Origin of the sequence: Salinibacter altiplanensis, from assembly GCF_002894645.1 — a bacterium.
Lineage (GTDB): Bacteria > Bacteroidota > Rhodothermia > Rhodothermales > Salinibacteraceae > Salinibacter > Salinibacter altiplanensis.
The window spans coordinates 258,394-315,776 of record NZ_NCQY01000030.1; the positions used below are offsets into that span (position 1 = coordinate 258,394).

A 57,383-nucleotide genomic window follows, 5' to 3' on the forward strand; every position below is an offset into this window, starting at 1 on the left:
GAAAGTGTCTCCCTTGTGCATGGGCACGATGTCCTTCGGCGGCGCCGCGGACCGAGAAACGTCCGCCGCAATGTTTCGGCGGTGCCGTGAGGCCGGCATTAACGCATTCGACTGCGCCGATGTGTACGAGGACGGCCGCTCCGAAGAGATTTTGGGCAGGCTGGTGGCCGACTGCCGCGACGAGGTCGTCCTCACGACCAAGGCCTATTTTCCTACGGGCGACGGCCCCAACGCCCGTGGGGCGAGCCGCTACCACCTCGTCCGCGCCGTCGAGGACAGCCTACGGCGCCTCGACACCGATCGCATCGACGTCTTCTTCGTCCACCGCTTCGACGACCAGACCCGTCTCAGCGAAACCCTCCGCGCCCTCGAGACCCTCGTGCAGCAGGGCAAGGTGCTCTACCTCGGGGCGTCGAACTTTGCCGCCTGGCAGGTGATGAAGGCACTCGGGCAGCAGCAGGCCGAAGGCTGGACGCCCTTCCACGTCCTTCAGCCGATGTACAACCTCACCAAGCGGCAAGCCGAGGTCGAACTCTTGCCGATGGCCCGAAGCGAACACCTCGGTGTGCTGTCGTACAGCCCGCTCGGGGGCGGCCTGCTGACCGGCAAGTACGGGGTGGACCAACGCCCTGAGAACGGGCGGCTCGTCGAGAACCCGATGTACCAGACCCGCTACGGCGCCGACGTGCACTACCAGGTGGCGGAGCGGTTCACAAACTTCGCCGCCGACCACGGCTACAATCCTGTATCGTTGGCCGTGGCGTGGGTGGCTCACCACCCCGCCATCACGGCCCCCATCATCGGCGCCCGGACCCTGGACCAACTGGAGGGCTCGCTCGGGGCGCTCGATATCGATATGACCGACGACCTGCGGGCCCAGATTAGTGCTCTCGCCCCCACCCCGCCACCGGCCACCGACCGCGTCGAGGAGCGATCGACGCACACCTACGGCGACCGTTAACCCAGGCATTCCCCACCATGAGCTATTACGTCCCCCAAAAAGAAGAATGGACGGCGGTATCGTCCAAACCCGATCCCCCGTACGTCGAGGTGGACGCGGAGACCGCAACCCTGCACGTCGTGGGCGGCACGGAGGCGTCCGTCCAGCTTGACGGGGCGCCCGTCGACCCCAGTGCCGACACCCTCCACACCGTGTCTACCGTCCCCCCGTCGCTTCGAGAGGGCGCACCGCTCTGTGCGCTTTATGTGCGGGGCCAAGACCTAGACGTCGAGGATCGGCGCACGGCGGAAGCGCCTTCCTCCCACGCGGATGTTCTAGACCAACTGCGGTCGGCCCTCGACGAGATCCTGATTCCCGTTTACATCGACGATGCCATCGAAGAAGTCAGCGAGGGCAACGACGACGTGTTCGTGCTTCACACCGTCCAGCACGACGATGGGCGCGACGCCCCGCCCACCTACTTCCGCGTCGCGATCTTTCGGGACGGAGATCTCGTGTTGGAAACAGAACACGGCAGCCTCTGAGAGTCTGGTATGTTGATATTCCCTCGTGAGAGGCACCTTCCCGGAGAGATCGGGAAACTTCCGAGGACGCTCGGACGGGAGGTGGGTTGAGTGATGGGGCGATTTGCAGCCCGCCAAGGCCGCTCGCAGCGCCCCAAGCAAGGCGAGGAAGGTACCCTCCGGGGTGCCTGAAAGATAAATTAAAACAGACTCTGAGGCCCCGCACGGGGCCTGACCACAAAAAAGCGCCGAGCGGCCCAAGCCACCCAGCGCTTTTTGGTCAACTTGCTTGATCGAGACGTCCTCGTGTTAGCGGAGAATGCGATCAATCACGTGGACGATTCCATTCTCGGCGTCCAGATTGGTCTGCCGGACGGTCGCGTCGCCAATTCGGACCTGCTGGTCCTCATTGGTTCGAATGTGGAGACGTTTTCCGCTCATTGGCGTCAGAGACGAGCTCTCCGCCACGTCCCTGGCCCTTCGTCGGCCCTCGATCACGTGGTTTTTGAGGAGGTTCTGCAAGCGCGTTTTGTTCGTCGGCTTCATCAGGTCCTCAAGGACGCTTTCGGAGAGGTCCTCGAACGCCGCGTTGGTTGGGGCAAACACGGTGAACGGCCCGCCGCCTTTCAGCGTGTCGACGAGTCCGGCAGCCTGAAGGGCACTGACGAGGGTAGAGAAGTTCTTGTCATTCGTTGCAATATCAACGACGGACGGTGCTTTTTTCTGGACGGTAGACATAACGGTATCGTTGGTTTTTTGATAGGGGAAAGTCCGTCCGAAGTTTTTTCGATCGGAGTATTTTTTGTCAACAGTTCTACCATACATACCAATTCTCGGTTCCCTTTTGTAATTTTATTTTTTTCTTTTTGAGGGATAACACATTGACGTCTCGATCCAAACTTCAGAGATGGCGCCATTCTCTCAGGAAATTCGGCGGCCGGAGATGACCGTGCATCGGCGGCCGACCGTGGCCGAGGTCCTCCGGCGGCTTCCAGCAGCGACCACTGATTGCAGGAATAAGGCCACTTCTTCCAGCCTCCGCGAAAAGATGTAACGGATCGACCGCGGAGGAAACGCAGGAAAATAAAATTGAGTACGAGTAGCCCTTAAGAAATCACTGCGACGTGCTATTCTTGACTGGTCCACCGGCTCTATGAACACATCCTACCGCTCGCCCTGGTTCGTCGGACTCGCCCTTTTCGCAATCGTCGCCACCAGCGGGCTGTTCTTGTACCCTTCGTCCTCGCCCAAAGCCGATGCCCCTACGACGACGCAGACTTCGTCGGTCAACCCAGCCGTGGCCGACACGGCCACGTTTGCCGGGGGCTGCTTCTGGTGCATGGAGCCGCCCTACGACAAGATGGACGGAGTCGCGTCAACCACCTCTGGGTTTGCCGGGGGCGAGCAAGTCGATCCCTCCTACCGCGAGGTGGCCAGCGGGACCACGAAGCACACCGAGGTGGTGCAGATCGTGTACGATTCCACAACGGTCTCGTACGACCGCCTCCTTCGAGTCTACTGGCACAACGTCGATCCCTTCGACGGCACCGGCCAATTTTGCGACCGCGGGGCCCAGTACCGCCCCGCCATCTTCGCGCACAGCGCCCGCCAGCAGCGCCTCGCGGAGCAGTCCAAGGAAGCAGTCGCCAGCCGGTTTGACCCATCCATCGCCGTGGAAATTGAGCCGTTGGACGCGTTTTACGCCGCGGAGCGGTACCACCAGGACTACTACAAAAAGAATCCGGCCGACTACAAGCGCTACCGCCAGGGCTGTGGGCGGGATGCGCGCCTGCGGGAGGTCTGGGGCGCGGCCGCGATGTCGGACGCTGTTCTCGACGGCACGACGTAGTCTCTCGCTCCCCCACGGTGCCAGCACTGGTCAACCCGGAAGTGCGTCGTCCCGGTGCTCAACACCGATTCTCGATGGTTCCTTCTTGACCTGAAAATTCCCGAGCGTCCGGATTTTAACACGGCCAAGATCACGGGACCAAGAGGTTTCGTTGCGTCCGCGGGCTGTCGTTTGTAGTATCAGCAGTGCGAATCTTTGCCCGTGCGTCCTGACGCAACGCCTCTTTTCTTATGCCCACCGATCCGTCTCCCGCCGATACCGCACCGAGCTGGTCCGACCGCTGGCTGAACCGCATCGAGCGCACCGGCAACGCCCTCCCCGACCCGGTGACGCTCTTCTTTATCTTCATCGCGGTCGTGATGGTGGCGTCCTGGATCACCCACACGGCCGACGTGAGCGTGGTGCACCCGGGCACCGACGAGACGATCACGGCCGACAACCTCTTCTCCGACGAGAACATCCGCCGCCTCTTTACGGACATGGCGGAGACCTTTGCGGACTTTCCCCCGCTCGGCCTCGTCCTGGTCGTGATGCTCGGCATCGGGGTGGCGGACAAAACCGGACTCATCAGCGCCGCCCTCAAGTCGTTCGTTGCGAGCGTGCCGGATGCGCTCCTGACCGCCGCGCTGGTCTTTGCCGGCATCATGTCGAGCCTGGCGGTCGACGCCGGCTACGTGGTTGTCATTCCGCTGGGGGCGGTCCTCTTCTACGGCGTGGGGCGGCACCCGCTGGCGGGCCTCGGGGCCGCGTTTGCGGGCGTCTCGGCGGGCTTCAGCGCCAACCTCCTCCTGACCTCCCTGGACCCGCTCCTGGCGAGCTTTACCGAACCCGCCGCCCAACTGATCGCGGACGATTACAGCGTGCCGGTGACGGGCAACTGGTACCTCATGATTGGCCTTACCCCCGTCTTCGTGGTCCTCGGGGCCTACATCACCGACACCATCGTCGAGCCGTACCTCGGGGAGTACGAGCCGCCGGAGGACTTCGACGAGGAAGGCACCGAGTCGAGCGAGCTAACCGACGAGGAGCGGCGTGGGCTGCGGTGGGCCGGGATTGTAACGGGCCTCTCGATTCTGGGCGTCGTCCTGCTCGCCGTTCCGGACGGGGCGCCGCTGGCCGAATTTGAGACGCTGATCGAGAGCATCGTCGCCCTCATGGTGTTTCTGTTCTTCCTGCCCGGCCTCACCTACGGGATCGTGGTCGGCAAAATCGAGGACGACTCGGACGTGGCCGACATGATGGCCGCCTCCATGGCCGACATGGGCGCCTACATCGTGCTCGCCTTCGCGGCGGCCCACTTCATCGCCATGTTCGAATGGTCCAACCTCGGCTCCATCATCGCCATCAGCGGCGCGGACGCCCTGCAGAGCATCGGCTTTACGGGACTGCCGCTCCTATTCGCGTTCATCTTCGTCTCGGCCCTCATCAACCTGTTCGTGGGCAGTGCCTCGGCGAAGTGGGCCATCATGGCGCCGGTCTTCGTGCCCATGCTCATGCTCGCCGGCGACCCCGGCTACTCGCCCGAAACCGTGCAGGCGGCCTACCGCATCGGCGACTCGTTCACGAACATCCTCACGCCCCTCCTGCCCTACTTTCCCCTCGTCATCATCTTCGCCCAGCGGTACGACGAGGACGCCGGGATCGGGAGCATCATCGCCCTCATGCTCCCCTACTCGGTCGGCTTTGGGATCGTGAGCACGATCGTCTTCCTCCTGTGGGTGCTGCTGGGCCTGCCGCTCGGGCCCGGGGCGGAACTGTACTACATGGGGTAGCGAGAGAACTCGTCGTCAGTCTCGTCGGTCGTCGAGAATCGTGAGGAGTTCCGCAGGGGCATACACCGCCAGTGCGGCGGCGCTGAAGTCCGCCGTGTTGCGGGTCACGATTCCGTCGGCCCCGGTCGTGCGGGCGGCACTGTGGAGAACCGCGTCCTCGTAGTCGGCGAACCCGGACTCGGCCGCCTGCACCAGAACCTGGCGGTTGACTGCCGCAACGTCGAAGAGGCGGAGAAGCGCCTCCACCTTTTCGCGGGCCACGGCGTTGCCGCGGTTGCTGTCGAGAAGATAGTAGATCGTCGTGACGGTGGTCGCCCCGAGTATGCCCTCCAGGTCTCCGCGAGCATTCGCCTCGAAGAGATGCGCAGCAAATTCGACGAATGGGTCTCGATTTAGAAAAACATCAAGGACCACATTCGTATCGAAAAGGATCCTCATGTCGACTCCTCCATGTATTTCTCCTCGAGATGCTGTTTGTAGTCGCCCTCGTTGGTCTCTTCTAGGACCCCGATAAACTGACGGGTAGTGTTGGAAAACGAGGCCCGCTTGCAGTCCCCATCTTTTTCCGTCACGACGGCAAAGTACGCCTCCACAAGCCGAGAAACCGACGTATTCCGCTCCGATGCATACTCTTTGGCCCGCTCAATCACGTCCTCGTCGAGCCGCAGCGTGAGTTTTTTGGACATGTCGGGAGAGAACAGTTGTTAGATAGACGTACATTGTCATAATTTTTGTACGTCCCCTGTAGGTTCAGGTTCGGCCGAATCACGCCTCCACCCCTCAGCGTTTCGTTGCTGTGTGATTTTGGATTCTAATCTCCCCGTCCATGAGCGAGATTCTCGACGACAAGCCCGAGGTCCTCGTCCAGAAGCTCGACGCCCTCCCCACCGACCCGGGCGTCTACAAATTTCTGGACGACGAGGACTCCGTCCTTTACGTGGGCAAAGCCAAGAACCTGCGCACCCGGGTCCGCACCTATTTCCAGAGCAGCCGCCAGCGCGACGGCCGGATCGAGGTGATGGTGCAGAAGGCCGCCGACGTGGACATCATCGTGACAGACACGGAGGCGGAGGCGCTCATTCTAGAGAACAACCAGATCAAGGAGCTGCAGCCCCGCTACAACGTCAACCTGCGGGATGACAAGACCTACCCCTACATCTGCATCAAAAACGAGCGCTTCCCCCGCGTCTTCAAGACGCGCACCGTGAAGCAGGACGGGTCCGAGTACTTCGGCCCCTACGCGGACGTGTCCAAGATGAACGCGATGATGGACGCGGTCCGGTCGGTCTTTCAGCTGCGGACCTGCTCGCTCGACCTCAGCGAAGAGAAGATCGAGGCCGGCAAGTACGACGTGTGCCTGCAGCACCACATCGACAACTGCAAGGCCCCCTGCGTGGGCAAGCAGTCCGAGGCGGACTACAGGGAGACGATCGAGCAGGTCAAGAAGCTGCTCAACGGCCAGACGCAGTCACTGATCGACCTGCTGACGGACGAGATGCAGGCGCAGTCCGACCGACACAACTTCGAGGAGGCCGCCCGCCTGCGGGACCAGATCAAGGCCCTCAAGGACTACTCTCAGCAGCAGAAGGTCGTCAGCCAGGACTTTGCCGACCGCGACGTGTTCGCCCTTCACGTCGAACGGGACGAGGACATCGGCTGCGGCGTACTGTTTCAGGTGCGGGAGGGCAAGATGATCGGGAAGCGGCACAAGTTTCTCCGCTCGGTGGAGGAGCGGACGAACGCGGAGCTCATTCTTTCTCTCGTCGAGAACTACTACACCGAGGCAAACTTCTACCCGGAAGAGGTCCTCCTCTCCCACGACCCGAACGACCACCCGGCCCAAGACACCCACGCCCTCGAAGAACTGCTGCGCCGGAAGCAGGGCCACCAGGTGCCAATCAAGGTTCCCCAGCGCGGCGAGAAGGCCAGCCTCGTCCGCATGGCCGCGTCCAACGCGAAGCTGCAGGTCGGCGAGTGGAAGACGCAGCAGATGAAGCGGGAGCGGAACCGGATTCCGGAAAGCATTAAGGCCCTGGGCGAGGCGCTCAACATGGACGAGCCGCCGCGCCGCGTCGACGGCATCGACGTGTCGCACCACGGCGGCAAGGAAACGGTGGCGTCCTGCGTCGTCTTCACCGACGCGACGCCCCGCAAGAGCGACTACCGCACCTACAAGATCCGCTCGACCGAGGAGGGCACCCCCGACGACTACAAGGCGATGCGCGAGGTGGTGCGGCGCCGCTACCGGCGTATGGTGGAGGAGGACGGCCCCTGGCCCGACCTCGTGGTCATTGACGGCGGGAAGGGCCAACTCTCCAGTGCTGTCGAGATGCTAAAGGAGGTCGGGGCCTTCGATCGGTTCCCTGTCATCGGCCTCGCAAAGCGCCTCGAAGAGGTCTACCGGCCCGGCGACTCCGACCCGGTCTTCCTGGCGAAGGACAGCCCGGCCCTGCAGTTGCTGCAGAAGGTGCGGGACGAGGCCCACCGATTCGCCGTCACCTACCAGCGCAAGCGCCGCAAGAAGAAAACCCTGCAGTCCGAACTGCTCGACATCCACGGCATCGGCCCGAAGACGGCCAAGACGCTGCTCGGGGAATTCGGGTCCGTGGCGAAGGTAAAAGACGCCGACGAGGACGCACTGGCCGAGGTCGTGGGGTCCGCAAAAGCCAAAACGGTGGCCGACTACTATGCCCCCGAGACGCCGGCCGCTGCAGACACAAAGTAGAGTTGCCGACGAAAACCATCTGCAATAACGGCAACAAGTCCGTCCAACTGTTCTCCCTCAGCTCTCCTGAACTGATATGCCGCCCTCTGATCCCGGATCGCTGCTCAATCGGCTCGTCGACGAACACTGGGACACCGCAGCCCGCCATGCCTGGCGCCAGTACGACCAGCGTGGGCGTGGGGCAATCGTTTTTACCGTCCAGGCCGACGCCGCCCCCGAGGAGCGCACCCCCCTCAAGTACCTCACCTTCAACGACGACTCCGCCGCCGAGGACGGGGCCTTTGCGAAGCTCCACGAACTGGTGCGATTGTACGACCCTGAACAGCAGGTCGTGGCCGCGGCCGTACTGCCCGACGAGCACACTGTCTTCGAGGTATACGAGCAGGAGCCACTTCCCCCTCACGCCTAGACGGAGCCCCAGAGCACCATCGATCTCAAGCGCGGACTCAAGTGCGGAACCAACGGGATCGCCTCCCATCCCGCGGCAAGGACAGACAGAGAGAGAACCGTCTCCGGACGGATCGAAATCAGCCCGCCGCAACGGCCTGAAGCCGTTCTGCGAGCTCTGCGTCGGTGTCTTTCCATCCTCCTCCCTCGTAGTGCTCCAGAAACTCGCCGATCAGCTCCATCTTGTCGTCGTACTGCTCCGCCAGCGTCTCAAACCGGCGGGCCGCTGCGTCCGGGCGTGGGCCCCATGTGAAGAGCTCCCCCCCGTCGGTTGAAAACACGACAAGCTTCGGGATGCTACGGCTCCCGTCTGTGAGGTACTCGTCCATGATGTCCAGATTCTCATCCCGCGGCAGGATGCGGAGCGAGACCTGATCGGACAGGGCCGCCGCCTCGGCGATCACAGGGAGCAGAAACGCCGAGTCGCCACACCACGGCTCGGTGAGCACCGTCCAGAGCTGCGGTTCCTCGATGGCCTCAACGGCTGCGCGCAGCCCCTCGGACGGGGCGTACGACACATGTACCTGGGCCTGTCGGTCCCAGTTGTATTCCAGATAGTGACGCTGGCGCCGCTCTTCCGGACCGGCATCGTCGGCGAGCGGCGTGTCGAGCTGTTGGCTCCACGCTTCTCGGTAGTCCTCGTAGTGAAGCCCGTCGTGGAGACGGCCTTCTTCGAAGAAGTTAGGCATTGATCGAGGGACGAAACGTTCGGGGAAGCAGTGAACAGGAGTGGCATTCTTCAGCGACCAGGCGGCTCGACCGGAGCGCCGCTACATCCAGTTGCGCAGCCTCGCCGCGAGATAGCCGCCCACCGCGAGGCCCGCCACCGTATAGATCGACTGCCGGAGGGCCGAAGACTCGTCGTCTCCCGAAAGGGAATCTTGCGCGGACTCGGCCTGCTCCTCGATGACCGCCCCTGCGTCCTCTACGAGCTGCCCTCCAAGCTCTTGGGCCTCATCGGAGGCCTCCGCCGTTGCGTGCCGGACCGTTTCTCCAGCCTCAGCCCCAACCCGCTGGGCGTGCTCAGAGGCCCGGCGGACTAGGTCTTCGGCGTGTTCGCGGATGCCTTCGCCCCGCTTCTGCGCCTCCTCCACGAGGCGATGACGGGTCTCTTCGGCCTGCTTGCGAATGCCGTCGCCGGAGCGCGCTGCCCGATCGGAAAGGCCTTCTCCCACCCCGGTCGCCACACGCTGCGCATCATCGGCCAGGCGGCGGAGCCGGCGACGGGCCTGCTCCGACAGGCTGGGCGACGGGCGCCGGGTAGCGACGGCCACCCCGTATCCGGCGGCCGCCGCCAGCAGTGAAGACAGGGTCGCCGCGAGGAACGGGCGTCGCTGAAGCCAGCCCTCGGCTTGCTTCCTCGCCTGCTGGGCCTTCAAGCGCGTTACCTCCGCCCGTAGTTCGCCGAGAAGTTCAGTCAGCTCTTGTGTCCTGTCACCCTCTGTCGACGCGTCCGATGGCGAATCTGGAGCTTCCTCCGACGCCTCAGTGGAGTCGGGTTCAAGATCGTGTTGGCTCATGGTATGGGAAAGGGTCAACAAATGGGGGTGAGGAGAATTGAAGGCCGCCGAGGCCGAGAGCTCATACCCACGTCCAGAAACGGCGGCCCTACGTCGCCGATCGGCAGCGAATAAGTCCCGCCCTGCCGTACAGTTAGTCTCGAAGCATCACCCCCACGAACACGCCGACGCCGAACGCCCCAATCATCGTGGCCTTCTGATGCTGCTGCACCCACGAACGGGCCATGTCCTTCGCGAGAGAGGACGACACTCCATCGGGCATTGTCACCGGATCCTCCTGATCCCAGGATGGAGGATCAGTGTTCTCGAAGGGAGAACCCGAAGACAGCGATGGATCGCCGGATGCAGGGTCGGACGAAGGATCAGCCATGGGGACGTAACCTTTTGATCGAGACGGAGTTAAAGCGAAGCAGATTTAGCATTTTCTGAGTAGCCGGGTGGGAACCAAGGCCCCGGTGCCGGCTTTGGCCCAGGGCATTTTTCTTGGTCGAACCGCCCTCGGTTCGTGTCGTAGGAGAGGACCGCGCTGGGATTCACGTTCGACCTTCTTTGTACGGCGTCGCTATTCGGATTTGACTCGCACACCAAAAAAATGATTCCCTACTGGCGTCGATTTCTTCTCCTCTGCGTGCTCGGGGGAGCGGCTCTTTCTCCTGTTTGGGCTCAGCAGGAGGCCTCTCGTCCAGGGGACGCATTCGGGTCGGCGGTGGAATTGTACCAACAGCAGCTGTATCCGGACGCCGCCGCAGCGTTCTCCGCGTTTCGGCGGGGCCACCCCACACACGCTGCGGCTCCCCAGGCCCTTTACCTGGAGGCCCAGGCTGCCCTTGCCCGGGGAGACGACGAAGGCACGCGACGTTTGCTCAACCGGCTTCAGCACGACTACCCGTCGCACCCACGGGCCCAGACCGCCCGGCTCAGGCTGGCGCAGTACTACCTGGATCAGGGGTCCTCAGACCGGGCCACGTCTCAACTCCAGACCATCGCAACAGCTCCGAACCGCCCGGGCGAGGGCGCCCGGGCCCTCTACCTCCTCGGCCGAACGGAACAGGATCAGGGCAACCCCAACGCCGCCCTTCCCTACTTCAAGCAGGTCTACTCGCGCTACCCAGACGCCGAGCTGGCCCCAGCAGCGCTCTACGCCCAGGGCGTAACTCAGGTGCGTCTGGAGCGGTACGACCGGGCTACGGACTCATTCGAGCGCCTCGGCGAGCAATTTCCGACTTCTCCCTTTGCGGAGAACCTGGGCACCGTCCTGGGCGAGGTGTACTACCGCCTTGGTCAGTACGAGAATGCGACCACGGAGCTCCAGCGCCGCCTTCCGGACCTGACGGGCTCTGATCGTGCTCGCACCCTGTTCCTCCTTGGCGAAACGTACAGCGCCCTCGGCCGGGGCGAGGACGCCACGACTCAGTACCGGGTGATTCTGGAGGAGGCCCCAGACAGCCCCTACGCCCTCCCGGCCCGCTACGGCCTCGCCCGGCAACACTACTCTGCGGGGCGCTACGAGGCCGCCGCCGAGGCCTTCGCGACAGTGCGCTCGAAGGAGGACCCACTGGCCGTCAAGGCCACGTACTACGAGGCGGCAAGTCGGGCCCTCATGGGACGCAAAGCGGACGCCCTGAAGCTATACCGCACCTTTCTCGACCGGACCAGCGGGGGCCGGCTAGCAACCGCGGCTCAGTACGAAGTCGGGCTCCTCCACTACCGGGAAGAGCGGTACGACCGGGCCGCGACGGCCTTTCGCTCCGTTGCCCAGCAGGCATCGTCGGAGGGACCACGCGGCAAGGCGTTCTACTGGCTCGGCAATGCCTCCCTGGCAACCAACAGGCTGGACCCGGCCCTGGATGCGTACACCGAGGCGATTGATCGGGGGGCTGCGCCCGCAGCCGTGACGGCCAAAGTGCGGTTTCGGAAGGCGTGGTCTCTCTATCAGGGCGGCCGGTACGCCGATGCGGGCTCAGAATTTCAGGCCCTTGCCGAGGCGCACCCGGAAACAACTCGGGGCCAGGAGGCGCTCTTTTGGGGCGGCGACACGTTCTACCAGCAGAACCAATTTGGCGAGGCCCGCCGCCTGTTTCAGCAATACCTCGACACGAACCCAGACACTCCCCAGCGGGCCGGCGCCCAGTATGCCCTTGCCTGGACACACTTCAAGCAACGCCGCTTCGGGCCCGCGGCCCAGTCGTTTCGCCGGTTCCTGGACACGTACGAGGGAGACTCCACATCCGAGGTTCCGTACCAGCAGGATGCCCGCCTTCGACTCGCAGACTGCTACTTTGCCCTCAAGCAATACGACGACGCCCGTGCAGCGTACGACCGCGTCAGCGGAAAGGGCACCGAGTACGCGCTTTATCAGGGCGGCCGGGCCCTGTACTACGCAGGACGACCGGCCGATGCCCTTGACCGCCTCCGGCGATTTGTCGAGGACAGTCCAGACAGCCCATTGCGGCCCGATGCCCTGTACCGCATCGGGGACATCCACTTTCAGGAGCAGCGCTACGGCGCGGCGCGGGCGGCATTCACGCAACTGCTCGACGAACACCCCGAGCACGCTCGTGCCGCCGAGGCCCAATACGCCATCGGGGACACCCGCTACAATGCGGGTGAGATGGAGCGCGCCGTGGAGGCCTACCGCACCGTCCTGGAGGCCTATCCCGAAAGCCCCTCCGCCCGCGAAGCGGCCTCCAGTCTCTTTTTCGCCCTCAACGCCGCGGGCCAGCAGGACCGGGCCGACGACCTGATCGCGGCGATTGCGGATCAAGTGCCGGACGCCAACCTGGAAGACCGGCTGCGCTACCAGCGGGCCCGAGCCGCGTACCAGCGCGGAGACTCGAAGCGGGCGCTACGCCTCTTCCGCACGTTCGTGCGCACCGCCTCCACCCAGGCGCTCATCCCCGACGCGTACTACTACCTCGGGCTTCTGTACGCCGACACCGACCGGTACGACGAGGCCAAAAACTACCTGCAGCAGCTCGTCGAGCAGTACCCCGACAGCGAGTACATTCCGGAGGGCAGCCTCCGCCTCGGGGAGATCCACCTCGATCAGGGGGCGCATGAGCAGGCCGTAGACGCCTACCGCACCGCCGCCGAACACAACCAGACCCGGGACGACCTCCGCGCCCAGGCTCGGTACGGCCAGAGCCAGGCCCTCCTTCGACTCGGCCGGACCAGCGCGGCGGACACTCTTTTGTCTCAAACCTTAGACGCCAAGCCCCAGGGGCCCCTCCAAAATGCCGCCCGGCTCGGGCTGGGGCGCGTCCGCAACGAGCAGGGCCGCACCGACGAGGCACTCGCCCTTTACCGGCGTGTCGTTCGCGCATCGGACGGTGAACCCGGCGCCGAGGCCCTGTACCGCCTCGGGAAACTGCTTCGGCGCCAGGGAGACGCGCAGACGGCCATCCGAGAACTGGAACGCATGCCGTCCCTCTTTGCAGGGCACCCTGAATGGGAGGCCCGCGCCCTGCTCGAACAGGCCCGGGCGTACCGCGACCGGGGCGAGACCGGACGGGCCGTTCAGCTGTACGACGAAGTACAGAAAGCATACGGCGGAACCCCGTTTGCCCAGACGGCCCAGGACGAGCAACAGGCGATCGAGTCGTAGCGGCCCATCGTGTCTCGCCCCCGTCCCCTCACCCACTGATTTCCCAAATGCCCTCGTCTAATCACGGGCTCATGTCCATGCTTTTTCGCTTCTCCGGCCTCTGGCTTGTCGGAATGGGGGTTCTGGCAATGGCCCCGGTCACGTACGGCCAGCAGGCCGATACGACACAGCTTCCCGAGATCGCCCCACGGGAGATCGAAATTCGGGGCGAGCGCGAAATTGCGCTCCCCTCTCTGGAGCGACAGCCCTTGAGCGGCTTCACATCCCCCCCCACACTCCCAACGGTGCCGACAGGCCACCGTCCGTACGTCGGATCGCAGGACCAATCGTTAGACAGACTTCCGGAGAGCCTGCCGGTCCCCGAAACGGTGTCGTCGTCGCTGGCCCCAACGCCCGATCCGATCCAGGGCTTCTTGGAGGGCGGCAGCGGACGATACTTTAGCCGCTTCTTTGAAGGACGGGTCGGGGGGGCGCTGTCCTCCCACAGCCGGCTCTCTGTGCACGGCGCGTACACGGGAACGGAAGCAGATCCAAACGACGACGTGGCGGAGGCCGCCGTGCGCCTCCAGCACACGAAAGATCCCCTTCGGATTGACGCAACGGCACACGGCAATGTACAGCGGTACACCCTCTACGGCGCCTCCCCCGTAGGCCCAGCCGCCTCCGAGGCCCCCGATCGGGAGAGCCACTCGGCCGGCGGCGCAGTACAGGTCCGGCACACGGACCGAGCCGCCCCGGCCCGAGCGAAGGTGCGCTACGACCAGACCGAGTACACGTCTTTTCTCGATGCCACGTCCACGGAGCAATCCTACAGCCAGCAGCAGCTGGGCCTCAGTGGGGAAGCGACGGTTCCACTTCCGTACCAGCCCCACGTGCAGGCCCGGTTCCGGCGGTCGTGGCTGGGAGAGGACCCGGAGACCAATACAGCCTTTGATGTCGAGGCCAGCGGCACGGTCTCGTACTCCCCGACCGATCCTGTGTCGCTCGACGTCGGGGCCGCCGTGCTTGCCTTCGACACGCCCGCACAGCCGGGCCAGTCGTCCCCCGGGACCGCCGATGCGAGCTTCGTCGCGCCGGTCGTGGACGCCGGCTGGCGGGTCGCCGAGGGAACGCGCCTCTTCCTTCGCAATCGCCCCCGGCTCGGCGACACGGGCCTGGACCCGCTCTACGCGACCAACCCGTATGCCCGCCACGCCCCCTCTCTTCGTCCCACCCTCGAGACCACCCATGCCGAGGGCGGCCTCGCCCTCACCCGCGGCCTTGTGCGCATCGTGGCCGCGGCGGAATACCGCTACGCACCGACCTACCGGTTCTTCAGTCTTGCCAACGAGGGCCTGTACCGGGTTCAGTACGACCCCGCCCGCATTCTAGAGGGGCGCGGCAAGGTGGCGCTGCAAGGAGTTGAGGGCGTCCAGGCCTCACTGGGCCTGTCGGTCCGGGACGGGACGCTCCCCGACGTGGACAGCCCGATCCCGAACTTTGCCTCCGTCACGGCGGATGCCCTCGTCACCGTCTCGTTTGCGGGGGGCGACGGCTTTGTAAAGGCCCATGGGACATTTCGTGGCCCGCGCGACGCCGGGCTCCGCCGCGCCGTTCGCCTTGACCCGTACGTCTCTGTAGACCTCGAAGGCTCGTACGCCGTGGGATCGGACCTCGAACTGGTGGCCCGTGCCGAACAGCTCGCGCCGGACGCCCCGACGATGTGGGCAAACTACCCGCAGCCCGTCGCCGAACTTTCAATGGGTGTGCGGCTCCGGTGGTGACCCGGGCGGCACACGTGGAGTCCAGGTGAGATCGGTCCCCGCATTTTATGTTGTGCCCCACAAATGTATTTTTAGACTGCCATTCGAAGCCGTCCCACTCATTCCCCGACGCTCGTCATGGAGTCCCCATCGGCCGAAGACATCATCGAGGCGTTTACCGACGTCGTCCAGGATCAATTAGGCACCGGAAACGCCGTAGAGGTGCCGGGCCTGGGCACGTTCTCCGCTGAACACCGCCCGAGCGAGGTACACGAGGAGGAGGGCGTCCGTCGCCTTGCGCCGCCGCGGAACCAAGTCGTCTTTGCCCCCGATCCGGACGCGTGACCCCGTCACCATTTGCAGAGCCCCATGCCCAAATCCATCATCCCTCTTCTCGCGGAGCGGCTCGACATTTCCGAGGAGCAGGTCCAGCCCCTGCTGAGCACCATGGTAGAGGAGCTCCGCCAGCGCGCCGAGTCCGATGGCGTCCAGCTGTCCGGGCTCGGGACGTTTCGGGAGGAGGACGGCACCCTTGCCTTTCGTCCCGCCCCTACCTTGCGTCGACGCGTCAACCGGCCGTACGAGGGCTTGTCTGCCGAGTCCCTCTCCCCCGCCACCGAGCGCGAGGCCTCTCCGGCCCAGGGCACGCCCGAGAAGGCGACAAATTCTGAGCCCTCCTCGGCGCCGGCGGCCGATCCGGAAGCGCCGTCCACACAGGATCGCTCGCCGGCTCGGCCCGACGCCAACGACCGGTCTGTAGATTCCTTCGTCCTCATCAGCCTCATCCTTGCGGGCCTCTTCTTGCTAGGGGCGGGCTGGTTCGTCATCAACCAGACCAACCTATGGGGCCCTACTCAAGACGCAGCGCCCCCCACGGCCACTGAGACGCCGCCCGACCAGGCTGAGTCCCCTTCTACGACCGGTTCCGCATCCGACCCACCGCCGGACGCTCCTCCGAGCGCAGACACAGAGGCGTCGGACACGCGGGACTGGACCATCGTAGTCGCCTCCAGCTCGTCCCGCGGCAGTGCCCAGGAGGCCGCCGACACGTACGGATCCCAGTTCGATTCGGTCGCTGTGGTGTCCGGAACGGTGGACGACGCAACGTGGTACCGCGTGACGATTGGGCGCTATCCCTCCGAGTCGGCCGCCGAACGCGTCCTCGACGAACGGACGGAGGCCCTTCCCCCAGACGCCTGGACCCACCAACTCGAATAAGACTCCCCCATCGCTTCCACTTCGCCCCTGTGCCTTCTGCTCTGCTGACCGCCGCTACCGCTCTCCCTCAACAGGTGGACACCACGGCCCTCGACACCACCCAGACCGCGTCGGGCCAGGCCTCCTCCCTCCTCGACATTCTGGTGCTGGGGGGATGGGTAATGATTCCGCTGGTGTTGCTCTCCCTGCTGACCATCTACCTGCTGGTGGAGCGACTTATCACAATCCGGCAGGCCGCCTCCGACCCGGAAGCCATCACCGATCGGGTGCGCGAGTTTGTGCGAAACGGCAACGTCGAGGCCGGCATTCAGTACTGCGAAGAGAAAGACGTCCCCATTACCCGAATTCTTCAGCAGGGCCTCGAGCGCCTGGGGCGGCCGATCTCCGAAATTCAAGATGCCGTGCAGGCCGCTGGCAAGCACGAAACTTTTGATCTGGAAAAGCGGACAAACCTGCTTGCCAGCATCGCCGGCATTGCCCCCATGCTCGGCTTCTTCGGCACGGTGGTCGGCATGATTCGGGCGTTCCAGCAGATTCAAAACCTACAGGGCAATGTGAATCCCTCCGTGTTGGCGGGGGGCATCTGGGAGGCCCTTATCACGACCGCGGCGGGCCTGCTCGTTGGCATCCTGGCGCTGTTCTCCTACAACTACCTCATGGGGCGCATCCGGCGCCTCTCCAACGACATGGAGCGCTCCGCCACCGACTTCATCGACCTTCTGCAGGAGCCGGTCTCGCCGGAGCGATCCGAGGAGTTGCCGTCGTAGCCCCTGCACTGCCCCTCTCGCTGACGAACCGCCCGCCCCGCCATGCCGCTCGACTTTTCTCCGTCCCGCGAGCCCATGACGACCTTCAGCCTCGCGGGCATGACGGACGTCGTCTTGCTGCTCCTGATCTTCTTCTTGCTCACCTCCAGCTTCATCCCCCAGATGGGCATTCAGGTCACCCTGCCCCAGGTGGACAGCGCCTCGCCCGTGTCGGAGCAGTCGATCACCGTCTCCCTGACGAAGGACGGCTCCTACTACGTGGCCGGCTCCCCTGTGACGCAGGCGCGCCTGGTCAGTGAGCTCCGCACCCTCCGGACCGATCAGCAGTTTCTCATCATGCGGGCCGACCAGGAGGCCCGCATCGGCCAGTTTGCCACGGTCGCCTCGGCGGCCCAGGCCCTGAACATGCGCGTGCTGGTGGCGACAGAGCGGGCGGGGCAGTAGCGGAGGGACAGAGTCCCGGCCTCCAGTGTCTCTCTGATGCGAGCCCCTCGCGCAAGCCCCTTACCCGTGCCACCAGTCGCGGTCCAGCGACCGGTACTGAACAGCCTCCGAGACATGCTCGGGCCGAATCGGGGCGCTGGCCTCCAGGTCCGCTACGGTGCGGGCCACCTTCAGAATGCGCGTGTATCCGCGAGCACTCAGCCCGAGCCGGTCGGAGGCCGTGCGGAGCAGGTTTTGCCCCGCGTCGTTGAGCGAGCAGTGCTCCTGAACCCGCTGGGCATCCATCTGGGCGTTGCTGTAGACGTCCTCCGCTGCCCCAAACCGCTCTGACTGCCGCGCTCGCGCCTGCACCACCCGCCTCCGAACGGTGGCGGACGATTCGCCGGACCGCTCGGCGCTCATTTTGTCGAAGTCGACCGGGGCCACCTCTACGTGCAGGTCGATCCGGTCCATGAGCGGCCCGCTAATCTTGCTCAGGTATCGTTGCACCTGGGCGGGCGTGCAGACGCACTCTTGATTCGGGTCGTTGAGGTGCCCACACGGGCACGGGTTCATCGAGGCGATGAGCATGAAGCGGGCCGGGTACGTGACGGTCGTCTCGGCCCGGCTAATCGTGATGCGCCCCTCCTCCATCGGCTGGCGGAGCACCTCCAGCACACGCCGCTGAAACTCAGGCAGCTCGTCGAGAAAGAGCACGCCATTGTGGGCGAGAGAGATCTCGCCGGGCGTCGGGTGGGCGCCGCCGCCGCAGAGCCCGGCGTCCGAGATGGTGTGGTGCGGGGCGCGGAAGGGACGCGTGGCCAGGATGCCGTGGTCGGACGCGAGGTTCCCACTGACGGAGTGGATCTTCGTCGTTTCGAGGGCCTCCTCGGTGCTGAGCGGCGGCAAGATGGTCGGCATGCGGCGGGCCAGCATGGTCTTGCCGGACCCAGGCGGGCCCACCATGAGTGCATTGTGCCCTCCGGCCGCCGCGACTTCGAGCGCTCGTTTGACGTTTTCTTGCCCCCGTACGTCACTCAGGTCGCGCCGGTATTGACGGGCCTGATCAAAAATGGCGTCCAGGTCGTTCGTGTAGGGCTCGGGGGCCGCCGCCCCGTCCGGGGCTTGCAAGACGTCGAAGGCGTCGGCGATCGTCTCGACTGGATACACCTTGAGGTCGTCCACGACGGCGGCTTCGGCGGCGTTCTCGACGGGCACAAGCACCCCGTCGTAGCCCTCCTCTTGGGCCTTCATCGCCATGGGCAGCACCCCGTTGACGGGCCGGACGGTCCCGTCCAGCGCCAGCTCGCCCGTGAGCCAGTACTGATCCAGTACGTCCGCGGCGACCGCATTGCCGCTCGCAGCCACCCAGCCCACCGCCATCGGCAGATCGAACGCCGCACTTTCCTTCGGCACGTCCGCCGGCGCGAGGTTAATGGTAATGCGCCCCCACTCTACAGGGATGTCGTTGTTTTCGAGGGCGGCGCGCACCCGGTCGAAGCTTTCTCGCACTGCCGCCCGCGGCAGTCCCACGACCGAGAGCCCCCGCATGCCGGAAGCGACGTTCGTTTCCAGCTCGACCGGCAGGGCCTCAACGCCGTGGGTCGTGCTGCTCCAGACTTGACTCAACATGGGACGCCCGGGACGTCAGTTCGGGGACGGACAACAGGGCATATAGACACATCCGCGCCGTGCGGCATAACGTTTGTATCGGCGACGCCCCAGGTCCCCACGCTCCAATCCTGCCCCCAAGAGGACCTGTGGCGCGAGGCATTGTCCAGTCCTGCGCCGATAAGAGCGATTGTACTCAACGAGAACGTCTTTTTCCCGCAGGTGCGAGAGGTCTTAACGGAGAGCCGTAGATTTTTGCCAAGAGTGGTCCTGATTTTGGGCGCCCCTACGGACAAGAACTGACGGAGCAAGGTCGCGTCCGAGACGAGACCGGCAGTGACCACTGCTGGTTGAATGAAGAGGCGCTTTCGGCTTCGTCGAGGCTGCTCGGGCCTCCCGAGTGAGGCAAGAGAATTTCCTTCGGGAGGCCCAGCAAATAAATTGGAATGGACTCTCAAGACCTACCTACGCCACGATCATGGTGCCCTGCATGGTGGCCCAATGGCCCGGATACGTGCATACGTAGCCGTACTCGCCTGGCTCCGACGGCGTCGTAAACGTCACTGATACCGTTTCACCCGGCTTCGATATGTCTGTGCCCGCCAGCACCGCAGGATGGTCGGGGGTGTACTCGTTCGATGACCCGGCCTTCACACCGGCCTGTCCAACCTCCTTAAAGATGTCTTGCTCCGGCGGCTCGTTCAGGACAAGCACGTTGTGCTGCATTGACGGACTCGAGGCGGTGTTCTCAAACACCAGTTCAATCTCTGTGTCCGAAGGCACCTCAAACTCCGTCTCTTTATACTTCATCTGGTTGCCCTTCGGGTGCAGCGTTACCGTCTGCGGGCCGCCTCCGCTTGACTGCCCAGAAGACTGGCTCGCGGACCCGGAGGAAGAGCCTCCCTCTTCTCCACTACCGCCTCCACAGGCCGACACCAACGACCCGGCTCCAAGCCCCGCAATGCCGACTACACTTAGGCGCTGTAAAAAATCGCGGCGCGTAACATCCTGTTTGTTCGCCATGGTGATGCAAAAAGATCAATTGGAGATCCAACTAAAATGTTCTTGGGTTCTGCGAGTTAAAAGCTCGTCGCAGCCGTGGGGTCCTATCCGTGATTAAGAGACCGCGAAAAGCAGTTTACTCACCCACGAAAACTACTCGGGATCAAGCGGAATTTCGCCTTCATGTTCTCGTGATTGCAGATTAGGTCGGCAAAGAAGACTTACTACAAATGGTGAGGCTCGAAAACTAGAAATGAGGACTCAACACCTGTACAACTTTTGCCGAACACTTTCCATTTTCTTCGGAAATATATGTGGTCCCAGTTCGATTAGGATCGTATCGGAAACGAAAAATTTCCACAGAGAGTTGGTACGTTGGTTTTCCCCGGCAAGATTAGTTGCGTCCCGTCGTGCGCTCAGCGTTTGTCTACTCCGTCGTTCTCCTCGTACTCCCCCCTGCCCTCGGCCTCACGGCCTACGTTCATCAGAAGCAGTACGTGGGGCACTTCTCGGCCGCCGAGGCCGACTCCAACGGACACCCGTCCGGGTGGAGAACCATCCGCTTCGGGGACGTGGAGACAGAAACCCAATACCAACTCGTTGAACGATCCGTCAAGGACGACTCCACCGCCGTGGTCCGTGCGGTCAGTGAAGGAGGAGCGGCTGGATTGGGGCGCAAAATGGACCTTGATCCCCGTCAGTTCCCGATGCTGTCGTGGCAATGGAAGGTAACCAACGTGCTTGACGAGGGCGACGCCCGGACGAAAGACGGGGACGACTACCCAGCCCGCCTCTACGTCACGTTCGACTACGACCCGAGCAATTTCGGTCTGGTCGATCGTGCTAAGTACGAGGCGCTCCGGGCCCTAGGGTACGACCAGGTCCCCACCCGGGCCCTGAGCTATGTCTGGGCGAGCCGGGTCCCCTCAGATACAATTCTCGCAAATGCGTTTACGGACTGGGTCCAGATGATCCCCGTCGAGAGCGGCTCGACGAAGGTGGGAACGTGGGTTGGAGAACGACGCAACATCCGTGTGGATTATCGCCGCGCATTCGGGGAAGCCCCGCCGCCCGTCGACGGCGTCGCCCTGATGACCGACACCGACAACACCGGCGGGGTCGCCACCGCGTACTACGGGGACATCATCGCCCGACGGCCGCCCTCGATCCAGGATTCTCAAATCGACTGGTCGGACTTGACCGATTGAGCACGCCGCCCACCCGCACCCGTCCCTCACGCTCTGCCTCTCGTCTCGTCAGCGCGCACCTGTCCCGTCGGAGTTCTCGTCCTTGAACGTCTGAACGCGGCCGAAGAGGTCGTGCGGGCCCCAGATGCCGCTGCGCAGGCATTCGAGCTGCACAATCTGGCTGTGGTCCACGAAGAGGTTCACCTCCGGGCCGTAGTTCTGGGTGTACCACGGAAAGACATGCGGGTCGGTGAACGTGAGGGCCGAGAGGGGACTCAGGCCGGAAATTGGACTACTACGGGCGAGGGGGGGGAGGGGCGTGCCTCGGCTCCCATCATCCCCCACGCCAGATCGAACCGGTACCGGAAGGCATCCTGCACCTCGAAATTCGCGGGCCGCATCCTGTCCTTGAGTTCCTCGAGGGTGTAGCAGGTCTCATACGCCGGGTCTACCCGTTGGAGCAGGGCATCCATCGTGCGGCAGGTCCAGTAATCCCGGCACCAGTCGAGTACGACGAAACGCCCCGATGGACGAAGCACGCGGTGCACCTCTTCCAGCACGGCCTGCGGGTGGGTGAAGTAGTGAAATGTGCTGGCACAGACGATCACGTCGAACGCACCGTCGTCGAATGGAAGGCCGTGCGCATCCGCCTTCTCGATCCGAACGTCCGCCTCTCCGGCGAGCTTGGTGCGGGCACGTTCCACCATGGCCGGGGCCAGATCCACACCCGTTAGCTCAGCGGCGGGCGTGTCCAGGGCGATGCGGTGCAGCAGTTCGCCGGTGCCACAGGCCAGGTCGAGCACGCGTTCGCCTGGCTCCACGGCGGCCGTCTGCTGGGCCACTGGGAGCGTCTGGTTCATGTAGCGCCGCCAGAAGAAGTCGTAGATGCGGGCCCATCCGTCGTATTGATCAGGGACAGAGGCTTTCTGATGGGGGAAAGACGACGACATCGAACAGACGCGGAATGATGAATGCGTGTCGTGAGGAGCGCTTTCAGGCTCTGCCTTTCTCTCTCCCGGCGATGATGACGGCCCTGCTCATGTCAGCGCTCGTGTATGGAGTCCGTTCCCGGCGGCACGTGCCCGGTGTATTGAAGGTAGCCCCGGTCAGAATTTCCTCGCCAACCACCATCCACTCCTCGACGAACGAAGTCTCCATGAGGCGCCAGCCCTTGCGACTGCGGACACGCTCCCGCCAGTCAAAATTCTCCTCCATTTCCGGGGCCTCCCGCTCGGCCTCTCCACGGGCAACGTCAATCCAGTCCGTCGGGTACGTCCACCGGATGAGCAGGCTGGCGAGGGCAGTCAGCACCCGCCTGCCCACAATTCCCACGGCCAGCTACTGCGGCCCTAAAACGATGAGAATGGATGCCCAGCTCGATAACAAGGTTCGTGGACGCAACCATAAACGCCACGGCGCTTACGAAGTGGGCTTGAGAGTTCGGCTGAACGGGGCAGATCACGTCGCGCAGCAGCTCAGCGTCTCGACGTCGCGGTCGAAGGTGAGCGCCGCCAGTTTGATCCCCTCCGAGAGCGTCAGGTACGGGTGCAGCAGGTCCGTCAGCTCCTCGGCGGTCAGTCCCTGCTGGATCGCCATCGAGACCTCCATAAGCAGCTCGCTGCCCTCCGGCGCCAGGATGCGCGCGCCGACGAGCCGACCCGTATCCCGCTCGCGCAGCAGCTTAATGAAGCCGCGCGTGTCGCAGGCCGCGAGGGACCGGGGCACCTGACCTAACGGGACCGTCGCCACGTCTACGTCGACATCCTGATCGGCGGCCTGCCACTCGCCAATCCCCACACCCGCCACCTGCGGATCGGTGAAGATCACCCACGGGAGCGGCGCGGCGTGGCGGTCGCGGGCCGCCCCCTCAAGGGCGTTCTCGGCGGCGAGCTCCCCCTCGCGGGCGGCGGTGTAGACGAACGCCGGATCGCCGATCACGTCCCCCGCGCCGTAGACCGTCGGCACGTCAGTCTGAAGCGTGCCGTCGACCGAGAGGAAGCCGCGCCCACGGGTCTCGAGGCCGAGGGCTCTCAGGCCAAGATCGGCGGTGTTGCCCCGCAGCCCCGTCGCCACGAGCAGGTGACTTCCCGACAGGGTCCGCGCGTCGCCATCGATGATGGCCTCCACCTGAACGTGCCCGTTTTCGCGCCGGATGGTCTGCACGTCCGCGTCCGTGTGGACGGTAAGGCCTTCCTCGCGGAGGTATCCGGTGAGGGCCTTAGCCACGTCGGCGTCTTCTCGCGAGAGCACCTGCCCGGACCGCTGCAGGATGGTCACCTCGCTGCCGAGGCGGGCGAAGGCCTGCGCGTTCTCCAGCGCGATGTAGCCCCCACCCAACACGACCAAATGCTCAGGCCGCTCGTCGAGGGCATACAGCTCCTCGTTCGTGAGGTAGCCCGCCTCTTCCAGCCCCGGAATGTCCGGCACAAACGTGTGCGCCCCGGTGGCAACGAGAATCCGCCGGCCCGTAATCGTCTCACCATCCACCTCGACCGAGCGGGGACCGGCGAGCCGCGCCCGCCCCTCCCGGATCTGAATGTTCGGGTCGCCCTCGGCCACGCCGAGGTACTTCTCCTCCCGGAGGCCTTTGGCGAGCGACTGGACCTGATCGGTGACTGCCCCGAAGTCCGTGACCTCGCTTTCAGTGGCCATCCCGTCAAACGGGTGCTGGGCGGCGTTATGGTGGGCCTCCGCCGCCCGGATGAGCGCCTTCGACGGCACGCAGCCGACGTTCACGCAGGTCCCCCCGATGGGCAGCCCGCCGTTCGGCGGGCCGTCGTTGACAATCAGGGCGCGGTGGCCGAGGTCACTGGCTTTGAGCGCGGCCGCAAACGCCGCCGACCCACCCCCCACGACAAGCAGGTCGTAGTCGGCACCGGCGCCGTCCCCCGACTCCGACGACGAAGACAAAATAGCTGGCCCGGCGGCACGCTCCGACAAGTCATGAACTTCATGCGAGACGTGGGCGTCGTATCCGGCCTCGCCGATGGCCGCCTCCAGTGCCTTGGGATCGACATCGTCTCGGGCGGAGACCGCAGCGTGTCCGTCGGCCCAGTCGTCCAGCTGGACACTTTCGACGCCGTCGACACTGCGCAGCGCCTCAGCCACGTGCTCCCCGCACCCCGCGCAGGTCATGCCGTCGATTTCGAGTTCAAACTCGATCATGGGAAAGCGAGGAACGGAGAGAAACGGTTACGAGGACGACTTCGGCTCGGACGGATACCCGGCGGTTTTCGTCGCCTCCGTCAGGGCCTCGACCGAGGTCGCGTCCGGGTCGAAGCGGACGACCGCCTCCGGCGGCTCATAGGTCGCGTCCACGCGGTGGACTCCATCCACGCCTTCAAGGGCCGTCGACACGGTCTTCGGGCAGGCCGCGCACGTCATGCCCTCTACCTCCAGGACCACCTGCTGGAAGGAAGCGGGCAGGGCAGCCTCCTTCTCCACGGATTCCTGCCCCACGGCGGCCTGGGCCTGCTGGGTGGCGGTGGCGGGCGAGGGCGCGACGAGGTACGGGCTCACGACGAGCACCAGCACGGCCAGGGTCCCGACGCCCAAGAGCGACCGCCGCGCCGCGGACGAGAACATCGTCTCGCAATCGCAGTCCGGCCGGCGGCTGAGCTGCCACTCGTTGTACCCGGCGTAGCCGAGGGCGGCGACGGCCCCCGTCACAAAAATCCATCGGTACGGCGCCAGCGCCGTCAGACTGCCGATCCACGCCCCGCCCACCCCGAGGCTCACCAGGGCAAGCGGGATCGTGCAGCAGGCCGACGCGGCGACGGCCGCCCCGAGGGCCGCTCCGAGACTCCAGTTCGATCCGGCATTCGAGGTGCTTTGCGTGCTCATGAGGTCGGTTCGGTTGCGTTCAAGTTCAGCGAAATCCCGGCCGTGTCGCCCTCCTCGAAAAACTCGACAAGCATCCGGGCGAAGGCGTTGTCGGTGCACACCGAGTAGTAGATCGTCTGCGCGTCGCGCCGGGCCTGAACCAGCGCCTTTTCCCGAAGGATCTTCAGGTGGCGGGAGACGGCCGGCTGGGTGATCTCGAAGATGTCGGCCAGGTCGCACACGCAGAGCTCCCCCGCCCGGTGCAGGACATACAAGATGCGGAGGCGCGTCTCGTTACTCGCCGCGTCGAAGTAGGCCGCCAGGGCCACGAGCCGCTCGTTCGCGTGGGCCTCGCTGCGGAGGGCGCCGAGGCGCTCCCCGGGCCGCTCGGGCTGGATGCAGTTCTCGTCGTCAACGTCGCGTCGGGACATGTCTTTTGCTTGTGATTGTCCTTATATAGCGTAATCGTTAAATACAGTGCCGCTTTACTGGTTCCGGACCCAAGGCTCAGACACCATCCGGTGTGTACGAGCGGTTCTCTGCTACCTCGGTTCATTCTTGATCCCATCCGAAAGCAAATCTAAGTTTTTATTTATATTATAACTTTTAAAAAATTTACTCACCCATGGGCTCCGATCTCAGTGAAACGGTTCTCAGTGAAGCCTTCAAAACATTGGGAAACCCACACCGGCTCGCCCTGATGCAGCGGCTGCTTGCCTGTTCTCTTCCCTGCTCGAAGGCAGATCGGCCCGAAGACTGCGAGATGGACCCGACCTGGTCCAGCTTCGGGGAGCTTGCCGAGATGCTCGACGTCGGAAAAGCCACCGTCTCCCGTCATCTGAAGGAGCTGCGGCGTGCCGGACTCGTCGAACGCACCCGAGAGGGGCGCCGCGTCTATGTCCGAGCCAACGTCGACCGGATCGAGGAGCTTCGGCAGTTTCTCGACACTCGGGTGCGCACCAGTTGATCGTATTCCGCTGATCTTCCCAGAACAGCCCCTCCGCTTCGACCTCCGTCCTTGCGACTATATTCCGTAAATCGCTGGTCCATCCGACGCCTCCCACGTTCGGCGAGACTTGGGATGGAGCGTCGTCGCGACCATTGCCATGTACATCCCAATGATGGTCGGAATGGCAAGTGGCGTTGCCCCAATTCCGGAGCCTGTTCCAAGGGCGCTCGTGACACTGGTCTTCGGGGCCGGGCTCGGCTGGGGCCTCGGTCGATGACGCGAGTAATACCGACGACTAAAGATCGGTGCGCACCTGGTCGCTTCGGCTATGGGGGAAGGCTGTCGCGAGATGCACCACAAGGGCACGGCCTCCGGCCCCATCTCGCGACACTCTCGCTCCGAATCCTTCGAAGCAAACTGCACCGCCAACCTCGGCACTTGGTGTTGGGCCTCGAAGGGCGATTGTGGACACCATCTCATTGGCTGCCCGCGACAGCCCCCACCTGCTCGCTCCCCAGTGGCACCGACACGCGGCGCAGCCGGAGCGCGTTGCCGATCACGAAGAGGTCGGAAAAGACCATCGCCAGTGCGGCCAGCGCGGGGGACAGCAGCAGGCCGAACGCCGGGTACAGCACGCCCGCCGCCACCGGAATCAGGAGCACGTTGTAGGCGAACGCCCAGAACAGATTCTGCTTGATGTTGCGGAGGGTGGCCCGTGAGAAGTGCACCGCGTTCGGCACGCCGCGCAGGTCGCCGGCCATCAGCACGATGTCGCCGCTCTCGATGGCCACGTCGGTGCCGGTCCCGATGGCGATGCCCACGTCAGCCCGGGCGAGGGCGGGGGCGTCGTTGATGCCGTCGCCCACGAACGCCACGGTCTGATCGTCTGCCTGAAAGGCCGTCACCGCTTCGGCCTTCTCATCGGGCAGGACCTCGGCCTGCACGTGGTCGATGCCCAACTGGTCCGCAATGGCGTGGGCGGTGCGCTCGTCGTCGCCCGTAACCATGGCCACCTCGATGCCGAGCTGGTGCAGGGCGTCGAGCGCGGCGGGCGTCGAGTCCTTGATGGGGTCGGCCACCGCAACAATCGCAGCCAGCGTGCCGTCCACCGCCACGTAGAGCGGCGTCTTGGCGGCATCGGCCAGCCGGTCGGACGCGTCTTCGGCCTCATCCGAAACCGACACACCCTCCCGCTCCATCATTCGGGCGGCACCAACAGTAATGGCCTTGCCGTCGACCGTAGCGGTCACGCCGTGTCCGGGGATCGCCTCGAATCCCGTGGCGTCCGGCAGGGCAAGCCCTTCGTCGTCGGCCCGCGCCACCAGGGCCGCCCCAATCGGGTGCTCAGACTGCATTTCGACGGCGGCGACCCAGCGCAGAAGCTCCTCCTCGCCAAAGCCGTTCTGCGGTAGAAAATCCGTGACCTCGGGCCGCCCCTTCGTGAGAGTGCCCGTCTTGTCGAGCGCCACGAGGTCGGCGGTGCGGAGGGCCTGGAGGGCTTCGCCCTTCCGGACGTAGACCCCCAGCTCCGCGGCACGGCCCGTGCCCACCATCACCGAGATCGGCGTGGCGATGCCCATCGCGCAGGGGCAGGCGATGATGAGGACCGACACCGTCGTCACCAACGCGAACGTGAGCACTGGGTCAGGGCCAAATATCATCCAAACTCCAAATGTTAGGGCCGCGGTGGCAAGGACGAACGGCACGAACACCTTCACCACGCGGTCGGCGAGCGACTGGATGGGCGGGGCCGAGCCCTGGGCCGCCTCCACCATCTCCACGATCTGGGAGAGCACGGTTTCTTCTCCCACGCGGGTGGCTCGGAAGGTGAAGCTCCCCGTCTTGTTGATCGTGCCGCCCACGACCTCGTCGCCCTCATCCTTGCCCACCGGATCGGGCTCGCCCGTTACCATCGACTCGTCGACGTACGAGGAGCCGTCAATTACCTCTCCGCCCACCGGCACCTTCTCGCCGGGCCGCACGCGCACCACATCGCCCGGGACCACATCTCGCACGTCGACCTCTTGGGCCTCTCCGTCGCGGAGGACACGGGCCGTAGCGGATTGCAGATCGAGCAGCGTGCGGATCGCATCGCTGGCCCGCCCCCTGGCGAGCCCCTCCATGTAGTTGCCGGCCAGGATGAGGGTAATGATCGTCGCGGCGGCCTCGTAGTAGACGTGCACTGTGCCCTCCGGCAGAATCCCCGGCACGAACGTGGCCACGACCGAGTAGCCGTACGCCGCTGAGGTCCCAATCATAACGAGCGTGTTCATGTCCGGCGCCCCGTTTTTCAGGGCCGGCCAACCGTGCTTGTAGAAGTAGCGCCCGGGCCCGAACTGCACGACCGAGGCAAGCGCGAAAAGCACGTAGTAGAGCGTCTGTATGGACACCTGCTCGGTAATCCAGGCCTCCATCGCGGGAATGTGCAGCACGCCCATCTCCAGCCCAAAGACGGGCAGGGCAAAGGCCAACGCCCAAAACAACCGGTGCTTCATCGACCGCGCCTCGTCTTCGTGGGCTTGACGTTCTACGTCGGTACGGTCGCGTCCCCCTTCCGTGCCGACCACCTCGTAGCCGGCATCGCGAACGGCCTGTGCCGCGTCTGCGGTCTCGGCCACGCCCGGGATGTAGCGCACCGTGGCCCGGTCAGTGGCAAGGTTCACCGTCGCCCCCAGCACGCCCTCCACCGCACCCAGGGCGTCTTCAACACGGGCGGCGCACGACGTGCGGCTCATGCCCTGCACCCCGAAGGTCGTCTCGGCAGTGCGCACCTCGTATCCGCTGTCGGCAACGGCCTGCACCAGTGTCTGAGCCGGCACCTGCTCCCCACCGCCGACGACGACCCGCGCCCGCTCGGTGGCAAAGTTGACGGTCGCTCTCGAAATCCCTTCCACCCGCGAGAGCGTCCCCTCTACACTCTGCGCACAGGAGGCGCACGACATGCCCTTCACCGGCAGCGTCAGGGGCGCTCCTTCCTCTTTGGACCCCTCTTCTCCGCTACGGTCGGAAGGCGGTGGTCCGGCCGTACGAGCGTCCCCGTTCGGCGACGAGGAATCGAGGGTCGAAGGGTCCCGAAGGGGCGTATCGGCCTCGGAGGCGGATGGGCTCACGGAGTGGCTCAGGGTTCTTTTTGGGGCGTATGGCATGCCTGTATAGGGTACCCCCCTACACCACAAAGAAACAGAGAGGTTTCATTCTTGCCCGAGCGCCGTGTGCTCCTGCTTCATCGTTCTGCCAAGAACCCGTACAGCCCGGAACCGCGGGCGGGAGCGCCAATAGGGACTTCTGTCGCTCCTGTTGGGCCTCCGATGCCCCCTGGTCGACCTGTGCAGCTCGGTCTTTTCTCCATCCGCTCCGCTCCATGATTGAAGTCACGATTCTCAACGCCCAGGAACTTGCCCGTCGCCAGATGGGAGCCCGCGCCGCCCAGGCCTCCGGGGCCGGGGTGGACATCGAGTCGGCCGTCCGAAACCAGATGGCCGATCACCTGGAGGAGGGGTTTCAGAGCCGTGGCATCGAGGCCTATGTCGATACGAAGGGGGCCCGGAAGCTAGAGATTACCGTCGAGGACGCCACGGACGCGGCGTGGCAGCAGGGGTACCTCGCCTGGCTGGTGGCCAAGTTCGTTCCGAGCACGGTCGAACAAAACCTCGCCCCGGAGGTCCGCGACCGGCTCAACGAACAGGGCATCGAGGCGGAGGTGGAGGTCGCGTAGCTCGTCCCGTCTAGGCCTTGTCCTCGTGTCTTGTCGACAGCCCCCCATTCCTTCTCGGTGATCCTTCCTCCCCGCCCGGACCTTTCGACGCGTCTGGAGACCGAGGAGTGGATGGACGACTTTTCGATCACGGACGCCCGTCTTGCGCGGGCCCTCCGCGACCTCCGACGCATCAATCGGCTGCTCGGAGGGTACCGGGCAACGGATCATGTCCTCGACCCGATTCTGAAGCGACATGATCGCCTCCGCCTGTTGGATGTAGGGTGTGGGAGCGGCGACCATCTGCTCCACCTGGCCCGGCGGGGCGAACGCTTCGGGTGTACCCTGGACCTCATCGGCATCGACGCCAACCCCGTCACGGTTGGTCATGCCCGGGCCTATCTTGATCGACAGCTCTCTCCCTCCCTCCGGGCCCGCGTCCGTGTCGAGATCGGGGATGCCCGGGCCCTTCCCTACGACGCTGGGGCAGTCGACCTCACCCACGCAGCCCTGTTCCTTCACCACTTCCACGGCCCTTCGGCGGTCCAGGTGCTTTCGGAGATGCAACGGGTGGCCCGGCACGGCCTCCTCGTAAATGATCTTCATCGGCATCTCTTGGCCTACGCAGGCATCTGGGGCCTCAGCCGGGCCCTTGGGCTCGCCCCCATGGTCCAGCACGACGGTCCCGTGTCGGTGCGGCGCGGCTTCTGGCGGGCGGAGCTTCACACCCTCGCCCGTGCGGCCCAACTCCCTCCTGCCTCCATTCGGTGGCACTGGGCCTTCCGGTGGACCCTATCCACCCTCGCCCCCAATTCGTGATGGGGCCTCGTCGGAAGACGTTTCCACTCTGTGACGGACGGTCCCGCGACTGTGGGGAGCTCCACCGCCCGTAGCCAGTTGCATCGGCCCATTGCCATTCGCCTGTCGCAATTTGCTATGCCCTACGACGCACTCGTGATTGGCGGCGGCCTGGCCGGGTGCAGCACGGCGTGTCAGCTTGCCCGCGAGGGCCACGACGTGCTCCTGGCTGAGCAGTCGACCTACCCTCGTCAGAAGTTGTGCGGGGAGTTTTTGTCGCCGGAGGCGCAGTCCTCCTTTCGGCGTCTGGGTGTGCTTGGCGACATCCACGCCGCGGGGGCGGAGCGCATCGACCAGGCATGCCTGACAGCCCCGAGCGGCGCCACAACATCCCACGCACTTCCCGATGCGGCTCTTGGTTTTAGCCGCTATCAGCTCGACCAGATGCTCTTCCGAAGGGCCTGCACGGCTGGGGTTGAAGGCCGCTCTGGGACCCGGGTCACGGACGTCCGGGGTAGCCTCCAGGATGGATTCGTTGCGACCGTCGGCGGGGACACCGTTGCGGCCCGTCTCGTTCTGGGAGCCCATGGGCGCAGGAGTCGGCTGGATCGGTCACTGGAACGGCCCTTCTTGTCGGAAACCACGCCGTACGTGGCCTTTAAGGCCCACTATGCCGGGCCCGCCGTGGCAGACCTGGAGAACACAATTGAACTCCATAGCGCTCCGGGTGCGTACTGCGGGCTCTCACCGGTTGAGGAAAATCGCATCAATGTCTGTTGGATCGGGCACGCCGACGCCCTCAACGACGCCGGCGGCACGCCCGAAGAGATGCTCAACACCGCCCTCCGCCAAAACCCGGCCCTGGACGAATTGCTCACCGGTCTCACTCGCGTGAGCGACCGCTTCAAAGCGGTGAGCCAGGTTCCCCTCATGCCAAAGTCTCGATTCGTGGACGACGTCTGCATGATCGGGGACGCCGCGGGCATGATCGCACCGCTCTGCGGCGATGGGATGGCAATGGCGCTCCAGACCGCCGACCTGGTGAGCCCACTGGGCTCCGATTTTCTGAATGGGCAGTGCCCCGCACAAGCGTTCCGGACGAACTACGAAGCCGCATGGACCGATGCGTTCGGGCAACGCATGCGGCTGGGCCGCTGGATCCACGCGGCGGCGTTTCGTCCAGGGGCCGCCTGGACCCTGGTGCAGAGCTGCCGTCTGCTCCCTCCCCTCGCGCGGTGGATGATCCGCAACACCCGCGGGCGACAGGATGTCCCCGTTGGGGCAGGCACGCCACAGTGAACGGTCTTCTCGTGCAGCACCCCCCCCCTTCTACCGGGCTGCTGCCCGGCGGAGACGGTCGTTGAGGGCTCGGCCCATCCCTTCGGCCGACACGGTTTGCGCGTAGATTACCTCAATTTCCTTCTCGTCGCAGGTCCGAAAGATGTGAAAGAGGTCATGGGCGTAGGCCTGTACGTCTTCTTCGACATGCACCCGGCCCAGGGCACACGCCTGGGCCGGGGCGTCGAGCCCCACGTACGCGTGGTCTTCTCCCGGGGCAACCTCCGACGGAGTGTCGACGAGCCGCACCCGGGCGGACGGCGCGTAGTGCCGGTGTCGCGTTCCCGGGCTCCGCGGAGCGGCCTCCCCCTCTGGGGACGCCCCCTGCACCGTTCCCAAAACCTGACGAAGCGACTCGACCGGGATGGCGCCGGGCCGAAGCACCGCGACAGGGTCCGTGGTGCAGTCTACGACTGTCGACTCGACCCCTGCGTCCGTGCGACCTCCCCGCAGAATACAGTCGATTCGGCCTCCCAGATCGTCCTCCACGGCCTCCCAGCTCGTGGGGCTCGGGCGGCCCGACTGGTTGGCGGACGGGGCGGGCACAGGCGTACCGCACGCCTCCAGGAAGGACTGTGTCTGTGAGAGACGCGGGATGCGAACGCCCACCGTCTCAAGGCCGGCCGTTACGACCGAGGGAAGATGATCATGCTTGGGCAGAATGAGCGTCAGGGGCCCCGGGACGAACTCGTTCAGGAGCTGCTGACCCGCGGGCGGCACGCGGGCGGCCACCTGCTTGATCTGTTCCCGCCGACAGACATGGACGATGAGTGGATTGTCCGCCGGTCGTCCTTTCGCCTCGAAGATGCGACGCACCGCGTCCGGCTGAAGGGCATCCGCGCCAAGCCCGTAGACCGTTTCGGTAGGGAAAGCGACAAGCTCCCCACGACGAAGGTGGGCGGCCGCCTCCGCAGGAGATGTCGTGAGGGACGTCGCCACGTGGTAGGAACAAACGGTAAGTTCGAGACAACGATCTGGAGGAGACGCGTTCACCGATGCGGTTGACTTTCCTCCCCATTCTCTCTTAGCATCGGAGGCACACATCTCACTCCAACCCTGGGCTCCTGCCGCATGCCTTCCGACGCGCCTTCCCGAAAAGACACCCCGTCCACACTGCCCCTTTCTCTGGCCCCCGTGCCGGCCCGGTCCGAAATTGCGAGCGTTCTCGTTGAGGCCGCCCGTCGAGTCCTGCGGCGCCGCTTTCGGGTAGTCCTGCTTATCCGGGATGCCTATGCACACCTGGAGGCCAACGCCAACGCCCTCACGGCCGTGTGGGCCGATCTACGGACAACCCTCCGTCTCTTCGTAGCCTGGGCGCGCCGGTCGTATCGGGAGGTCTCCACGACGTCCCTCGTGCTTCTGGCGGCCGCCCTGCTTTACTTTGTCACCCCAGTCGATGCCATCCCCGATGCCCTCGGGGTCATCGGGTTCGTCGACGACGTGGCTGTCATTCAGACGGCCGTAGGGGCTGTGCGGAACGAGCTGGACCAGTTTCGCGATTGGGAGGAGAAGCGAGCCCTTTCTGCGTCCCCGTAGCCCATTGGAGGCAATCGTTTCTCCGAACCCACCGCCCGCCATGTTCTCCTCCCTCTTCCTCGCCCTGGTCGCCGGGCTTCTCACCGGCGTGCTGATCGCCTGGTACCGACGGCAGAGCTAGTTCCACCTAGGGGACGATTTGCTCTCCATTTTCGTCTTCAACGATGAGTGCGTCGACCGGGCACAGGGCCGCCGCCTCTTCCAGGCGTCCCTGGTCGATGTCCGGCGTTTCGTCTTGAAAGTCGACAATGTTGTCTTCCCGGATCACATAGACCTCGGGGGCGATGTTCGTGCAGTTGCCCGATCCAATACACAGGGTGCGATCAATCCGAATCGTTTGACCGCTGATTTCTCGCTCGCGGGTGTCAGCCATGCTGCTATTGAAAGTGGATGTAGACGTGTCGGTTTAGAGTAGGTCTCCTGTTTCAGTGCCACGAGTGACCTCCCTACGCGTTCCCCCTCTCCTGGCGTGCATCGCCGGGGAGGTCTCCCTCTGTCCAGTCAGTCCGTGGCCTCAGAAGAGGCCTCAACACCCTCTGAGTCCGGCGAGGCGGCCGTCGCCTCCGCGTCTCCGTCGAGGCCCAGGGTCTCGTCGAGAATGTTGCCCGCAATTTGAATGAAGTCCTGCTCGGTAATAATGCCGACAAGTCGATTTTCTCGCACCACGGGCAGGGCCCCAATTTCGTGATCGCGCATGAGCTCCACAGTCTCCAGGGTGGGACGATCCGGAGATACCGAGATGGGATCCTCGATCATGATGTCTCTCACCGGCACGCCGCCCTCTGGTTGCTCGGTCCGTTCGGCCATGTGCCGGAGGAGGGTGCGGTGGCTCACAAGTCCCACCAGCCGGTGCTCTTCGTCTTCCACGAGCACGTGGCGAATCTTTTGCCAATCCATGAGTCGCGCCACAAACTCGATCGACTCTTTCTCGTGGACAGTGAAGGGATCGGTCGTCATGTAGGCCTCTACGTTCGTCTCCTGCATGCCCGTAGGGGTGAATCCCTCTTCCAGGGTCGCCAGGGACCACTCGTGGACCGGGGCCCCGTCCTTCTGGCGCTCCACCATGCCCCGCGTGAGCGCCCCGAGACGCTCCGCCCGCGACCCAACGCCCTCCATGCGAGCCAGGGAGTCGAGCTGCCACTGGGCTCCGGTCTGCTGGGTGTTCACGCGCTTCTGGATCACCCCGAGGTACCGGTCGATGTCCGACGACGCAATGTCGGACGTGCGGAGTCCGTCTTCGGCCAGTGGAATGAGGGTGTCGAGAATCAGCTCGTGGGCCGGACGATGGGTGCCGTCCAGCCAAGTAAACTGGGAGGCAAGGCCACTCCGGGCAGCCGCGTTGAAATTGTACCGGGCCTCGTAGAAGTCAATGTGCTCCGACACGTCGTGATACTCCTGTGCCAGTCCCGCCACGAGCCCGTACCAGAAGACCGCGTTTGCAATCTCGTCGATGACCGTGGGCCCGGACGGCAAGACTCGGTTTTCAATTCGCAGGTGCGGCTTTCCGTCGGTGATGCCGTAGCAGGCGCGATTCCAGCGATACACGGTGCCGTTGTGGAGCTGAAGGGCCTTGAGGTCGGGCACACCGCCCGCCTCCAACGTTTCGAGGGAGTTCTCGCCCAGCTCGGTCGTCAGGAGCACCCGAAAGCGCGAGATGTCCTCCCTGAAGATTTCCATCACCGACTCGTCCACCCAGTCCGAGCCGAACTGCACGCGAGGGCTCATTTCTCGCAGGTACAGGTTGCTCGACCGCGTGTCGACGGCCTGTTGAAAGAGGGCAATTCGCGTTTCACGCCAGAGCCGCTTGCCAAACAGAAGCGGAGAATTGGTGGCGGCGGCGAGGCAGGGGGCGGCCACCACCTGGGCGATGTTGTAGTAGCGCGGAAATTCCTCCGGCGACACCTGAAAGTGCGTCTGGAAGCTCGTATTGCACCCCTCCAGCATGATGGAGTCGTGCTTCACGAACAGCTCGTCGATGCCCCGAATCTGATACTGCCCCGCCCCGCCCCGCAGCCGAGAGATGGCATCGTTGAGGGCGTAGTAGCGAGGCCGGGGGGTCATGTAGTCCATCGCAAAGTTCGAGAGGTGGGCCGTGGGCAAGATGCCCGTCATGGCAACCTCGCCGCCCACTTGCTGCGTGAGGCCCCGCACCTTCTCGATTAGCTCGGACGTCGACGCCTCCATCCGCTGGAAGCAATCCTCCCCAAACTGAAGCGGGTCCATGTTAAACTCCACATTGAACCGCGTCAGCTCCGTGACGATGCGCTCGTCGGTGTTCCGTTCGAGGACCTCTTCGATGATGGGGGCCGGCCCTCCTTGCGCGTCCACCATGAACAGCTCCTGCTCGGCCCCAATGCGGCGCATGCCGGTTTCGAACATGTTCTCGTGGAGCATGAGCCCCAGGGCGCGGACATCGCGCATCAGGTGATTCGTAAACTCGCGGAGTTTAGACGGAGCGGCGTCCCGGCGTACGTTGTGTTCACCCATGAATGCGTGTGCGGGCTTGTCAGTGGCAAAACGGCGCGCCCCTCCGGACGCATCTGCCGGAAGGGATTCTCGAATTGAATTCTGGGCATTCGAACACTGGTTGCAAGGTAGAAACGGTTCGTAGTCATTATCAAATCAACATGAACCACACCGAAGGCACGTCCGTCCAAAAGGGAGGCCACGCGAGGCCTATGTCCGGTCTGCACGGTTGCCTCTCATTGTTTCTTCTAGCACTCGTGGATGCCCGCTCACTCGTCTGGTGGCTCCGCCTTTGGGCCCCGATCGTCCTGTGTGCACTCTTGATCGGAGGGCCGTCTTGTGCCGTCGCGGCGCAGGAGCCCCGTGGCGCGTCCACCGATGCGACGAATCCTCGGGCGCAGCGGCTGCTTATCCAGGGCATGACCGAGACGCAGCTGGGCGACCACGAGGAAGCAATCTCATATTTTGAGGCGGCCCTGGAGCAGGCGCCGGAGTCACCGGTGCTTCTCCGGGCCCTTGCCGACGCGTACGACGCCCAGGGCGACCTCTCCACCGCCCTCTTCTATGCACAACAGGCACACAGGAACGGGACCTCTCGTCCCGACTATGCCCGCCACCTCGCCGAGATGCAGCGGGCCGTCGGGGAACCGGCCGCGGCCCTTCGCACCTACGAAAGCCTCCTCGGTCAATTTCCCGACTGCGACGACGCCTACCGGGCCCGGGCGACGCTTCAGGCAGAACTGGGACGAACGGAGGCCGCAATCCAGTCCTACGAGGCGTACCTCGATCGCGTCGAGCTTCCCCCGATTGACGTGTACCGCCGGCTGCTTCCCCTCTACCGCGAGACGGAAGACGAGGATGGCATCGAGGAAACGCTCCGCACCCTGGTGGACCGGCGCCCAACTATGCCCACCTATCAACGCCACCTCGGGAACTACTACGCCGACAGGGAACGCCCCCGAAAGGCGCTGGGCCTGTTGGCCCCGCTGGGACGTCGGCACCCCAACGACGATTCCCTCCAGCAACAGGTCCAACGGCTCGCCCACCACGCCGGACGCACGACCGCCCCGCCCCCGAAAGAGCAACCGTCCGACCCGTTGGGGTCTCAGCCCTCCTCCACGGAGGCTGCGCTGCGCCGTGCCCAATCAGTGTACGACACAGCCACGATGTCGTCCCCGCCCGACACCACCCGGCTGCGTGCCGCGGCGGATCTGCTGCGGGATGCCTTGAGACAATCCCCCAATTCTGAGGCCGTACTGTCCCTCCAGGCCCAACTCTACGAGAGCTGGGGCCGCCCCGAGCAGGCGGGGCAGGCGATGGAGCAGCTTCTTGAGCTCGCCCCCCGGACCCCAGACCGGTGGGTCCGGGCCGCGAAGACATACTACCGGGCACGCCGTGACGTCCAAGCCGCCAAGCTGGCCGAAGAGGGAGGCCACCTCTTTCCAGGGCACATGCCCCTCGCCCGCATCGCCGCCTTTGCCCTTCTGCGCTCGGGCACTCCGGGCCAGGCCCGCGAGCACTTCCAGAGTGCCCTCTCGCTCCTCGACGACTCTCCCCCCCCGCACGAGGAGGCCGTCCTTCTCGCCGGCCTTGGGCTTGCCAACAGCCGGCTCGGCCAGCCTCAGGACGCCGACGACGCACTGGAGAACGCTCTGGCTCTGGCCCCCGACCATTCCGACGTGCTTCGACTGTACGCCCAGAGTCTCACCCACCGGGGCGAGCGCCTGGACCGGGCGCTCGATCTTGCAGAGCAGGCGGTGGGGCACGCCCCGGACTCGCCCCCCGCTCATCATGCGTTGGGGCAGGTTCACCTGCAGCGCAATGAATTGGATGCCGCCCGTCGTCACTTGCGCATTGCCCTCGACACAGCTCCCCCTTCCGCCCCGCTGCTGGAGCGACTCGGCGATGTAGAAAAGGCGCTGGGCAACGACGCAGCAGCCCAGACGTATTGGCAACGCGCAGCCAAGCGTGCGCCTGATCGGGCGTCCCTCCGCGAGAAGCTTGCGGACCCGGCAAATTCGTAGCCGTCCAAGGGGACGCGTCCGAACGGTACTCACAGTTCCTCATGAACAAGTCTTCCCCTCGATCTTGACGTCTGTCTCGCCCCCGTTGGCACCGCGTGCCTTTTTGCTTGCACTGGCGAGTGTTCTCGTTCTCGCCGGCTGCGGAAGCTCGTCGCCGAACACGACCCCAAGCCTTCCCAGCGCCTTTCCCGATCACTCCGTCGATCAGGTCCGACAGCAGATAGGACGGGGGACCGATACGATCCGGGGCTACACCGCAAAGGCCCGGATTCGGGTTCGGACTCCCACCCAAACCCAGTCCTTTAATGCCACCGTCCGTCACCGGCGGGCCGACTCCCTCTTCATGCGCCTCAGCCTTTTCGGGATCGAGGGGGGACGCCTTTTGCTTACGCCCGACAGCGTGTTTTTCTACGATACGCGCAACACCGTGCTGCGCGTGGGGCCGGTGGAGGCCGTCCAGGAGCTTTTCCCCGCTCCGGTGTCGTCGGACCAGTTCTTCGACAACATGCTCGGGGTGCTCGCTCCCGCCGCCCGTCCCAAGTGGTCACTTCGGTCCGATAGCACTCTGTACTACCTGTCGGATTCCAACGACCGCGAGCGCTACACAGTCGATCCAGCCCACTGGCGCGTCGTCCGCTACGAGGAACGGTCCGCCACCGGAACTGTCCGTCAGAAACGACTGTTTTCGGACTTCCGACGGGTCGGGGGCCTGCTGTTGCCCGCCCGTCTCGTCTTTCAGCAGCCGTCCGACGACCTCCGAGCCCTGGTAAACTACGAGGACATGACCCTCAACCCATCGGGGCTCTCCTTCTCGCTCGACGTGCCGGAGGAGGTACCCCGCCGGCGGTTCCAGTGACTGGAGTACGGCCCGCCGTTCGTCCCTTTCATCGCCGCCCGATCGTTCGTTTCGGAATGCATCCCTCCTGGCCTTCACGACGGATCGCTCAGCGGGCGTTCCGAACCGGCCTCGTCGTGCTCCTCGGCCTCGCGGTCCCGGTCGGCGTCTCGGCCACGTACGGGCAGGGCGCCTCGTCCCAACGCGAGACGACCCGGCAGCGTCTGACCCAGCTGGAGCAGCAGATCCAACAAGAACAGCAACGCCTTCAGAAAACGGAGAAAGAGGCGGAGTCCACCCAGGAACAGCTCGCCTCGCTGCAACGAGAAATCGCCCTCCGCGAAAAGCTGGTCGCGACGTACCAGGCCCGCCTCGACGAGCTGGGACAGGAGCGCTCGCGTCTCCGCGACACGCTGTCGACCCTACAGACACGCCTCGAGGCACTTCGGGACGACTATCGGGGGCAGCTCTCTCACGCGTACAAGCATGGGCGCCTGCACGATCTGGCCTTGCTGCTCGCCTCCCAGTCCATCAACCAGATGCTCATCCGCGCGCGGTACCTTCGGCGGTTTGCCACCGATCGTCGCCAGCAGCGAAGTGCCATCCAGTCGGCCACCGACGAGGTCCGCTCCTCCCGCGAACAACTCGCCCAGAAGCGGACCGAGACCCGAGACCTGCTCGCCGAGGCACGCACGGAGCGCACGAACCTGCGGGCCCTCGAACGGGAACGACGACAGGTCATCGACGAGCTACAGGCCCGGCGCTCCGAGCTTGAGCAGCAGATCGACCAGAAGCAACGACAGGCCCAACAGCTTGAAGAACGCATCCAAAAGCTTGTGGCGCGGGCCAAACGGGAGGGGGCTGCCTCGGGGGCGGAGGCGGAGGTCGCCGCCAGTCTGTCCGCGTCGTTCCAGGACAACCGCGGGGCCCTGCCCTGGCCCGCAGACGGGGCCGTAACCACCGACTTCGGCGACCAGGTGGACCCGGTCCACGAAACGACGACATATCACCCCGGCATTCTCATTGCCACCTCGCCCCGAAGCCGCGTTCGGGCCATCTTTGACGGCACGGTGACGGGGGTCGACTTTGTGCCCGGGTACGGCACCTACGTCGTCATTCAGCACGGCGAGTACCTGTCCGTCTACAGCAACTTCTCCAGCCTGTCCATTGCCGAGGGCAACCAGATCGAAGCGGGGCAGGTCATCGGCCAGGCCGGAACCGAGAGCGAGCCCCGAGGGGCCAGCCTCTTTTTCGGACTCGTCGACCGATCATCCAGCGAGTTTGTGGATCCGTCCGGCTGGCTCTCGGCCCGCTGACCCGAAGGCGTCCCCATCGGATTCACAAAAACCTTTCGCCCGACGGAAGATGGTCATTTGGGATTGCTGGAGGGTGGAGCGTATCTTCTACATCAGATCCTCCTTCGCCTACACCCCCAATTTTCTTCTCGTCCCCTTATGGCTACGGACTACGATTGCGTTATTGTTGGCAGCGGCCCCGGCGGCTACGAAACAGCCATCCGGGCCACCCAGCTCGGGATGGAGACGGCTATTGTTGAGAAGGACAAGCTGGGCGGCGTCTGCCTAAACGTGGGCTGCATTCCGACCAAGGCCCTCCTCAAGAGCGCCGAGGTCATGGCCGAGACGAACCACCTTGACGACTTTGGGCTGGAGCTGGACGGATCCATTTCCGTCGACTTCCCAAGCGTCATTGAACGCAGTCGGGGGGCGGCCAACCAGATGAATCAGGGCGTGCAGTTCTTGATGAAGAAGAACGACATCGATGTGCTGCGCGGGCACGGCCGCCTGACCGCCCCGGACACCGTGGAGATCGAGCCCTCGGTCACGATGGACGGCGAGGAGGTGGGGGAGGAGCGCACCGTCACGGCCGACCACGTCATTCTGGCCACGGGCGCACGCCCCAACGAACTGCCCTTCCTTCCCATCGACGGGGAGCACGTCGTGAGCTCGAAGGAGGCGATGCTCCAGACCGAGCAGCCCGACTCCCTCGTGATCGTGGGCGCCGGGGCCATCGGGGTCGAGTTCGGATACTTTTACAACCACATGGGCACGGACGTCACCATTATCGAGGTCCAGGACCGCATGGTGCCCGCCGAGGACAAGGACGTGTCGAAGGAGCTTGAGAAGGCCTACACGAAGATGGGCATCGACGTCATCACCGGCGCGGGCGTGCAGGGCGTCGACAAAGACGCCGACCCGCTGCGGGTGGAGGTCGACACCGGCGACGGCACCGAGCACATTGAGTGCGACCAGGTGCTCTCCGCCGTCGGCGTCGTGGGCAACGTCGAAAACATTGGCCTGGAGGAGGTTGGGGTCGAGACGGAGAACAATGACATCGTAGTGGACGAGTATTACCGGACCAACGTGGACGGCGTCTATGCCATCGGCGACGTGACGGGGGCGCCCTGGCTTGCCCACAAGGCCAGCCACGAGGGCATTCTCTGCATCGAGAAGATCGCGGGACACGACGTGCGGCCGATGGACATGAACGACGTCCCGGCCTGCACGTACTGCCAGCCCCAGATTGCGTCCGTCGGCCACACGGAAGAAGAGGCGAAGGAGGAGGGCTACGACGTGAAGGTCGGCAAATTCCCGTTCAAGGCCAACGGGAAGGCCGCCGCACTGGGCCATCAGACGGGCTTTGTCAAGACCATCTACGACGAGAAGTACGGCGAATTCTTGGGCTGCCACATTATCGGAGAGGACGCCACAGAGCTGATCTCGGAGGTCGTGACCGCCCGCAAGCTCGAAACGACGGGCCTCGAAATCATGGAGTCGATACACCCGCACCCAACCCTTTCGGAGACGGTGATGGAGGCGACCCGCGAGGCCTACGGCCAGCCGATTAACATTTAGGGTCTGTTTTGACCTTGGGTCGGGTCGCCAGAACAAACCCCGACAGGACGAAAACTATTCTCTGAAGGAGGCCCACAGCGGTGCGCCCCGAGCAGGGCAGGAAGATGCTCCCCGGGCGGTCAATGAGTGCCTCAGAACAGGCTTCTGGCGCCCACGCATCTGGACTTTTCCAAGCCCCGTTCTCTCCGGAGGACGGGGCGTTTTTATTTCGGGCCCTGCGATCTAGTTCAGGCCCTACGACACCATTTCGACTCCACTCCGAACTGTGGAGCTGGGCCTCCCCAAACGTCATCCGGGAACCCGGGGGCACTGGAAAGCTCTTCGGGAGACTCAGAAGCTGTTTGATGGATTGATGTTCAGCCGACACGAGCGTAGCGACTGACGAGGCCCAGCCGAGTACACACAGTGGGCGAAGCTGCAAAATGGTGCCCACCTCTGTAGCGGGGGCCGAGCAGGAGCGAGGTCATGCCCGTGGGGGGCTACCGGGCGAATGCAGAAGCCCTTTTGCGCTGGGAGCAGAGCGACCAAGTACTCGTCGGGGTGGCCACAGAGCATCCGCCAAACAACTTCTCAGGGCTCTCTAGGGCTGGCTTCCTTCGCGGCAGTCACAGCTGCTGTCGGCGGAGCACCCAGCCCTTCGGATCTACCGTGACCTCCGCCCCCGCCGGGGCCGCTACCGATCCGTTCCCCCCCTCCATGGTCACCCGCTTCGTGCGTCCCTCCACGCGCACCGGCACAGGGACCTCAAACGAGGCGCTCCCGGTCCCGGCCCACGCAAGTCGCAGTCGCCCCTCCTCCCGTCGCGTGTCCAACACAGGGAGTCCAGACTGGTAGAGATACACCTGGAAAAAGACGTCCAGGGATCGCCCCGAGACCGTTTCTGCAAGCTGAACAAAATCGTGGGTGGTGACGTGGCGGAACGGCACCTCTCCCTGCGACGCGGTTCCCTCCGGATACGCGAACCGTCGCAGAACCGTGCGGAGCGTTTCCTTCCCGACGACGTAGCGGAGGGTGTGCAGCACCAGGGCCCCACGGTGGTAGACGTCGCCGTGGTAGATTTCCTCGGCCGTGGTGGAGGCAGTTCGGGCGAGGGCCTGTCCCTCAGACATGCTTTCACGGGCATGGTCCATGCGGGCATGGTAGGCGCTGTTCCCGTCCAGGCGTTCGGCGTAGAGGGCCTCCAGATAGGTGGCCGTTCCCTCATGGAGCCAGAAGTCCTTCCAGTCGGCGACCGTCACGAGGTTGCCGTACCACTCGTGGGCCAGCTCGTGGAAATGGAGCGCGTCGAAGGAGGCATCGTACCCGAGGCCCCCAGGTGCAAAGTCGTGTCCGTAGGCGATCAGCGACTGATGCTCCATCCCGAGGAAGGGCGACTGGGCAAGTCCGTACTTATCCGTTCGGGGCGGGTAGGGCCCGAGCGTTTCTTCGAGGAACCGCACCTGGTCCAAAAACCCTGGCAGGGCCCGGGCGGCCCGGGCCGAGTCCGACGGCAGTACGTAGGCCGAGACCGGCACGGCGTCGCCGCTGGTGCTGACGTAGGTGGTGTCGAGACGAACGTACGGCGCGGCGTGGAGGGCGACATTGTACGTATTGATCGGCGTCGACACGTGCCACCGGTAGGTCTTTGTCGAGTCCGACGCCCGCTCCACCGAGCGGAGGCGCCCGTTGGAGGCAGCGACGAGCGTGTCGGGCACCGTGAACGCCAGGTCCATCGAGTCCGGCTCATCGGACGGATGGTCCTTCACCGGCCACCAGAGGTCGGCCCCCTCGGCCTGGCACGACGTCGCGATCCAGGGCGCGCCTGACGGGGTCTTATCCCAGGTCAGCCCGCCATCCCAGGGAGGATTCGGGGCAACGCGGGGACGTCCCTCGTACGTCACCCTTGCACGGAGGGTGTCGCCGGGCGCGTACGACCGCCCCAGCTCAATCCACAGCTCGTTCTGCCCGTTCCTGCGTTCTGTGGAACGCCGCATCTCCCCGTTCTCCCCCCTCTCCCAGGCCCGCCGCACAGACAGCCGACGGTCAAGGTTGAGCACCAGGACCCCAAGCGTGTCCTCGACCACCGCCCGGACGGCGACCTCCCCGTCGATTCGCTCGCGGGCCGGGGCTACCGTGACGTCCAGGTCGTAGTGCAGGACGTCGTAGGCTGCCTGCTCAGGGGACAGCGGCCCGCCCGAGTCCTGTGCCGAGGTGGAGGAGCACCCAGCAAGTCCCCACGCGACCAAGAGCAGCACGAGACCTCGGGCAACACCGCGATGGACCATTGAGGAAAGAGGACAAGATAGAAATGAAAGAAGGACATTGCCCATCGGCACGGCTCGCACCGCTTCATCGCCCGCCCAGGAAGATCTCCGTATACGCCCACACGCTGCCCAGCGCGAACCCGCAGGCACTCCCGACGAGCCCGACGAGGAGAACATCGAGCAGGAAGAGACCGGTCCCGTGCATTGTGAGCGGGTCGTACACGAACACGGACACGGTCAGGACCGCGCAGACCGGAATCGTGATCTTGTTCTTCTCGCGGATGCGCCGGTACTCCCCCGACAGTCCCTGCACGCGGTCGACGATGTCTTTGCTCACGCGTACCTTCTCCGCGCTGCGCCACCGCTCCGCGAACGACCGGCGTCGGCCCCGCCCGCTCGCCCCCTCCTCGTCCGACGCTTCTCCGTTGCGGGCGCCCCGGGACCAGGGGGCATCCTCCGATTCACTCAGGGTCTCGAAGGCCTCTCGGACCCGCAAAAACTCACGCTGGGCCTCCTCCTTGTCCCCCTCGTCGGCCTGGTCGGGATGACACTCCAGCGCGCGCCGACGGAACGCATGCTTGATTTCTTCCTGGGACGCCCCCGGATTGATGCCCAAAATGTCGTGGTACGTACTCATGGCGCCACGATGCCGGATGCAACGGACAGGACATGTGCGTCCTTTGGGTACCCGTTGAACCCGTCCGGGGGGCGTCTGTTGCGGCCGCCATCAGTCCGCCAGCTTCTCTTTCATCTCCGCCAGTTTCATGAGCGCCTCCACCGGGGTAATGCGGTTCGGGTCGACCTCGCCGAGCATCTCTTTGATCTCTTCCGCGGCCGGGTCCGGCTGGCCAAAGAGGTGCATCTGGGTGGCCTGACTGTCCTCCAGGTCGGGCACCGCCTCGGCATCCCCCTTCTCCGCCCGCAGGCCATCCCCCGACGGCAGGTCCTCCGAGGTAGCATCGCCCGTCTCGTCGCCGCCCACCTCCAGATGCTGACTCTCCAGGTTCCGGAGCACCTCGCGGGCCCGGGCAATCACCGCGTCCGGCAGGCCGGCCATCTTGGCCACCTCGATGCCGTAGGAGTGGTCCGCCCCGCCCGGGATGAGCTTCCGGAGGAACACGATCTCACCCTCGTGCTCGCTCACCTGGATGCGGTAGTTGTGCACCCGCTCCAGGCGATCGGCCATGGCGTTGAGCTCGTGGTAGTGGGTCGCGAAGAGGGTCCGCGCCGCCACCTCGGGCCGCTCGTGCAGGTATTCCACGATGGCCCACGCGATCGAGAGGCCGTCGAACGTGGACGTCCCGCGCCCCACCTCGTCGAACAGGATGAGGGACCGGGCCGTGGCGTTGTTGAGGATGTTGGCCGCCTCGTTCATCTCGACGAGGAACGTGCTCTCCCCCGCCGCAAGATTGTCGGACGCCCCGACGCGGGTAAAGATGCGATCGACGACCCCAATCTGGGCTGCGTCCGCGGGCACGAACGAGCCGACCTGTGCCAGCAGCACGATGAGGCCCACCTGCCGCAGGGCCACGCTTTTCCCCGCCATGTTGGGGCCAGTGATGATAAGGACCTGCTCGTCGTCCGGGTCGAGGTGCACATCGTTTGGGATGAACGGCTCGCCCGGCGAGAGCGTCTGCTCCACCACCGGATGGCGGCCCTCCTGAATGTCGATGGCGAGCCCGTCGTCCACCGACGGCCGCGTGTAGTCGTGCTGCTCGGCCCCCTCGGCCAGCCCCGCGAAGCAGTCGAGGTGCGCCAGGAGCTCCGCGTTCTCCTGCAGGAGGCCCGTCTGCTGGGCAATCCGGTCGCGGAGGTCATTGAACAACTCCTGCTCCAGCGTCTCGATCTTTTCCTCCGCCGTCAGGATCTTCTCTTCCATCTCCTTCAGCTCCGGCGTCACGTACCGCTCGGAGTCCACGAGCGTCTGCTTGCGAATGTAGTCCTCGGGCACCTTCTCGGCGTGGGTGTTGGTGACCTCGAGGTAGTACCCAAACACCTTGTTGAAGCCGACCTTAAGGGACGGAATGTCGGTCCGCTCACTCTCTTCCTTCTCCAGGTTGGCCACCCAGTCCTTCCCTTCCTGCGCGATGGTGCGCAGCTCATCGAGCTCTTCGGAGTGGCCGTCCCGGATGAGTCCCCCTTCACTGATCTTGGCCGGCGGGTCGTCCACGAGGGTGCTCTGGATCTGATCGACCATTTCGGGACAGGGACGTAGGTCGTCCTCGAGGGCGTCCAGGGCGTCCGAGTCGGCGTCCGTGAGTAGCCCCAACACGTTCGGAAGGCGGCGGAGCGTGTGTTTAATCGCGATGAGGTCGCCGGGCGCGGCGCGGCCCGTGGCCACCTTGCCCGCCAGTCGCTCCAGGTCCCCCATCTGGTTGAGCTCCGTACGCAGGTCTTCGCGCAGGGCACGGGCATTGACGAAGGCCTCCACCGCGTCCAGGCGGTGCCGGATGCGCTCCACGTCACGGAGGGGCCGCACCAGCCAGGCGCGGAGGCGCCGTCCCCCCATTGGGGTTTCCGTCTCGTCGAGGATGCTCACGAGCGTCCCGTCGTGCCCGTCGTCCTGGATGGACTGGACGAGCTCCAGGTTGCGCTTCGTCTCCGGGTCGAGCGCGATGTGGTCGTCCTTCGAGTAGCGCTTGATCTTGCGGACATGGGGCAGCCTGCCCTTCTGCGTCTCGCCCAGGTAGTGGAGCGCCGCGCCCGCCGCCACCACCCCCAGGTCCAACTCGTCCACCCCAAAGCCCTTCAACGAATGGGTGTCGAAGTGCTCCAGGAGCGTCTGGTACGCAAAGTCGTACTTGAAGACCCAGTCGTCCTGCTCGGTGACCGTAAAAGGGAGCTCGCGGAGATGCTGGTCAAGGCGCTCACGTTTTCGTTTGTCTACGATGACCTCCGACGGGGCCACCGTTTGGATCAGGTCTTGCACCTGATCGAGGCCGGCCTCGGTGACACTGAACTCGCCCGTGGTGGCGTCGATGAAGGCAAACCCGATGCGGTCCTTGTCCTGGCCGGCGCCGAAGTGGAGGGCCGCCAAAAAGTTGGACTGCTTGGGGGTCAACAGCTGGTCGTGGAACGAGACGCCGGGCGTGACCACCTCCACCACATCCCGGTCCACCACCTTGCCGCTTGAGTCGTCGGCGTCTTCCACCTGCTCACAGATCGCTACCCGGAGGCCCGATCGAATGAGCTTGGGCAGGTGGCTGTCGAGGGCGTGGTGCGGGAACCCCGCCATCGGGACGTCGTCGGCGTCGCCGTTGTTGCGTTCGGTGAGCGTGATCCCGAGCAGTCGGCTCACCGTCTTCGCGTCGTCGTCGAACGACTCATAAAAGTCGCCCATGCGGAACAGCAGGATCGCCTTCGGGTGACGCTCCTTGATCTTGTAGTACTGCCGCATGAGGGGCGTACGCCCGCGCTGCTGGGTACTGGACTGGGCCATGGAGGTCCGGGTGCGGTCAATACATCTGATTCGAGGGGGAGGCCTCCACCGGGCAACGACAAGCCGTCCTCGTGGACTCGTGGGGCGACCGTCCACAGGCAAGGCCGGCCGCCGCTCGCACGGGGCCTCGACAGTTCGTACCGGTAAAACGTAGCCGTCCACGCCCCAAATCACAATGGACAACGCCTGGGCCCACCGATCCTTCATCACTCTTCAGACGCGGGCCGACGGCCGGCGCTTGAGCGTTCGGAGACGTTTTCGGAGGGCGCGCTTGCGGGCCCTGAGGGCCGACTCCGGGTCGGCATCTTCGGCCGCAGGTACGGCCTCGTACGCCCCCGAGGCGTGGAGACGCTCGATCGAGGCCTCAAGCTCCGACACCGCGTGCCGCAGGGATTCTTTCGTGCCGGGCAGCGATGACTCGGGCGGGGCAGTAGGAGCTCGGGGAAAGCCCCACGTCTCCAGGGAGTTGGCGATGGCCTGCACCGCCGCCGGATGCTCGGCGTCAAACGCCGATTCGAGGGCCCGGAACGTAGCGGTCGCCTCTTCATGGTACGGATCGGCAACCGTGTCCGGATGACACAGCTTCGTGGCCCGGCGGTAGGTGCCTTTCAGGTCTGGATCGGAGCGGGCCGTCCTCGGGGAGGCCTGCTGCCGTCGCTCCTGGAACGCGTCGTAGGCCTCCTGGGCATCGTGGTAGGCATTGCGGAGACGCGCGCTCCGCATGCGTGCCTGCGCTGCTTCTTTGAGGCGCGCCATCTGAAGCCGAAGGACCTCCTCCTGGAGCGGCGCCACTTCCTCTTCGAATTGCGAGTGGGCCGCACGAATCATCTGCTCCAGCTCGGCCTTCTCTCGCAGGCGACGCGCCAAGGACCGTCGCAAGGATTGGAGATCAGAGCGTGCCATATCCACAGTAAGGAAGGTTGTGCTGCGGCTTTTCTCTTCGGTGGTTAAATGATACACTACGAGTGGGAGATCCGGGGCCCTCTCTCCCCCAGAGGCCCGGAGATCCCCCTCCACCCTGCTTTGCCTCGCTCTTCCTCTACTGCATGTACGACGTCCTCCTAATTCCGGTCGATCTCTCCAGCGCCAACGACCACGTTCTCGACAGGGCCCGGGCGCTCTCGACCCCAGGCGACACCCGCATGCTGCTGCACCACGCCATCGAAACGCTTCAGGACGAAGCGCCCGGCGAGATGGACGACTTTTACGCGGACCTCCAGCAGGAGGCCGAGAAGAAGTTGGGGGACTGGGCGTCCACCCTGGCCGAGGACGGGTTTGACGTCGACTCCCTGATCACCTACGGGGAACAAGGCCCCGAGATCACTCGGGTCGCCGAAGAAGAGAACGCGGACCTCCTCGTGATGCGATCACACCGCGTCAATCGGGACGATCCGGACAGCCCGGTCGGCACGGTGAGCCACCAGGTGGCCGTCTTCGCTCCCTGCTCCGTTTATCTCGTGCGCCCGTAGGTCACGGATCGCGGTCAGAGGGAAACTCGAAAGGCCCCACCGGCCCCGACGGTCACCCCATCGATATTCGTCACCTTCCGTCCCGTGACGAGTCCCTCCACGGTAACCGACTTGTAGGTGAGCCCGTACCGCAGCCCAATCGTCAGGCCCACGTTGGTCTGGTTGGTGTCCCACGTAGTGAGGAACAGCGGGGTGGACTGGCTCCGATCCAGATAGGCGTTGTCGGCGGCCACGCCCGGATCCGCCAAAATTCGACGGATGGTGAGTCCCTGGTCGACCGCCCCGATGATGCGAGGCCGCTCGCCCCGTCGCACCTGAAGGGTGGGTCCCGCAGACATCTGAAGCGTCTGATGAACCGCTCCGTCGGACCGGACGGGCCGCCACACGACCGCTGTCGTCACGTTGTAGCGCCGCTGGTCCGCCCACGAGGTGGCCCCCTCGTACGCCCGACGGAGGTCCCGCTGAACAGCGGCGTCGCGGCGCAGGCCGATCCGCCCGCCCCACGCTCCGGATTCCCACCACGACACGTTGACCCCAATTCCCGTGGCCGTGGAAATCCCGTCCATGAAGACGGCCTGGACGGTAGAGCCCACGTCCCATCGATCCGACGTCTCCATTTGCGGCTGGGCCTCGGCAGGAACACACATCGAAAGGAAGAGAACGGCAGACACCACGTGCAGAACCGAGGTTCGCATGACGAAGCGACCGTCGGGGAAAGCGCAGCGACGCAGCATGGCGTTCCAGATTTTTATAAGCAGAAAGCTTCACGCCGAACACAATGTTTGAGAACTGAAAAAGTTTTGGGGTTCATGCAGGGGGGCTGCTCGGAACGTTCTTTCGCCCCTGGGCTTTGAGGCGACTGTTGTACACGGCCGCTGCTGGCCTTTTCCCCATGCTCTGAACGCCCCCTACATGGTCTACGGCATCACCGGAAACCCAACCAAGGATGCGCTCTGGGCCCCGTTGGCGAGGCTCATCGACCGACTGCTAGATGACAACCTCCCGTTCCGGATCCACGAGCCCATCGCCACTGGCCTGATGGAACATGATCTCTTTGCCGAGGACGTGTGCCGCACCCATGCCGTGGACGACGTGGCGGAGGCCGGCGACGTTGTGCTCTCCTTCGGCGGGGACGGCACCCTCCTGCGCACCGCCCACCGGACAGGGCCCAACGGCACACCGCTTTTGGGCGTCAACATCGGTCGCCTCGGGTTCCTCGCCGACATTGAAATCGAGCAGATCCACGACGCCATCGACGCCCTGGAGGCCGGGAACTACCGGACGGAGGAACGGCTGGTCCTTCAGGCCAACCTGGAGGCCGGCTCCGGGCTCGACACCGAGTGGGCCCTCAACGAGTTCGTCCTGGACCGCAGCGGGGCAGCCGGGCTCATCGAAATTGAGGTCGTCGTCGATGGCACCCCCTTGAACACCTACTGGGCCGACGGCCTCATCATTGGTACCCCCACGGGCTCTACCGCATACTCGCTCTCGACCGGCGGCCCCATTATCACCCCTGGGGTGGACGCCATCATTCTAAACCCCATCGCCCCTCATACCCTCACGGTTCGTCCGATCGTGCTCTCGGCCGACGCCACTGTCACCTGTCAGGTCCGTGAAAACGATCAACCGTACGTCTTTGCTGCGGACGGACAAAGCACAATGTTCGACGAGCACAATCTGGAGTTCAGCGTGGAGCGGGCCGACCACACAGTCAATCTCGTCAAGCTCCCTGGACAACACTTTTTCCACACGCTCCGGTCGAAACTGATGTGGGGCGTGCGTCGTTCGGGGGACTCGGACGAAGGGGGGCAGCCCATCTCCACCCCCCACGACCCCTCCTCGTTGAAGGGGGAGTGAAACACCGGGGACGGTCGTTGACAGGCGCGGGTGAGGCTAGTACATTCGTGGGTGTTGCGTGGTCAGGTAGCTCAGGTGGTAGAGCAACGGCCTGAAAAGCCGTGTGTCGGCGGTTCGAATCCGCCCCTGACCACTTCTCCCCCGCTTTCCGCCGCACAGCGGCGCAGAGCGGGGCTTTTGTTTGGTGCGGACGGTCATCGCATGTCGTTCATCGGATTCCCGTCCCTCCTCCTTCGCCATGTGACGACCCGGCCCACACGGACTTTCACAGGCGTTTTTTCGCAGGCGCGACCCGTCCCGACGGCGTTCCGGCCCCTCCGGCCCCAGGCCCGGATCACATCCACGAGTGCGGAGTCCGAGACGCGGGGCGTTCGCCCTGCGTGGGGTCGAGCCCAGTCCGTCGCCCCTCGCTCGACGCCGAGGCCGCACAGTGCCCTTTCGCTTCCCGCTTCATCTGCCTCTTTCTCGCAATGAGCTCTGACTACCGCACCGAAAGCGACTCGCTCGGAGACGTGCGCGTTCCCGCCACGGCCCTCTACGGCGCCCAGACCCAGCGGGCGAAGGAGAACTTTCCCGTCAGCGACCTTCGGTTCTCCCGCCGCTTCGTCGAAGCCCTCGGCCACGTCAAGCGGGCGGCCGCCCGGGCCAATCAGGACCTCAACCGCCTGGGGGACGACACCGCCGGGGCGATTGTCGAGGCCGCCGAGGAGGTGATCGACGGCACGCACGACGAGGAATTCGTGCTCGACATTTTCCAGACGGGCAGCGGCACCTCCACAAACATGAACGCCAACGAGGTGATCGCCAACCGGGCCTCCGTTCTTCTCGGGGCCGACCGGGGCAGCAAGGCCGTTCACCCCAACGACGACGTAAACAGGTCGCAGTCGTCGAACGATACGATCCCGACCACCCTCCATGTCGCCGCGCGGATGGGCATCGAGCACGATCTCTTGCCGGCCCTGGAGGCCCTTCAGACGGCGTTTGAAGAAAAGGCGGAGGCCTTCGACGACGTGCTGAAAAGCGGTCGGACCCACCTGATGGACGCCACCCCGGTGCGCCTGGGACAAGAGTTTGGCGGCTATGCGGCCCAGATCGAACACGCAATCCAGCGGATCGAGTTGGCATCGAACCGCCTCTCGGAGGTCACCCTCGGCGGCACCGCCACCGGCACGGGACTCAACTGTCCAGAGAACTTTTCCGAAACGGCCCTCCAGCACCTCACCGACGCCACCGGCCTCTCGTTCTACAAAACGGACAACCACTTCGCCCAGCAGGCCGGCAAGGAACTCTACGTGGACGCCCACGGGGCCCTGAACACCCTTGCCACGGCCCTGCTTAAGATTGCCAATGACCTGCGGCTTCTCTCCAGCGGCCCCACGAGCGGCATCGGCGAAATCAAACTACCGGTCATCCAGCCTGGCTCCTCCATCATGCCCGGGAAGGTAAATCCCGTGCAGAGCGAACAGGTCATGATGGTCGCCACGCAGGTCACCGGGAACCACCAGACCCTCACGGTCGCCAACACGCACGGCAACTTTGAGCTGAACGTGATGATGCCCGTGATGGCCCACGCCATGCTCCAGAGCATCGACCTGCTCGCACACAGCGTGGACGCCTTCCGGAGCAAATGCGTGGAGGGCATTGAGGCAGATCGGGAGCGCTGTCGGGAGCTTCTGGAACTGAACCCCTCCGTCGCGACGGCCCTCAACACAGCCATCGGCTACGACAAGGCCAGTGAGGTGGCCAAGACGGCCGCGGCGAACCGCGAGAGCGTCCAGACGGTGGTGAAGCGGATGGGCCTACTCGACGACGACGAACTCGACGAGTACCTGGACCTCCGTCGCATGACGGAACCGGGCGTGCCCGGGGACGAGTGACGCCGGTGCCCCGGACGGGGGCCCCACGGCCCAGTGCCACGGCACTTCCCCCGGCGAGCCCACGTTGTTACATGTCCCGGACAGACGGCGGTACGAAACTCCGGGGGGCGCCCGTTCAGAGAGGCCACAAGGCATCGCCGCAACGATCGAAGACGATCGCCGGCGACCCCTTCTCCCCCATCGCGTTTTTTTCTACGACTTTCCGCACGTCCCATGAGCACGCAAGGCAAGGTCTCCCTCGCCATCGTCGTCGGAGGCGCATTTCTGGGCGGCATCCTGTTCGCCACCGCCGGCGCAAACTTGTTTGGGGTGGGCGACGCCGTCGGCACTTCCGGACAGGCCGCCGCCCTCGACGGCTCGACACAGGTTGAACAGTCCGCTCCCAGCACGCCCAGCGGATTTGAGACGGCGTTTTCGGAGGTCGCTGCGTCCGTCAATCCGGCCGTCGTCCAGATCCGAGCCGCCAAGGTGGTGGACCGCCAGCGGCGCAATCCGTTCGAGGGCACTCCGTTCGAGCGGTTCTTTGGCCAGCGCGGACCATCGGAGCCCGAGGTCCGACAGGGACTTGGCTCCGGGGTCGTCGTGCGCTCCGACGGGCACATCGTGACCAACAACCACGTGATTCAGGACGCCGAGCAGTTGAGCGTCCAGACCCTGGGGGGCGAGCAGTACGAGGCGGAAGTCGTGGGCACCGACCAGTACAAGGACCTGGCCGTGCTGAAGGTGGATGCCTCCGACATGACGGCCATCAGCTTTGGCAGCTCGGAGCAGATTAGCGTAGGACAGTGGGTGATGGCGTTCGGCTCGCCGCTCACCCCCCAGCTCAACAACAGCGTTACGGCCGGCATCATCAGTGCCCTCGGGCGCCTTCAGGCCAGCCCCCAGCGGGGCCGGGGCTCCAATCAGGGCGGCGGGGTGCAGAACTTCATCCAGACCGACGCGGCCATCAACCCCGGAAACTCGGGCGGCCCCCTCGTCAATTTGCAGGGGCAGCTCGTGGGCATCAACACCGCCATCGTGTCCCGATCCGGCGGCAATCAGGGCATCGGGTTCGCCGTTCCGTCCAACACCGTCGAGCGCATCGCCACCCAGATCATCGAAGAGGGCGATGTGCAACGGGCCTACCTTGGGATCCGCTACCGCAAAGCCCCGGAGACTCTCCTGGAAAACGAAAGTCTGCCCAAGGGCTCGGCGATCGTCTCGCAGGTAGAAGAGGGAGATCCCGCGGGCGAAGCCGGGCTCGAGGCTGGCGATATCATCACCGGGATCAACGGCACCCCGCTGGAAAACTACCTCCAGCTGGGCAACCAGATTGCCAGCATGCGGCCCGGGGAGGAGGCCTCCCTCCAGATTAACCGCGACGGGGAGACACGCACCCTCTCGGTTACGCTGGGCGCCCGGGGCGAGAGCATGGCGGCGTCGGGTGAGGGCGATCAGGGAGGCGAAAGCCCATCGTCCGCCGAGGCCCTTCAGAAAGAGCTGGGCCTCCAGCTGCAGGATGTTACGCCTGACATTGCCCGGCGCCTCGGCCTCGATGAGGCGCGGGGCGTCGTCATCACGGGCGTGGACCAGTCCAGCCGGATGATTCGAGACTCGGGCCTTCAGCCTCGGCAGGTCATTTTCAAAATGGCCGGCGAGCAGGTTTCGGACATGAGTGCCTTCATGGAGGCGTACCAGGGGGTCAAGCCCGGCGACGCGTTCCGGATCGCGGTCCGGAACCCTGACGGATTCGTCTTCGTCACGAGTCTCCGGCGCCCCACCGACGCCGAATAGCTCGGGCCCGCTCTGCACCACCAGGACACTCCCTGCTTCCACGAGTCCCTTGTCCCCACGAAGAGGGGATGTTGTACGGGGTTCAAGGTTTCTTCTCCCAGTCTCGTTCACGGATCGCCCCCCTCGCATGACTGATTCGACGCCCTCCCTCGATGCCCCCCCCGACGCCGCCCAAATTGCAGACCTGCGCGAGCAGGCCGCCGACGAGGGCCGCTCAGTTGAGGTTACGTTTCCGGGCGCCGACGAGGACCCGAAACGGTTTGTCGTCTCATCGCGTGGCACGTGCGTCGTGCTGACCAACCTGCGGGAGGACTCGTTCAACCCGTCGACGGCACCAGAAGACATCGCCGCTGCCCTTCAGGACTGACGTCTTCCTGCGCAGCACACCATCGATCCCGAAGCGGAATGAGGGCTACGTCGCCACCACGCAATTCGTCGTCCCGAAGCCACTGGGCTCGAAGGCGTCGGCCTCTTCGTCGTTGATCCATCCGTCCTCCTCGCTGTAGTAGCGGAAGGCGTAGTGCCCGTTTTCCGAGAGCAGAACGTTTGTGCTGTAGGTCTGGTTGCTGCGGCGGACGAAGCGATGCTCCCCGGGCGTCCAGTCGTTGAAATCCCCGACGACCGAGACCTCATCCCCGTACGGATGCTCCTCCGGAAGGACAAATGTAACCTTGACGTGGGCGCTCGACTGCTTGTCTACTTTCCGAATCATGGAAGCAAGATGGGGAGGCTGGTGATTGGGTGCGTGAACATCCTCACTCAGGCTCGCTGGGCAGGGCTGAGAGATTCTTTGGATGGAGAAGCACCAGGCGCTACGTCAAGGGTCTCCCCTTGTGACGGTCGCCAGAGACAAAAAGCGCTTCCTTCGCCTCTTTTTCACGGGACACGTTCGTGGCAGGGGATCCCGTTACTCCTGAGCCGCTGTTGGCCCGTACTTCGGGCTGCTTCCTCTCCTCCTGCTGAACATTCGCCGCGGCCCTGGCGTGCATTTGTCCTTCGCCTGCGTTCGTAGGCCCCCTCACGGACGCCGTCTCTTCTCGTTACCCTCCCCACCGCGCATGATCAAACGACTTACCATTATCGGAACGGGTCTTATCGGCGGCTCGCTCGGGCTCGCGTGGGCCCAACGACGGCCGGAGCTCACGATCGTCGGGCACGACCGGCCGGAGGTCTTAGAACAAGCCGAGGAGCGCGGGGCCATTGACAAGAAGGCGGCCGACCCGGTGTCCGCAGTACAGGACACGGACCTCGTCGTGCTCGCCACGCCCCTCGCCACGACGGTTCGACTACTGGAGACCATTGCCGACGCGCTTCCGGATGGATGCGTCGTAACCGATGTTGCCTCGGTGAAAGAACCCGTCCTTGAACAGGCTGCGGATGTACTGCCCGACCATTCTACGTTCCTGGGCGGTCATCCCATGGCGGGCGCCGAGCACAGCGGCATTGAGCACGCGGACCCATTGCTGTTTGAGAATGCCGTCTACAGCCTCTGCCTTCCGGAGGAGACCGACGAGGATGCCCTGGAGGGACCGCTGGCTCCCGTCGTCGAGTTGGTCGAGGCCACCGGTAGTCGACCGCTCGTGCTGAACGCCTCTCGCCATGATCGCCTCGTCGCCGCCACCAGCCACGTGCCACAACTCTTGTCCGTGGCCCTTGTCAACCTCGTCGCCACCACTGAGGAGCAAGACCTGGCCCTACAGCTCGCCGGGGGCGGGTTCCGTGACATGACCCGCATTGCGTCGTCCCCCTTCGGCATGTGGCGAGACGTGCTCGTGGGCAACGAGCGTGAGATCCACGACGCCCTGAGTCGCCTGCGTCGGGGCCTTCGCACCCTCCGAAACCGGCTCATCGAAGAAGACCTGGAGGCCCTTGAGGACACCTTCGCAGAGGCGCGCACGGCCCGCGACGCGATGCCGGGGGAGGGCAAGGGCTTCCTCCACCCGCTGTCCGACGTTTACGTGCAGGCCCCAGACGAGGCGGGCGTCCTCCACGAACTGTCGGGGCACCTCCTCGACGCGGACCTCAACATCAAGGACATCGAGCTTCAAACCATTCGGGAGGGGACCGGAGGGACCTTTCGGCTGGCGTTTGAGGAGGCGGACGACGCCGACAAGGCCGTCGCGGTGCTGTCGGAGGCCGGCTATGACGCTCGGCGTCCGTAGCCTCCCCCGCGAAATCATCCCCCCTTCGTTGACTAAACTGCCGCCATCGGATATTATGAGGGGCCGTAGGTTCACGGCTCCACTCGTGCCTGTCGTTGCCCCTTCGCAGCTTTTTGTCTCTTCCGATGGCCAATTCTGCTTCGTCTCTTCAGACCACTCCCCTCCACGGCGTCCACGAGGAGCGTGGCGCCCGCATGATGGAATTCGGCGGCTTCGAGATGCCCGTGCAGTACGACAGCATCATCGACGAGCACATGGCCGTCCGCAACGACGCCGGACTGTTCGACGTGAGCCACATGGGCGAGGTGCTCATTCAGGGCGATCAGGCCCTCAGCCTCGTCCAGCACCTCGTCACCAACGACGCCGAGACGCTCTACGACGGGCGCGCGATGTACACGGTCATGTGCACCCCCGACGGCGGCATCATCGACGACGGCATCGTGTACCGCCGTGCCGAAGACGAGTACCTGATGGTCCTAAACGCCGCCAACAGGGAGCGGGACCTGGCGTGGATGCACGATCACAACCCCATGGACGCCACGCTTCGGGATGTCTCTACCGAGACGGCCCTTCTTGCCCTTCAGGGCCCGAAGGCGCTCGATATCGCCCAGCCCTTCCTCAACGATGACCTCGACGACCTGTCGTTCTATCACTTCTGGGAACAGTCTGATGGAGCGTTTCTCGACTGCGAGACCGCCCTCATCTCCCGGACCGGATACACCGGCGAGCCGGGCCTCGAGCTGTACGTCCCCGCCGGCCGGGCCCGGCACGTGTGGACGACCCTTCTCGAAGCGGGGGCGGATCGGGGCCTGACACCGGCCGGCCTTGGCGCCCGCGACACGCTCCGGCTTGAGGCAGGGCTCTGCCTGCACGGCAACGACATCACGGAAGAAATCA

Annotated in this window: 52 protein-coding genes, 1 tRNA gene and 1 pseudogene (1 of these 54 running past the window's edge); 30 read left to right on the forward strand and 24 right to left on the reverse strand. The window is 64.7% G+C overall.

Going from position 1 to position 57,383, the window contains the following annotated elements; genetic code table 11:
* The coding region (locus B7R93_RS13115) for an aldo/keto reductase (RefSeq protein ID WP_103021200.1) at positions 1-961 on the forward strand (961 nt) is incomplete at its 5' end.
* A 17-nt stretch (positions 962-978) separates the two neighbouring features.
* The gene (locus B7R93_RS13120) at positions 979-1,485 is read left to right on the forward strand and encodes a hypothetical protein (protein WP_103021201.1); all 507 of its coding nucleotides are present in this window, start codon (positions 979-981) and stop codon (positions 1,483-1,485) included.
* Positions 1,486-1,773: 288 nt separating this feature from the next.
* On the opposite strand, the gene B7R93_RS13125 is transcribed toward B7R93_RS13120, so the two are convergent.
* The gene (locus B7R93_RS13125; RefSeq protein WP_157942303.1) at positions 1,774-2,202 is read right to left on the reverse strand and encodes a fasciclin domain-containing protein; all 429 of its coding nucleotides are present in this window, start codon (positions 2,200-2,202) and stop codon (positions 1,774-1,776) included.
* A gap of 415 nt (positions 2,203-2,617) precedes the next feature.
* On the opposite strand from B7R93_RS13125, the gene msrA reads away from it, so the two are divergent.
* Both msrA and B7R93_RS13135 read left to right on the forward strand, forming a co-directional pair.
* Entirely contained in the window at positions 2,618-3,313 is a 696-nt protein-coding gene (gene msrA, locus B7R93_RS13130; protein ID WP_103021203.1) for a peptide-methionine (S)-S-oxide reductase MsrA, read from the forward strand.
* A 230-nt stretch (positions 3,314-3,543) separates the two neighbouring features.
* Positions 3,544-5,085 (forward strand): AbgT family transporter, encoded by a 1,542-nt coding sequence (locus B7R93_RS13135; RefSeq protein WP_103021204.1) that lies wholly within the window; start codon positions 3,544-3,546, stop codon positions 5,083-5,085.
* A gap of 15 nt (positions 5,086-5,100) precedes the next feature.
* Here B7R93_RS13135 and B7R93_RS13140 read toward each other — a convergent pair whose 3' ends face one another.
* Both B7R93_RS13140 and B7R93_RS13145 read right to left on the reverse strand, forming a co-directional pair.
* Complete coding sequence (locus B7R93_RS13140; RefSeq protein WP_103021205.1) at positions 5,101-5,523, reverse strand: PIN domain-containing protein; 423 nt, start codon at positions 5,521-5,523, stop codon at positions 5,101-5,103.
* A complete protein-coding gene (locus tag B7R93_RS13145) occupies positions 5,520-5,771 on the reverse strand; it encodes a DUF6364 family protein (RefSeq protein ID WP_103021206.1) in 252 nt (83 codons plus the stop codon). Before B7R93_RS13145 ends, B7R93_RS13140 begins: the two co-directional genes overlap by 4 nt.
* A 140-nt stretch (positions 5,772-5,911) precedes the next feature.
* On the opposite strand from B7R93_RS13145, the gene uvrC reads away from it, so the two are divergent.
* Together uvrC and B7R93_RS13155 are read left to right on the forward strand one after the other, a co-directional pair.
* A complete protein-coding gene (gene uvrC, locus B7R93_RS13150; RefSeq protein ID WP_103021207.1) occupies positions 5,912-7,810 on the forward strand; it encodes an excinuclease ABC subunit UvrC in 1,899 nt (632 codons plus the stop codon).
* A 76-nt stretch (positions 7,811-7,886) separates the two neighbouring features.
* Entirely contained in the window at positions 7,887-8,219 is a 333-nt protein-coding gene (locus tag B7R93_RS13155) for a hypothetical protein (protein ID WP_103021208.1), read from the forward strand.
* Between the two features lie 118 nt (positions 8,220-8,337).
* On the opposite strand, the gene B7R93_RS13160 is transcribed toward B7R93_RS13155, so the two are convergent.
* The 3 genes from B7R93_RS13160 to B7R93_RS13170 form a co-directional block, all read right to left on the reverse strand.
* On the reverse strand, positions 8,338-8,946 hold the full coding sequence (locus B7R93_RS13160) for a thioredoxin family protein (protein ID WP_103021209.1): 609 nt from the start codon (positions 8,944-8,946) through the stop codon (positions 8,338-8,340).
* 81 nt (positions 8,947-9,027) lie between these two features.
* Positions 9,028-9,777, reverse strand: a complete 750-nt coding sequence (locus B7R93_RS13165; RefSeq protein ID WP_103021210.1) for a hypothetical protein — start codon at positions 9,775-9,777, stop codon at positions 9,028-9,030.
* Between the two features lie 133 nt (positions 9,778-9,910).
* On the reverse strand, positions 9,911-10,147 hold the full coding sequence (locus B7R93_RS13170) for a hypothetical protein (RefSeq protein WP_103021211.1): 237 nt from the start codon (positions 10,145-10,147) through the stop codon (positions 9,911-9,913).
* A 222-nt stretch (positions 10,148-10,369) separates the two neighbouring features.
* Between B7R93_RS13170 and B7R93_RS13175 the strand changes: the two genes are divergently transcribed.
* From B7R93_RS13175 to B7R93_RS13200, 6 genes are all read left to right on the forward strand, one after another.
* Positions 10,370-13,381, forward strand: a complete 3,012-nt coding sequence (locus B7R93_RS13175; RefSeq protein WP_232798439.1) for a tetratricopeptide repeat protein — start codon at positions 10,370-10,372, stop codon at positions 13,379-13,381.
* 77 nt (positions 13,382-13,458) lie between these two features.
* Complete coding sequence (locus B7R93_RS13180; protein WP_232798440.1) at positions 13,459-15,144, forward strand: TonB-dependent receptor; 1,686 nt, start codon at positions 13,459-13,461, stop codon at positions 15,142-15,144.
* Between the two features lie 117 nt (positions 15,145-15,261).
* Complete coding sequence (locus B7R93_RS13185) at positions 15,262-15,468, forward strand: HU family DNA-binding protein (protein WP_103021214.1); 207 nt, start codon at positions 15,262-15,264, stop codon at positions 15,466-15,468.
* A 24-nt stretch (positions 15,469-15,492) separates the two neighbouring features.
* Positions 15,493-16,341, forward strand: a complete 849-nt coding sequence (locus tag B7R93_RS13190; protein WP_103021215.1) for an SPOR domain-containing protein — start codon at positions 15,493-15,495, stop codon at positions 16,339-16,341.
* A gap of 29 nt (positions 16,342-16,370) precedes the next feature.
* Positions 16,371-17,108, forward strand: coding sequence for a MotA/TolQ/ExbB proton channel family protein (locus tag B7R93_RS13195; protein WP_103021216.1), 738 nt, complete (start codon positions 16,371-16,373; stop codon positions 17,106-17,108).
* Between the two features lie 42 nt (positions 17,109-17,150).
* Positions 17,151-17,552 (forward strand): ExbD/TolR family protein, encoded by a 402-nt coding sequence (locus tag B7R93_RS13200; protein WP_103021217.1) that lies wholly within the window; start codon positions 17,151-17,153, stop codon positions 17,550-17,552.
* A gap of 60 nt (positions 17,553-17,612) precedes the next feature.
* On the opposite strand, the gene B7R93_RS13205 is transcribed toward B7R93_RS13200, so the two are convergent.
* Together B7R93_RS13205 and B7R93_RS13210 are read right to left on the reverse strand one after the other, a co-directional pair.
* A complete protein-coding gene (locus B7R93_RS13205) occupies positions 17,613-19,163 on the reverse strand; it encodes a YifB family Mg chelatase-like AAA ATPase (RefSeq protein WP_103021218.1) in 1,551 nt (516 codons plus the stop codon).
* Between the two features lie 444 nt (positions 19,164-19,607).
* Positions 19,608-20,165, reverse strand: coding sequence for a plastocyanin/azurin family copper-binding protein (locus tag B7R93_RS13210; protein ID WP_103021219.1), 558 nt, complete (start codon positions 20,163-20,165; stop codon positions 19,608-19,610).
* Positions 20,166-20,554: 389 nt separating this feature from the next.
* On the opposite strand from B7R93_RS13210, the gene B7R93_RS13215 reads away from it, so the two are divergent.
* Positions 20,555-21,352, forward strand: a complete 798-nt coding sequence (locus B7R93_RS13215) for a DUF3047 domain-containing protein (protein ID WP_232798441.1) — start codon at positions 20,555-20,557, stop codon at positions 21,350-21,352.
* Positions 21,353-21,400: 48 nt separating this feature from the next.
* On the opposite strand, the pseudogene B7R93_RS16030 reads toward B7R93_RS13215, so the two are convergent.
* The 6 genes and pseudogenes from B7R93_RS16030 to B7R93_RS13245 all read right to left on the reverse strand — a co-directional run.
* Positions 21,401-21,580: pseudogene (locus B7R93_RS16030) on the reverse strand (phosphosulfolactate synthase); the annotation flags it as partial.
* A gap of 26 nt (positions 21,581-21,606) precedes the next feature.
* Positions 21,607-22,281 (reverse strand): class I SAM-dependent methyltransferase, encoded by a 675-nt coding sequence (locus B7R93_RS13225; RefSeq protein WP_103021221.1) that lies wholly within the window; start codon positions 22,279-22,281, stop codon positions 21,607-21,609.
* A gap of 43 nt (positions 22,282-22,324) precedes the next feature.
* On the reverse strand, positions 22,325-22,642 hold the full coding sequence (locus B7R93_RS13230) for a hypothetical protein (protein ID WP_157942304.1): 318 nt from the start codon (positions 22,640-22,642) through the stop codon (positions 22,325-22,327).
* A 147-nt stretch (positions 22,643-22,789) separates the two neighbouring features.
* Entirely contained in the window at positions 22,790-24,496 is a 1,707-nt protein-coding gene (gene merA, locus B7R93_RS13235) for a mercury(II) reductase (protein ID WP_103021223.1), read from the reverse strand.
* 27 nt (positions 24,497-24,523) lie between these two features.
* Entirely contained in the window at positions 24,524-25,174 is a 651-nt protein-coding gene (locus B7R93_RS16380; protein WP_103021224.1) for a mercuric transporter MerT family protein, read from the reverse strand.
* Complete coding sequence (locus B7R93_RS13245) at positions 25,171-25,584, reverse strand: ArsR/SmtB family transcription factor (protein ID WP_103021225.1); 414 nt, start codon at positions 25,582-25,584, stop codon at positions 25,171-25,173. The genes B7R93_RS16380 and B7R93_RS13245 overlap by 4 nt, the downstream gene beginning before the upstream one ends.
* Positions 25,585-25,778: 194 nt before the next feature.
* Here B7R93_RS13245 and B7R93_RS13250 point away from each other — a divergent pair, with 194 nt between their 5' ends.
* On the forward strand, positions 25,779-26,120 hold the full coding sequence (locus tag B7R93_RS13250) for an ArsR/SmtB family transcription factor (protein ID WP_103021226.1): 342 nt from the start codon (positions 25,779-25,781) through the stop codon (positions 26,118-26,120).
* A 458-nt stretch (positions 26,121-26,578) separates the two neighbouring features.
* On the opposite strand, the gene B7R93_RS13255 is transcribed toward B7R93_RS13250, so the two are convergent.
* The gene (locus B7R93_RS13255) at positions 26,579-29,053 is read right to left on the reverse strand and encodes a heavy metal translocating P-type ATPase (RefSeq protein WP_423815927.1); all 2,475 of its coding nucleotides are present in this window, start codon (positions 29,051-29,053) and stop codon (positions 26,579-26,581) included.
* Positions 29,054-29,463: 410 nt separating this feature from the next.
* Between B7R93_RS13255 and B7R93_RS13260 the strand changes: the two genes are divergently transcribed.
* From B7R93_RS13260 to B7R93_RS13270, 3 genes are all read left to right on the forward strand, one after another.
* Entirely contained in the window at positions 29,464-29,817 is a 354-nt protein-coding gene (locus B7R93_RS13260; RefSeq protein ID WP_103021228.1) for a hypothetical protein, read from the forward strand.
* 57 nt (positions 29,818-29,874) lie between these two features.
* Positions 29,875-30,615, forward strand: coding sequence for a methyltransferase domain-containing protein (locus B7R93_RS13265; RefSeq protein ID WP_103021229.1), 741 nt, complete (start codon positions 29,875-29,877; stop codon positions 30,613-30,615).
* Between the two features lie 117 nt (positions 30,616-30,732).
* Positions 30,733-31,893: an NAD(P)/FAD-dependent oxidoreductase gene (locus tag B7R93_RS13270; RefSeq protein WP_103021230.1), complete on the forward strand. Its 1,161-nt coding sequence runs from the start codon at positions 30,733-30,735 to the stop codon at positions 31,891-31,893.
* A gap of 30 nt (positions 31,894-31,923) precedes the next feature.
* On the opposite strand, the gene B7R93_RS13275 is transcribed toward B7R93_RS13270, so the two are convergent.
* Positions 31,924-32,871, reverse strand: coding sequence for an L-threonylcarbamoyladenylate synthase (locus B7R93_RS13275; RefSeq protein ID WP_232798443.1), 948 nt, complete (start codon positions 32,869-32,871; stop codon positions 31,924-31,926).
* A 132-nt stretch (positions 32,872-33,003) separates the two neighbouring features.
* On the opposite strand from B7R93_RS13275, the gene B7R93_RS13280 reads away from it, so the two are divergent.
* Positions 33,004-33,468, forward strand: coding sequence for a YkvA family protein (locus B7R93_RS13280; RefSeq protein WP_103021232.1), 465 nt, complete (start codon positions 33,004-33,006; stop codon positions 33,466-33,468).
* Positions 33,469-33,595: 127 nt separating this feature from the next.
* On the opposite strand, the gene B7R93_RS13285 is transcribed toward B7R93_RS13280, so the two are convergent.
* The gene (locus B7R93_RS13285; RefSeq protein ID WP_103021233.1) at positions 33,596-33,841 is read right to left on the reverse strand and encodes a ferredoxin; all 246 of its coding nucleotides are present in this window, start codon (positions 33,839-33,841) and stop codon (positions 33,596-33,598) included.
* A 128-nt stretch (positions 33,842-33,969) separates the two neighbouring features.
* The gene (locus B7R93_RS13290) at positions 33,970-35,955 is read right to left on the reverse strand and encodes a CBS domain-containing protein (RefSeq protein ID WP_103021234.1); all 1,986 of its coding nucleotides are present in this window, start codon (positions 35,953-35,955) and stop codon (positions 33,970-33,972) included.
* Between the two features lie 236 nt (positions 35,956-36,191).
* On the opposite strand from B7R93_RS13290, the gene B7R93_RS13295 reads away from it, so the two are divergent.
* The 4 genes from B7R93_RS13295 (at position 36,192) to lpdA (ending at position 41,666) form a co-directional block, all read left to right on the forward strand.
* On the forward strand, positions 36,192-37,958 hold the full coding sequence (locus tag B7R93_RS13295; protein ID WP_232798445.1) for a tetratricopeptide repeat protein: 1,767 nt from the start codon (positions 36,192-36,194) through the stop codon (positions 37,956-37,958).
* A gap of 64 nt (positions 37,959-38,022) precedes the next feature.
* Complete coding sequence (locus B7R93_RS13300) at positions 38,023-38,814, forward strand: DUF4292 domain-containing protein (protein WP_103021235.1); 792 nt, start codon at positions 38,023-38,025, stop codon at positions 38,812-38,814.
* Positions 38,815-38,870: 56 nt separating this feature from the next.
* Entirely contained in the window at positions 38,871-40,109 is a 1,239-nt protein-coding gene (locus B7R93_RS13305; RefSeq protein WP_103021236.1) for a murein hydrolase activator EnvC family protein, read from the forward strand.
* Positions 40,110-40,247: 138 nt separating this feature from the next.
* The gene (gene lpdA, locus B7R93_RS13310) at positions 40,248-41,666 is read left to right on the forward strand and encodes a dihydrolipoyl dehydrogenase (RefSeq protein ID WP_103021237.1); all 1,419 of its coding nucleotides are present in this window, start codon (positions 40,248-40,250) and stop codon (positions 41,664-41,666) included.
* Positions 41,667-42,271: 605 nt separating this feature from the next.
* On the opposite strand, the gene B7R93_RS13315 is transcribed toward lpdA, so the two are convergent.
* From B7R93_RS13315 to B7R93_RS13330, 4 genes are all read right to left on the reverse strand, one after another.
* Positions 42,272-43,900: a M1 family metallopeptidase gene (locus tag B7R93_RS13315; protein WP_232798446.1), complete on the reverse strand. Its 1,629-nt coding sequence runs from the start codon at positions 43,898-43,900 to the stop codon at positions 42,272-42,274.
* A gap of 94 nt (positions 43,901-43,994) precedes the next feature.
* Positions 43,995-44,546, reverse strand: a complete 552-nt coding sequence (locus B7R93_RS13320) for a DnaJ domain-containing protein (RefSeq protein ID WP_103021239.1) — start codon at positions 44,544-44,546, stop codon at positions 43,995-43,997.
* Between the two features lie 90 nt (positions 44,547-44,636).
* A complete protein-coding gene (gene mutS / locus B7R93_RS13325; RefSeq protein ID WP_103021240.1) occupies positions 44,637-47,348 on the reverse strand; it encodes a DNA mismatch repair protein MutS in 2,712 nt (903 codons plus the stop codon).
* A 213-nt stretch (positions 47,349-47,561) separates the two neighbouring features.
* Entirely contained in the window at positions 47,562-48,251 is a 690-nt protein-coding gene (locus B7R93_RS13330; protein WP_157942305.1) for a hypothetical protein, read from the reverse strand.
* Positions 48,252-48,394: 143 nt separating this feature from the next.
* Here B7R93_RS13330 and B7R93_RS13335 point away from each other — a divergent pair, with 143 nt between their 5' ends.
* Positions 48,395-48,817, forward strand: coding sequence for a universal stress protein (locus B7R93_RS13335; RefSeq protein ID WP_103021242.1), 423 nt, complete (start codon positions 48,395-48,397; stop codon positions 48,815-48,817).
* A 14-nt stretch (positions 48,818-48,831) separates the two neighbouring features.
* Here B7R93_RS13335 and B7R93_RS13340 read toward each other — a convergent pair whose 3' ends face one another.
* The gene (locus tag B7R93_RS13340; RefSeq protein ID WP_232798447.1) at positions 48,832-49,464 is read right to left on the reverse strand and encodes a hypothetical protein; all 633 of its coding nucleotides are present in this window, start codon (positions 49,462-49,464) and stop codon (positions 48,832-48,834) included.
* Between the two features lie 265 nt (positions 49,465-49,729).
* Between B7R93_RS13340 and B7R93_RS13345 the strand changes: the two genes are divergently transcribed.
* From B7R93_RS13345 to B7R93_RS13365, 5 genes are all read left to right on the forward strand, one after another.
* Positions 49,730-50,674 carry an NAD(+)/NADH kinase gene (locus B7R93_RS13345; protein WP_103021244.1) on the forward strand — a complete coding sequence of 315 codons (945 nt, stop codon included), beginning with the start codon at positions 49,730-49,732 and terminating at the stop codon, positions 50,672-50,674.
* A 60-nt stretch (positions 50,675-50,734) separates the two neighbouring features.
* Positions 50,735-50,807: transfer RNA gene (locus B7R93_RS13350), tRNA-Phe, on the forward strand.
* Positions 50,808-51,144: 337 nt separating this feature from the next.
* Positions 51,145-52,551, forward strand: a complete 1,407-nt coding sequence (locus B7R93_RS13355) for a class II fumarate hydratase (protein ID WP_103021245.1) — start codon at positions 51,145-51,147, stop codon at positions 52,549-52,551.
* Positions 52,552-52,764: 213 nt separating this feature from the next.
* Complete coding sequence (locus B7R93_RS13360) at positions 52,765-54,324, forward strand: trypsin-like peptidase domain-containing protein (RefSeq protein ID WP_103021246.1); 1,560 nt, start codon at positions 52,765-52,767, stop codon at positions 54,322-54,324.
* A gap of 127 nt (positions 54,325-54,451) precedes the next feature.
* A complete protein-coding gene (locus B7R93_RS13365; protein ID WP_103021247.1) occupies positions 54,452-54,691 on the forward strand; it encodes a hypothetical protein in 240 nt (79 codons plus the stop codon).
* A gap of 45 nt (positions 54,692-54,736) precedes the next feature.
* Here the strand turns inward: B7R93_RS13365 and B7R93_RS13370 are convergent, their stop codons facing one another.
* On the reverse strand, positions 54,737-55,036 hold the full coding sequence (locus B7R93_RS13370; protein WP_103021248.1) for an isoamylase early set domain-containing protein: 300 nt from the start codon (positions 55,034-55,036) through the stop codon (positions 54,737-54,739).
* 346 nt (positions 55,037-55,382) lie between these two features.
* Between B7R93_RS13370 and B7R93_RS13375 the strand changes: the two genes are divergently transcribed.
* Together B7R93_RS13375 and gcvT are read left to right on the forward strand one after the other, a co-directional pair.
* Positions 55,383-56,486, forward strand: coding sequence for a prephenate dehydrogenase (locus B7R93_RS13375; protein ID WP_103021249.1), 1,104 nt, complete (start codon positions 55,383-55,385; stop codon positions 56,484-56,486).
* 125 nt (positions 56,487-56,611) lie between these two features.
* A protein-coding gene (gene gcvT, locus B7R93_RS13380; RefSeq protein ID WP_103021250.1) for a glycine cleavage system aminomethyltransferase GcvT crosses the window boundary here: on the forward strand, positions 56,612-57,383 show its 5' portion. The gene runs 353 nt beyond the window's last position; the window shows 772 of its 1,125 coding nt (coding positions 1-772); it begins with the start codon at positions 56,612-56,614; its stop codon lies off the right edge, out of view.

Coding starts and splice junctions, on each gene's coding strand:
- B7R93_RS13335 (WP_103021242.1), top strand. CDS start 48,395: ATGTACGACGTCCTCCTAATTCCGGTCGATCTCTCCAGCGCCAACGAC.
- B7R93_RS13280 (WP_103021232.1), top strand. CDS start 33,004: ATGCCTTCCGACGCGCCTTCCCGAAAAGACACCCCGTCCACACTGCCC.
- B7R93_RS13290 (WP_103021234.1), bottom strand. CDS start 35,955: ATGGGTGAACACAACGTACGCCGGGACGCCGCTCCGTCTAAACTCCGC.
- B7R93_RS13190 (WP_103021215.1), top strand. CDS start 15,493: ATGCCCAAATCCATCATCCCTCTTCTCGCGGAGCGGCTCGACATTTCC.
- B7R93_RS13250 (WP_103021226.1), top strand. CDS start 25,779: ATGGGCTCCGATCTCAGTGAAACGGTTCTCAGTGAAGCCTTCAAAACA.
- B7R93_RS13285 (WP_103021233.1), bottom strand. CDS start 33,841: ATGGCTGACACCCGCGAGCGAGAAATCAGCGGTCAAACGATTCGGATT.
- B7R93_RS13225 (WP_103021221.1), bottom strand. CDS start 22,281: ATGTCGTCGTCTTTCCCCCATCAGAAAGCCTCTGTCCCTGATCAATAC.
- B7R93_RS13125 (WP_157942303.1), bottom strand. CDS start 2,202: ATGTCTACCGTCCAGAAAAAAGCACCGTCCGTCGTTGATATTGCAACG.
- B7R93_RS13205 (WP_103021218.1), bottom strand. CDS start 19,163: ATGTTGAGTCAAGTCTGGAGCAGCACGACCCACGGCGTTGAGGCCCTG.
- merA (WP_103021223.1), bottom strand. CDS start 24,496: ATGATCGAGTTTGAACTCGAAATCGACGGCATGACCTGCGCGGGGTGC.
- B7R93_RS13120 (WP_103021201.1), top strand. CDS start 979: ATGAGCTATTACGTCCCCCAAAAAGAAGAATGGACGGCGGTATCGTCC.
- B7R93_RS13135 (WP_103021204.1), top strand. CDS start 3,544: ATGCCCACCGATCCGTCTCCCGCCGATACCGCACCGAGCTGGTCCGAC.
- B7R93_RS13165 (WP_103021210.1), bottom strand. CDS start 9,777: ATGAGCCAACACGATCTTGAACCCGACTCCACTGAGGCGTCGGAGGAA.
- B7R93_RS13360 (WP_103021246.1), top strand. CDS start 52,765: ATGAGCACGCAAGGCAAGGTCTCCCTCGCCATCGTCGTCGGAGGCGCA.
- B7R93_RS13170 (WP_103021211.1), bottom strand. CDS start 10,147: ATGGCTGATCCTTCGTCCGACCCTGCATCCGGCGATCCATCGCTGTCT.
- B7R93_RS13210 (WP_103021219.1), bottom strand. CDS start 20,165: ATGGCGAACAAACAGGATGTTACGCGCCGCGATTTTTTACAGCGCCTA.
- B7R93_RS13140 (WP_103021205.1), bottom strand. CDS start 5,523: ATGAGGATCCTTTTCGATACGAATGTGGTCCTTGATGTTTTTCTAAAT.
- B7R93_RS13355 (WP_103021245.1), top strand. CDS start 51,145: ATGAGCTCTGACTACCGCACCGAAAGCGACTCGCTCGGAGACGTGCGC.
- B7R93_RS13180 (WP_232798440.1), top strand. CDS start 13,459: ATGCTTTTTCGCTTCTCCGGCCTCTGGCTTGTCGGAATGGGGGTTCTG.
- mutS (WP_103021240.1), bottom strand. CDS start 47,348: ATGGCCCAGTCCAGTACCCAGCAGCGCGGGCGTACGCCCCTCATGCGG.
- B7R93_RS13155 (WP_103021208.1), top strand. CDS start 7,887: ATGCCGCCCTCTGATCCCGGATCGCTGCTCAATCGGCTCGTCGACGAA.
- B7R93_RS13145 (WP_103021206.1), bottom strand. CDS start 5,771: ATGTCCAAAAAACTCACGCTGCGGCTCGACGAGGACGTGATTGAGCGG.
- B7R93_RS13345 (WP_103021244.1), top strand. CDS start 49,730: ATGGTCTACGGCATCACCGGAAACCCAACCAAGGATGCGCTCTGGGCC.
- B7R93_RS13260 (WP_103021228.1), top strand. CDS start 29,464: ATGATTGAAGTCACGATTCTCAACGCCCAGGAACTTGCCCGTCGCCAG.
- lpdA (WP_103021237.1), top strand. CDS start 40,248: ATGGCTACGGACTACGATTGCGTTATTGTTGGCAGCGGCCCCGGCGGC.
- B7R93_RS13305 (WP_103021236.1), top strand. CDS start 38,871: ATGCATCCCTCCTGGCCTTCACGACGGATCGCTCAGCGGGCGTTCCGA.
- B7R93_RS13160 (WP_103021209.1), bottom strand. CDS start 8,946: ATGCCTAACTTCTTCGAAGAAGGCCGTCTCCACGACGGGCTTCACTAC.
- B7R93_RS13200 (WP_103021217.1), top strand. CDS start 17,151: ATGCCGCTCGACTTTTCTCCGTCCCGCGAGCCCATGACGACCTTCAGC.
- B7R93_RS13375 (WP_103021249.1), top strand. CDS start 55,383: ATGATCAAACGACTTACCATTATCGGAACGGGTCTTATCGGCGGCTCG.
- B7R93_RS13370 (WP_103021248.1), bottom strand. CDS start 55,036: ATGATTCGGAAAGTAGACAAGCAGTCGAGCGCCCACGTCAAGGTTACA.
- B7R93_RS13185 (WP_103021214.1), top strand. CDS start 15,262: ATGGAGTCCCCATCGGCCGAAGACATCATCGAGGCGTTTACCGACGTC.
- B7R93_RS13175 (WP_232798439.1), top strand. CDS start 10,370: ATGATTCCCTACTGGCGTCGATTTCTTCTCCTCTGCGTGCTCGGGGGA.
- B7R93_RS13340 (WP_232798447.1), bottom strand. CDS start 49,464: ATGTGTGTTCCTGCCGAGGCCCAGCCGCAAATGGAGACGTCGGATCGA.
- B7R93_RS13270 (WP_103021230.1), top strand. CDS start 30,733: ATGCCCTACGACGCACTCGTGATTGGCGGCGGCCTGGCCGGGTGCAGC.
- B7R93_RS16380 (WP_103021224.1), bottom strand. CDS start 25,174: ATGAGCACGCAAAGCACCTCGAATGCCGGATCGAACTGGAGTCTCGGA.
- msrA (WP_103021203.1), top strand. CDS start 2,618: ATGAACACATCCTACCGCTCGCCCTGGTTCGTCGGACTCGCCCTTTTC.
- B7R93_RS13320 (WP_103021239.1), bottom strand. CDS start 44,546: ATGAGTACGTACCACGACATTTTGGGCATCAATCCGGGGGCGTCCCAG.
- B7R93_RS13330 (WP_157942305.1), bottom strand. CDS start 48,251: ATGGCACGCTCTGATCTCCAATCCTTGCGACGGTCCTTGGCGCGTCGC.
- B7R93_RS13245 (WP_103021225.1), bottom strand. CDS start 25,584: ATGTCCCGACGCGACGTTGACGACGAGAACTGCATCCAGCCCGAGCGG.
- uvrC (WP_103021207.1), top strand. CDS start 5,912: ATGAGCGAGATTCTCGACGACAAGCCCGAGGTCCTCGTCCAGAAGCTC.
- B7R93_RS13365 (WP_103021247.1), top strand. CDS start 54,452: ATGACTGATTCGACGCCCTCCCTCGATGCCCCCCCCGACGCCGCCCAA.